The following is a 57,671-nucleotide window of genomic DNA, read 5'->3' as shown; positions in this document are numbered from 1 at the left end:
AGATTTTCTATGGTCAGTCCATACTGATTACCAAATGTAATCCGGATATACTCGTCTACATTTGTAATTCCGATTCCTGTCAGCTTGCTCTCCTTTACCCGATCCATTCTGGATGCCTCAAACTGCCTGATAATATTGGGAGAAATACCCACTCCGTCATCCTCAACATAGATATTAAGGCTGCCCTCCTCCGTAAAACCGTAAATCCGTATCAGAATTTCCTCTCTATCCTTGTCATATCCATGGATAATAGCATTCTCCACAATAGGCTGGAGGATAAATTTAGCTGTCTTTAAATTCAGAATATTATCCTCCAGATCAATCTCCAGTCTGCAGTGGTTTCCATAGCGGCAGTTCTGGATATAAAGATAGTTTTTGATATTTTCTACCTCTTCCGACACTGTTACCATGCAGTTTTCCCTGCTCATGCTGTATTTTAAGATATAAGCCAGAGCATCAATGCCGTCCACAATATTATCCGCACCCCTTATAATTGCCATCCAACGAATCGTTGATAATGTATTAAATAAAAAATGAGGATTCAGCTGAGCACGTAGGAAATCATATCGGTACTTTTCCTTTACCTCGTGCTCATTTTTAAGCTGTTCAAATAAACCGCTGATGTTGACAGACATTTGCCGAAAGGAACGGTTTAACCGGCCGATCTCATCGGACCGCTCCATATCAATATCCTCCAAATCCATATTTAGTTTATAATTTTCCATCTGACCACTAAGCTTAACAATGGGTTTCACCATCATCTTGATAGATATGTACAGGATTAGTACTAGCGCACATAAGACAATCAGGAGTATCATGTTCATCCGAAACCGGATCATTTCCATTTGATTGGTCACTTCCTGGTAGTTGGTGAAATGAAAGACCTTCATCTGCTGATCATTAAACACCCATGGCTTCGGTATGGTATAATAACTGATCAGGTAATTTCCTTCACCAGTATGATACCGTAAACTCCCGCTTTTTTTCTCCACCGTCTCTCGGTATAGATAACTTAAATCCTCCGCACGAACAACTCCACTAATGTCATTTTGCAAAAGTATGGTTCCTTCTCCCACGCAGACATACGCAATATCACCCGCATAAGCGTATTCCATCAATAGGTCGCTGAATTTTTTCTGGTCAATGCTGATGATAAGAGTTCCTATCACACTTCCCGTGGTATAGTCCTTAAGAAGGGATTTAGCCAGAGAAATATAGGTCTGATTTTTCTGTTCACCAACGATATAGGCAGGATTAAACATTGACCATACAATATGTCCATCATTCTCCCTGCTCTTCTTTACCCAATCCTGATCCAGAAGAAACTGATAATCCTGATAATTCATGCTCCAATTGGAGTAGATCCTGCCATAATTGTCAAACAGCAGAATCTTCATATCCTGAACAAAATCAAATCCACTGGCTATGCTCAGCTTATGTACCATCTGGTCAAAGTACTTCGTATTGTCGTATTCTGAGGTATTTGAATCAGTTATGCGCCTTTGCAGCTCCTCGTCATATACAAACACATTCGTTAACGCAGCTATATCCTGTAAATTATCACAGATATTACGTTCTCCTCTGGAAATGTTCTGAATGACTTTTTCACTCAGTTTTTCCTGAATAAAATGTTCCATACTGGCACGCACATAAAAGCAAAGCCCTGCCAGAGGCATGACTACGCACATCAGAAGGAGAAGAAACATACGAACTGATAATTTCGAAGATTTTTTCATCCCTTATCCTCTTTCCAGTTTGTTATAATAAATTTCCATGCAGCCGGTGTTATATTTCCCGATATATGGCATTTTTTATTATATCAGAGATTTCTTTTCCTGAAAAGACAGGCATTTTTTATATATAAAAATTTCTTTTATTTATTTTATTGTAATTATTGTAATCTATTTTTTAATTATATTAAAATTATATGTGCATTTAATACAATTTTAATATAATCGCAAAGAAAAACTGCCTCAAATACACGCCCCTTAAAAAAAGTATTAGTTTTCGTTTGACTTTCCAATCCCCCAAGAGTATATTTTAATTTTGTACGGTACTGACCGAAAACTCTACCGCAAATCTACTAAATCAGGTGAACCGACATGAATTCAAACTTTTTAAAGCAAAGCACCGAGCAGCGGCGGGATCTCATTCTCAACGGCTCCGTCTTTGGAACCATTTTATTTCTTTCCATTCCCACCCTGATGATGGGTCTCATCCAATCCGCAATACCAGTTATCGATGGCTTGTTCCTTAACAATCTGGTAGGAACCAGTGCGGCAAGTGCCGTCACCTACTGCACCCCTATTGTAAACATGGTCTCTGCCCTGGCGCAGGGAGTGAGCGTGGCCGGTATGGCCATTATCGGCCAGTCCAATGGAAACGGTGACTTTAAAAACAGCCGGAAGATTTCCACTCAGATCATCGTATTTACTTTTTTACTGGGCTTTTTCCTCGCACCTATTTTGGTTGGCCTTGCATTTCCCATATCCGCCCATGTAAATAAAGAAATATCCCACAATGTATTCCTTTATCTTGCATTGAACGCCTGTGTGACACCGTTTTCCTTTATGGAATCAATCTATAACTCCATAAAAAATGCCAATGGCAGGCCGGAGGATACATTTGTCCGGATGGTGATCATGCTGATTTTAAAAATTATTTTCAACGGCCTCTTTATTGCAGTTTTCCGCTGGGGTCTTGTAGGCTCTGTCATGGCTTCCCTGGCATCCAATTTTTTAATTACGGGATGGATGTATTTTGAATTGTTCATCAAAAAAACTGGAGAACGCTTTATCCTGACCGGCTTCCGGTTTGACTGGTCCATCATTCACACCTTACTGCGAATCGGCTTTCCCGCCATGCTTTCCAGTCTGATGCTCAACCTGGGCTTCTTCCTGATCAATAATGAAGTGGAAAAGTACGGGGCTGTTGTTTTAAACGGGCAGGGAATTGCTAATAACATCACATCCATATGTTTCATACTGCCATCCTCTTTTGGTTCCGCAGTGACCACCATGGTCAGTATGAATATCGGTGCCAAGCAGCCGGAGAAAGCAAAAAAAGCCTGTTTTGATGGTTCTATCATAAGTGCGATTACTGCTGCACTTTTAATCGCTCTGGTGGTCCCATTATCATCTAAACTTACGGTGCTGTTTACCAGAGATGCTTCTGTTCTGGCTGTTGCAAACCAGGCACTTCATATTTATACCTACTCCGTAATCGGCTTTGGTATCTGTATGGTTCAGCAGGGCGCTTTTATCGGCCTGGGGAAAACCAGGATCACGCTCTTTATCAGCCTCCTGAGGGTATGGCTTCTGCGTTACATATTTATCCTGGCAACCGAACATGTTCTGGGCTTTTATTCAGTATTCTGGGGGAACCTGTTTTCCAATTACATGGCTGCTCTTATTACCACAATCCTCATATTAAGGGTGAAATGGGTATCCGACATAAACTACTGATAATTATAAATTGACAAAAGGCGCTTTGCAGCATTAAAAAAATACCGCAAAGCGCCTATTCAATCAAATGATTAATGATTTAGCATAAACAATAGCTCATCTATTATGCAACCGTATAACAAAATAATAATACTCATAACGCTAATGGTTACTCTGTAAGAAAATATCTTAAATCTCTTTTTCCACTCCAACCAGTCTTTTTCATTTTCCCGGTCTTTTCTTAAGATTGACACTGCCCCCATAATAAGTCCCATGCTTCCGGCAGCAAACAGAATTGCCTTCATACTTTCCAGAGCAGCAATCAAATTTCCTTTTGAAATGATAAAACTGCTTACACCAACCACCACCACTAAGATGCCGCTGATGATACTGCTGTACTTCAGGCATTTATAAAAATCCAATCCCACTGTCTTTAAACGTTCCATCATATTCAACCTATTTATTATATAAGTGACAGGCGACAAAATGCCCCGGTTCTACTTCTGTTAATTCAGGTGCATCACATTTACACTGTTCAGTCGCTTTCCGGCATCTGCCCTGGAATTTACAGCCTGGCGGTGTGTTAATGGGACTTGGTACATCACCTTCTAACATAATTCTCTGTCTGGAATCCTCAATTTTAGGATCAGCAATGGGTATCGCTGACATTAATGCCTCCGTATAAGGATGAAACGGATGACGGTAAAGAATCTCCGAATCTGCAAGCTCCACTATCGAGCCCAGATACATCACGGCAATGCGGTCTGAAATATGCTTTACCATTGCAAGATCATGGGCAATAAACAGATAGGTGAGCTTCATTTCTTTCTGAAATTGAATCAGCATATTGGCAATCTGTGCCTGAATGGATACATCTAGTGCTGAAATAGGCTCGTCACACATAATAAATTTAGGTTCAACAGCAAGTGCTCTTGCAATTCCGATCCTTTGCCTCTGACCACCTGAAAATTCATGGATAAAGCGGTTGGCATGTTCTTTATTCAAACCCACTAATTCCAGCAGATGAGCGATCTTTTCGTCTTTTTCCTGTTTTGTTTTAGCCAGTTCATGGATTTCAATCCCTTCCCCAATGATTTCCGCAACGGTCATTCTGGGATCTAAAGACGCATAAGGGTCCTGAAAAATAATCTGGACTTCTTTGTTAAATGCCTTTTTTTCTTTGCCTTTTAATTTATGTACATTTTGTCCCTTATAGTATACTTCTCCATCTGTTGCGCGGTACATTCCAACAACCGTACGGCCGCAGGTTGTCTTACCACAGCCGGATTCACCCACAAGGCCTAAGGTCTCACCTTCTTTTATGGTGAAAGAAACATCATCTACCGCCTTTAAAAGATCATGCTTTCCCACATTAAAATATTTTTTTAAATGTTTTACTTCTAAAATATCGTGACTACTCATTTTATTCACCCTCAACTGCTGCAACACCATTTTCGTTATCAGTTATGATCTTTCTGTCATCGTAGAACATTTTTTTAACAGACTCTGGTACTTCCTGTTCATGCAGCCAGCAACGGGTATAATGACCAGCTTCAAAATCAGTAGTCCCAGGCATCTCTTCCAGGCAGACATTCATACAGTAATTGCAGCGCTTTGCAAATGCACAACCTTTTGGCGGAGAAATAAGATCTGGTGGCGTTCCTTTAATTGTCTGTAACAGCTGTTTATTAGCCCACTCCAATTTTGGGACACTGCCAAGAAGCGCTAAGGTGTATGGATGCTGTGGATTGTAGAAAATCTCATCTCTTGACCCGCTTTCAATCACCTGTCCCGCATACATAACGGCAACTTTATTCGCAGAACCTGCCACGACTCCAAAATCATGGGTAATTAGAATCACTGCCGTATTTCGTTTCTCTTTCAGACTTTTAATCAGCTCCATAATCTGTGCCTGAATCGTCACATCAAGAGCTGTGGTGGGCTCATCTGCAATCAAAATCTTAGGGTTACAGGCAATCGCAATGGCAATCATAGCCCTTTGCCGCATACCGCCGGAAAATTCAAATGGAAACTGGTCAATTCTCTTTTCTGGATTAGGAATACCCACTGCTTCTAATAACTGAATGGCTTCCTGTCTGGCTTCTTTTTTGCTTATCTTTTTATGCTGTACTATATTTTCAATAATCTGTTTTCCGATTTTCATGGTTGGGTTTAACGAAACTAAGGCATCCTGAAAAATCATGGAGCATTCACCGCCACGAAAGGCTCTTTGCTCCTTTTTATTCATTTCTAATATGTTATTTCCTTCATAGAGAATTTTACTTCCCTTTTTAATTTCCCCCTGAGGGCCTCTGACAAGAGACATGATCGCTCTGGAGGTAACACTTTTACCACAGCCTGATTCTCCGATGATGGCTAATACTTCTCCTGCTTTTACATCAAAGGATACACCTCTTACCGCCTGCACTTCTCCTGCATAGGTATGAAAAGAAACTTTTAAATCTTCCACTTTTAATAAGGGTTCCTGACTCATCCTGATTTCCTCCTAGTCTCTAAGCTGTGGATCAAGTGCATCCCTTAAACCGTCGCCTAAAATATTAAATGACAATACAAGTAAACATAAAAGTATACTAGGATATAATAAATGAGCAGGATAAAAAGCCATGGCCTCCTGACCTGCTGAAAGCAGTGTTCCCAAACTGAATGCAGGGGGCTGAAGGCCGATTCCCAGGAAAGAAAGCACAGTCTCGTCAAAAATAATATAAGGAATGGATGTCGCCAGATCCAGTATTAACAAACTCAGTGTATTTGGAATTAAATGTTTGATAATTACTCTTCCAGACGATGCTCCCAAAGCTGCTGATGCCATGATGTATTCGCTTTCCCGAAGCTTTAAAATCTGGCCTCTTACCATACGGGCTGTACTTGTCCAGTTTGTGATACATAATGCAAATAATAAGGGTAAATAACCATTCCCCAGTACAACTAAAATAATTAAAGTAACGATAAGATAAGGAATACTGTTTAATACCTCTACAATACGCATCATAATATCATCTACAAGACCGCCCAGGTATGCCATAACAGCTCCATAAATACAACCGATCAGCACCTTAAGACTTGCTGCAACCACAGCAACAATAATGGAAAATCTTAAACCTTTCCATAAACGGGAAAAAAGGTCTCTTCCTAAATAATCAGTTCCCAGCCAATAGGTACTGTCAGGCGGTAAATTTTTAATTTCCGGCACTAATGTTGTATAATTCTGACCGCTTATGGCAGGTCCGATTACAGACATGACAAAAAGAATGAGGAGTACGCCCATTGATAACAGGGCTAATTTATTCTTCTTTAATCTTCGCCACGCATCCTGCCAGTAACTGATATTCGGTCTTACGACCTCGTCAGCATCAAGCTTGGACTGGTCGGCGAGTTCAAATCTTTTATCTACCATTGAATTCATTTTATTTCTCCTTTCCGTTATTTCGAAACACCGATTTTAATACGGGGATCCACAATAACATATAAAATATCTGTTACCAGCATTGTTATAACCGTAATAATGGCATAAAATGTTGTTCCTGCCAGGACAATGGGAATATCTCTTCCCTGAACAGCTTCTATATAGTATCGTCCCATACCCGGAATGGAGAAAACGCGTTCAATAAACAGAGAACCAGTTAAAATACCTGCTACCGTAGTCGGCAGTACAGTAATAATTGGAATAAATGAATTACGTATCACATGATTTTTTACAATCTGCAGTTCAGAAAGACCTTTTGATCTGGCTGTAAGGGTATATTCCTGATTGATACTTTCCAGCATACTGGTTTTGGTAAGTCTTGAATAATAGGCGATGAAACTGCAGGAACCCGCAATGGTTGGAAGGATTGTGTATTTCCAGCCTCCGAACCATAATTCTTTTCCTTTCGGCCAGCCAATAATAGGCAATTTCAGGAACGATCCGTTTGCACAATATTTTTGAAGTAAAAGTGAGATAACCAGCGAAGGCATGGATACTAAAACCATGGCCCCCACTAAGATCAGCTTGTCCCAGAAAGTTCCCCTCTTCATAGCTGCGATAATTCCCAATAAAATGCCTAACGTCACACCTAATAAAATCTGCTGAACACTGAGCCTGATTGTTACCGGAAGTTTAAGCTTTAAATTCTTGGCAAATGTTTCGCCTGGTCTGATAATGGATTCTCCGAAATCGCCATTAATCAGCAGCCCTTTCATGGTAATTACATAACGCTCTGCAACTGGTTTATCATATCCATATTTTTCTATAATCTTAGTCTGCACCGTCTTTGGCAATTTGGCGATTTTGGAAGTCAGCGCATTTCCAGGAATTGCGGACAGTAAAAAGAAAGTGGCTGTCACGATTAAAAACAGGGTAATCAGCATTTCCAATACTCTTCGGATGATGTATTTGACCATTTTCATTCTCCTAATCTATAAAGTATACCACACAGCACACCCCCGTATAGTGATGCGCCATGTGGTATGACCTTTAAATCTATTTATTCTTCCACAATGTAAGCATATTTGAATTCATGCTTTCCACCGAAAACAGGGTATTGGAAACCATGAAGACGATTGTTTATATAACTGTGTTTGTCGCGATAAAGAAGAGGTTTAATTGCTGCATCATCCTTGATCAGAATGCTCTCTGCATCTCCATACAGTTTGATACGTTTATCATTGTCCTGCTCTTTTGATAGCTGATCCAGAACCTGATCATATTTCTCACTTGAGTATTTACCGTAGTTACTGCTTCCGCCAGTTCTGAAGATATCAATAAATGTCATGGGATCATTGTAATCTGCTCCCCATACCTGCATACATAAGTCAAACTCACCAGCAACCTGCGCAGCATGTGCAAGACCAAAGTCACCCACAATATTTAAATTTACTTTCACACCTAAATTATCCTGAATCCGCTGAACTACATATTGTTCAATGTCTTTTTCAATGGTTGTTTCGCCATAACCTAAGAATTGAAATGTGATGGTGCTTAAATCATCGGTGTCTTTTCCGAGTTCCTTTAATCCTTCATGGAATAACGCTTTTAACTTCTCCGGATTATTCGCATATTCACTATATTCTTCTTTAATCGGTTCTGTCACTTCCGAACGATATTCTTTGTCTCCGACTTTAATATTCGGTGTTACAAGCCCATAAGCAGCTGTATATCTGCTGTTGTAAACAGAATCAATAAATGTCTGACTGTCAAATGTATAAGCAACTGCTTTTCTAATTTTTGCATTCTGCATTAAACCGCTTGGACATGACTCCTGTGTATTAAATTCAAAATATTGGGAAGCAACATCTCCGTCTGTATAAAGCTGACATTTGCCTTCACTTGCTGCCTGATCCCATTTTTTCAAATAGTCACCGGAAGCTGATACATAATCTAACTGGCCTGCTTCAAATAACTGGAACTGGGTCGCGGTTTCATCAACCTGCTGCAGATCAACCTGATCCAAGTAAACATGTTCTGCATCCCAATACTCTGGATTTTTTACCAGAACAGTGCTCTGATTGGCTGTATATTCCTGTACCATATAAGGGCCGCAGGATAAGGTCTGCATTGCATCGGTACCATATGTATCACCATATTTTTCAATATTATCTACGCGGATCGGATAAAACACGGTATAAGATAATTTGTCAACAAAATAAGGTTCTGGTGCTTCAAGCGTAAATTTTAAAGTGTAATCATCTACAGCCTCCACACCCACCTGGTCAAAGCCACATTCTTTGTTGTAGAATTTCTCTGCATTTTTAATTGGAAATGCGAAGAATGAATAGGCACATGCCAAATCAGCATTCAGCACTCGTTCTACCGCATCTTTATACTGGCTGGCAACTACTTCTACCCCGTCTGACCATTTGTTTTTTCTTAAATGAAATGTATAGGTAAGACCATCATCTGAAACCTCATATTTTTCACAGCCTGCATTTTCAATCACACCTTTATTCTCTCGGAATAAGCCTTCACCGGTTGCTAAGAAAAATGAACCTGACTCCGTATCTCCTACCTGTGCCGTATCAAAAGTAATCACATTAAACTGCTGACCATGCGCAACCTGTTCGGATGCCAGTGTCTCTCCATTAGGTCCTTTTTTATCACTTTGTGCTGTTTTCTGAGTTTCTGTAGTATTCCCGCCCGTGGATTTGCCAGCTGAGCCGCCGCAGCCAGCCAGACTGGAGACAACCAGACCTGATACAATTAACATACTTAAAATTTTTTTTGATTTCATTAATATTCATCCCTTTCGTTTCACTTTTATAATATTTGATGATACGTTTATGTACTCCCATATTGCCTTTTGGCATCTATGGGATTGGATCATCTCTATTAATCTTTTTCATACCAACCCTCCTTAAAAAATTTTATAGATCAAACGACCAGCTGACTGCTATTCGCATACTATACAGATATTTAAAGACATAATGTTTCCAGTTTCTCAACAATTCTTTTCACACAGCCATCTTCAAACGGGCTGTCTAACCCAACTTCTTTCAGCATATTAGTAAAGAAATCACTGGCTGATAAATTACAAAGTTTCAAGTAGCTGCCCCAGGCTTCCTGATAATTTTCATCCATTCTTATTTTGTACTGAAATGCACAAATCTGAGCAATACAGTAATCAATATAATAGAAAGGATCGTCATAGATATGAGGCTGTTTCTGCCAGAATCCTCCTTTTTCAAAGTATGGATATCCGGTATAATCCAAATGTGGCCGATATTCCTTTTCAAGCTGAATCCACGCCTGGTGCCTTTGCGCAGGAGTCATCTGAGGATTTTCGTAGACAATGTGCTGAAATTCGTCCACCATACATCCATAGGGAATAAATATGGCAGCTTCTTCTAAGTGCATGGAACTATAATCATCCGTCCGGTTACCAAAGAATTGGTTCATAAATGGTGCAGTGAAAAATTCCATGGACATGGAATGAATCTCTGCTGTTTCCATGGTGATATCCGCATGTTCTTTGATGGGATCTTTTCCTGACAGATACCCCTGGAACGCATGGCCGCATTCATGAGTAATCACGTTGATGTCTCCACTGGTTCCATTGAAATTGGCAAAAATGAAAGGTGCGTTATAAACAGGAAGGTAGGTCATGTATCCCCCTGCCCGTTTTTTCTTTCTGCCCAGCACATCAAACAATTCATTCTCAGACATGAAATCAAAAAATTCCTTTGTTTCTTTGGAAAGTTCTCCATACATGTCTTGCGCACTGGCCATAATCTCTTCCGGCGTACCGACCGGTTCTGGATTGCCAGTTTCAAAGAAAACACCTTCATCGATACAGGATAACGTTTCAATTCCTAACCTGTTTCTTCTTTTCTCATGAAGCTTTTCAGCAAATGGTACAAAATATTCTTTTACCTGTTTTCTGAAATTTTCTACCATAGCTTTGTCATAACAATTTCTCCGCACCCGGTCATATCCTAACCCTACAAAATTCTCATGCCCTAATTCTTCTGCCTGTTTTGTTCGATTTTTTATCAGCCTGTCGTAAATAGAATCAAGTTTGTCTCCGTTGGCTTCAAAAAAAGAGCTGTATTTTGTATAAGCTTTCCGGCGTACTTCCCTGTCTTTATGGGTTAAATACTTTCTTAATAAAGAAAGGTTGAGAGTTTCCCCCTCCCAGTCGATTTCTGCACTGGCGATTAATTTATCGTATTCGGTTGTCAGTGCATTCTCTTCCTGCTTAAGGGGAATCAGTTTTTTATCAAATGACCTGATATTCAGCTGAATGTTCTTAAATGCAACGGTTCCTATCTTTTCTTCCAGATAATTCCCATAGGGAGATTCATACATCTGCCGCGCATATCTTACGTACATATCAATCAGTTCAGGCTCTATTTCATCATAATAATTCCGTTCTTTTTCATAAAACTCATCTGTTGTATCTATATCATGTCTGATACTTGCAATTATGACCATTGTATCGATTTCATCTTTGAACTCATAATATCTTTTATGAATCTCAAACTGGGCTTCTCCACTGGTTGCAGCTGCGAAATCCTTCACAATTTCTTCAAATCGAAGCTTTTTTTCTTCTAAATCTACTCTTTGATATGGCATTTCTTTAAACTTCATTTTAATCCTCCAACAATTTATTTTTCGTTACTTCTAATAAATAATTGACTGCTTCCTTATTCATCTGATAATACACTTTATTATCCGACTTCTCTATATTGATAAGCCCCAGCTTCATAAGTGTATTCATATGATGGGAAATCGTAGCAGTCGTTAGCTTTAGTTCTGCCGCAATTTCCTGTCCGTAAGCCTTTTTATTCCGAATAAAACACAATATTTCAAATTTACTGGGATCGGACAATAACTTTAGTCCATTGCTCAATTCCTGATTACTCAATTGTCTTTTCGATACTTTATAATTACAGTCAAATAGTATGCCCACATCCAATATATGATAATCCCCCACGTTTTCATCATTACCATAAAAAATAACCCGGTTGCAAGCCATAATCTGTGTTCGTATCAATGTGGGCTTGCTGGGATAACTGTCTTCTTTAATATTATAAAAGCTATTCATTAATTTATAGAAACTGTGTTGCTTGAAATATTCTATCCAATATTCAGTAGCTGTCTCTTTTAATTCCAACAATATTATTTCTTGTTTTTTTAATTCTGAAACCGTCTTTTCAAGAATTTCGTAAAGAATTTCCGCATGTTTGCTGGAATGTTCTATTAACTCCAATAATTGCCACTTTTGTGCCGGTTCACATTCCAGATTACTAATCCTGTCTGTAAATGATACTGTTTTATTGTTTTCATAAACCGTAGTTCTTAGATCTACATCATCAAATGATAGTTCTAAGGTATTATCATCTTTTATGGTACTCAAATATTTGTTAATAAAGTGGATCACTTCATTTTTATTGCCGGAAAAAGTAGAATGTCTCACACATTGATATAATATTTTTGCAATACATATATTTTCTGATATAAATGAGGTAAAGTAGAATTTAATAAGAGGATTGTTCACATCCGTTTTTTGTTCAATCTCTTCCTGAATAAACGATAATTTATCTAATTGATAAGAGATAACAGCCTTTTTCTTTTCATCTGTCCGCTTCAACAGATCCATTTTTAAGTTCTGATAATATTTTTTATTGATAATTCGAAATAATAATTCTATACTCTCCATATAGTAATCAATTTCTTTTATAACCGTACACTCTATGCTCATCCCAAGACCTCATCACTTTAAATTGTCAACTTGATGCCGAAATACAGTTCAATTTTTTTAATTATAACATCAATTAGAAGGTTGTCAATGAATACATTAGATAAACATCAAATATGATACAATAAAGTTAATAATAAAAAGTTTTTCTTTTTTATACAAAGATATTTTTGAAAAAAGTAAGGAAAACAAACAAAGCGAAAGGGAATAATAAAAATATGATAGATAATATTTATCTAAAATCTCCAATCATAACTGAACGATTATGTATTAAAAAAATTACTGCAGATGAATTACTGTTGATCAGAGCTGAAACAAATTATGACGAAACAAATAAAATGACATGCCGGCCTATCATAAAAAGAGAAGGAAATGAGTTGGTCGAATTTTATAATCATATTATTAAAAAAGAAAATAACCTTATATTTTCCATATGGAGAAAACAGGATGAGGAATTAGTGGGCAAAGTATCCTTTAACGATTACAATCCAAGAAACAAAAGTATGGAGTTAGGATATTATATGATACCCAGGTTCAGAAAATACGGATATATGAGGGAAGCTCTTACAAGTCTGCTTGACATTTTATTCAAGGAAATGGAGTTAAATAAGATATATGCTCAAACTGCCAGCTTTAATATAGAATCCATTCAATTATTGGAGAAGATGGGCTTTAAGAAAGATGGAACTTTAAGAAATCATCATGAACACAATGAAAAATTTTATGACGACCATATTTTTTCAATATTAAATAAAGAATGGAATAATTGTTCCCAACCGGCTTCTTACTGAGGAACTCAGCTGGTGTAAAAAGTTGATAGCTGAGTTCCGCCAGTTCCGCAAACATGGGTCATAGTAATTTACTGATTTTTGTACTCATGATTGTGCTTTGCCATGATTGGTATCTGAATTTCTGTCACAAACTTTTTTGCATCGTCAGTCATTCCGTAATCAATCATTGTAATTTCTTTTGAAAAACCTGAAATACGGTATTTCTGCTCTGATATAAAATCAATCAGCCTTTTATAATATACAAAAGCTTCCTTATGACCGCCGCAAAACCGCAGCGTTACACAAGTTTCTTCGGGTACTTCTTCTATTGGTCCTGAATAAGCATCTTCTCTGTCTAACAAAAGAAAAACCTTATCGTATTTGTCGTATTCCCCGTTTGAAAGCTTTTCACCGGCAATTCCCAGCCCTACTTTCCCGAGAAAAACAACGGTATTCTGCTGGTGCTGTTCTAACTGCCGAATCGAAGTTTCTAAATCAAGATAAGAGTTTATCGATAACGTATTTTCAATCCATGCAATTCGCCTGGGTGAAAATTGCCTGATACAAATGGTATCAAGCTCAGAGGAAAGGGCATCCTCAATCTGTCTTAGCCTGTTTTCTATTTTTCTCTCAATTATTTTTAGTTCCTTTTGCTTGCTGATAACCGTTTCTTTTTGCTGCTTCAGCATGATCTGCATTCGATCAATATCCCGGTTATTTAAGAAATCTGCAATTTGCTCTAATGGCATGTCCAGTACACGAAGATAACGAATTGTATTAAGACATTCAAACTGACGAGTACTGTAATAGCGGTAGCCCGTTTCATTGTCTGTATATTCTGGCTGTAAGAGCCCGGACTTCTCATAGTGGCGCAGAGTTCCAACACTTATATGAAACATTTTAGCCACATCACCAATTTGAAATAATCCGCTTTTCTCCATTTAGATTCTTCTCCATTCTTAAATAGAACCATTTAACTTACCTGGGCGCTTACTCAGCCAGATAAATACACTGATACATATAACAACTGATAAAATTGACCCAACAGGTGCTGCAATTCCCATGGGATAAAGTGTGTCTGCAAAGTATATGGATGCCAGGTAGGCAAGGGGAATACGGGCGCAGATAATGGATATGGAATTATGGATAAAGGATATTCCGGACAAACCATATGCACAGAAATACCCGCTGAAGCAAAAATGAATTCCTGCAAAAATGCAATCCCAGACATAGCCGCTCATATACTGTCTGCCAAGCAAAATCACTTTTGAATCATCTGTAAAAAAACCAATTACTGATCCAGCAGAAAATTGCATGATAACCGCTGATACTGTACCGAATACTACCGTAATCAGGATTCCAATCCAAAGAGTCTGACGTGCACGATCATGTTTCCCTGCACCTGCATTTTGTGCGGAAAGTACAGAGACCGCAGACAGCATGGAGGACGGAACCAAAAATAAGATGCCGATTATCTTTTCCACAATGCCCACTGCTGCCGCATCATTTAATCCTCTGTTATTTGCGATTATTGTTATTATAAGAAAAGAGATCTGAATAAATCCATCCTGCAACGCCACTGGAATGCCAACTTTAAGCAGATTAAGAATCACTGCTGCTTTTGGTTTAAGATCCTTCAGGGAAAGACTGATTCCCATTTTCCGCCTCCGGATAAAGGTCAGAGAAATAATTACGCTGATTGTCTGTGATAAAATTGTACCAAGTGCAGCACCTGCTGCCCCTAGTCTAAACACTCCGATAAAAACATAATCTAAAACGATGTTGGCCACACAGGCTATACCAATAAAATACATCGGACTTTTGGAATCACCCATTCCACGGAAAATCGAACTGATAATGTTATATCCCGTAATAAATGGGATCCCAATCATACAGATGGTTAGGTAGGTAACTGTCTCACCAAATGCTTCCGGAGGTGTTAACATAACGGCAGCGATTGGCTTCACCACCATGAGCAGTACAATCATAATTATGACAGACAAAGCCATAAATAAAGTAATCGTATTCCCGATAGCAGAAGATACCTCCTCTTGCTTTCCTGCCCCCACTGCCCGTCCAATCAGAACGGTGGCTCCCATAGCCAGACCAACAATCATAACCGTTATCATGTGCATAACCTGGCTGGCGATTGAAACTGCCGTAATGCTGTCAACTCCGTTGAATTGACTTACTATAAACAGATCTGCCATTCCATACAGTGTCTGAAGAAAATACGATAGCAGGTACGGTAAGGAAAAATATACAACGGTCTTAAATACACTTCCAGTAGTTAAATTCTTTTCCATAAATGAATTGCATCCTTCCCTTCTTTTATTTCAGTATATCATAAAGTCTGCAATCGTTGTAGAGTCAAGTTAAGATTCCTTTTACCTGTCTATTTTTTATGCCATTACTTCCAGACGAAATTCGTTATGGGCATAGTTTCTGTAATAAATCATAGTAATATATTGGTAATTTCAGATACCAGTTATGAAACAAATGACCAGTTTAAAGATAATATTAAGGAAATATATGGAAGTATATAGATTCTGTTAATATTATTGAGCGGCAATCTTACAGGGTATACAATTATTTTCTCAGAAACGATTTAGTTAAAAAGTCTTCGAAATCATTTTTTAAGAGAAAGAAGGATATAACACAATGGTTACAGAAAAAGAGGGTAAGGAAGAGAATATTGCGAAGCTGCCTGCGGATCAGGTCTATGCTGCACTGGGAAGCAATGTCCGTGGACTGAATCAGTCACAGGTGGCAGAGCTGCAAAAAAAACTTGGCAAAAATCTAATTGAAGAAAAAAAGAAAAAATCTGTAATACTTATCTTTCTGGGAAACTTTATCCATCTCATGGCGATTCTGCTCTGGATTGGCGGTGCTGTGGCATTTCTTGCAGGGATGCCACAACTTGGAGTGGCTGTCTGGCTGGTAAACGTCATTAACGGTGTTTTCAGCTTCTGGCAGGAACATCGGGCCGGTAAAGCCACAGATGCATTAAGAAACATGCTGCCTTCCTATGCGCGCGTCATCCGTGACGGGGAAGAACAGAAAATACTGGCAGAAGATCTGATTATCGGTGATATTATACTGTTGGAGGAGGGGGACAAGATCTCTGCTGATGCCAGATTAATAGAAAGCAGTGATTTGCAGGTGGATCAGTCCACTTTAACCGGAGAATCCAACCCGGTGCGAAAAATCAAGGATGCCGTATTAAAAGATGACCTGACAAAAGCGGAAACCCCAAATCTGATATTTGCAGGCACCAACGTAGCCGAGGGCAACGGAAAAGCCGTTGTAATGGAAATTGGGATGCGTACGGAATTTGGTAAAATTGCAGGATTAACACAGAATATGAAAGAAGTCCAAAGTCCCCTGCAAAAGGAACTGAACCGTTTAACAAAACAAATTTCTGTTATTGCCATCTCATTTGGCGTATTTTTCTTTGTGGCAGCTTTGTTGCTTGTAAAGGAACCGATGGCCTCCTCCTTTATCTTTGCTCTTGGTATGATCGTCGCTTTTATTCCGGAAGGTCTTCTACCAACTGTTACGTTATCTCTTGCCATGGCAGTCCAAAGAATGTCAAAGCGGAATGCTCTGGTGAAAAAGCTTTCTTCTGTGGAAGCACTTGGAAGTACTACCGTAATCTGCACGGATAAAACAGGAACCTTAACCCAGAATGAAATGACAGTAAACCATTTATGGCTTGCCGACCGGGAATATGAAGTAACGGGTGTTGGTTACAGCCCCAAAGGTGAGATCATGACAGGCGGAAAAACAGTAAAAGCCAGTGAGGATGAGGACATGAATCTTCTGCTGACTGGCGCTGCACTATGCAGCAATGCAAGACTGCTTCCGCCAGGAGAAGAATCCGCCCGTTATACAGTGCTTGGAGATCCTACAGAGGCATGTCTTGGCGTAGTTGCAGAAAAAGCAGGGATTAACGTAGCAAAACAGGCAGAACTGACACCAAGATTAAGAGAACTGCCATTTGAATCCCGCAGGAAACGAATGACAACCGTACATCGCCTTCAAAAAACCATAGAAGGCACCAGACTGATCGCCTACGTAAAAGGTGCTCCAAAAGAAATCATGAAACTGAGTAATACCATTCGCAGAAACGGGACTGTCACTCCCATGGAAGAAGAGATGCGAAGGGAAATCATGGAGGCCAATGACAATTACGCCAGGCAGGGATTACGTGTTCTGGCTGTGGCATACCGCCTTTTGAAAAAAGAAGATAAGATTCCAACAGCCATGAGCGCCTATACACCGGATCTGATAGAACAGGATCTGACTTTTGTGGGGTTGGTAGTCATGGCAGATCCGCCCAGACCGGAAGTAGCTGCCGCCGTTGAAGAATGCCGGCACGCTGGTATCCGCATTATTATGATAACAGGTGACTACGGATTAACGGCAGAAAGCATTGCAAAACGAATTGGTATTGTAAAAGGTACAAATCCAAGGGTTGTATCAGGGCTGGAACTGGAAGAGATGTCTGACCAGCAGTTAAAAGAATATTTAAAGGATGAAATAATCTTTGCCCGGGTCGCACCGGAGCAAAAACTCAGGGTTGTAACGAATTTACAGGATCTGGGTGAGATTGTTGCAGTAACCGGAGATGGTGTAAATGATTCTCCTGCCCTGAAAAAAGCCGATATCGGAGTGGCCATGGGAATCGCCGGAACTGATGTGGCAAAAGAGGCGGCGGATATGATTTTAACGGATGATAACTTTGCTTCCATCGTCCATGCGATTGAAGAAGGCCGGGCTGTTTACAGTAATATCCGAAAATTCTTACTGTATATTTTAAACTCCAATATGCCGGAGGCCGTACCATCCGCCTTGTTCCTGTTTTCCCGGGGTGCAATCCCCCTTCCCCTGACTGTCATGCAGATTCTCACCATTGACTTGGGGACGGATATGATGCCTGCACTGGGATTAGGGACTGAGAAACCGGAAAAAGGAATTATGGATCAGCCGCCCCGTAATCCAAAAGAGACTCTGTTAAATAAGCCGCTGATCATAAAAGCGTTTTTATGGTATGGAATGCTGGGTTCTCTGGCCTCTGCCTTTTCGTATTTCTTTGTCAATATACAGAACGGCTGGCCGGATATGCCGTTAGCCAGCGGAAATAATCCGGTTTATTATAGGGCTACTACCATGGCACTGGCAGCCATTGTATTCAGCCAGATTGGAGCTGTGTTTAACTGCCGTACTGAAAAACAGTCTGCTTTTCAAGTCGGATTATTTAAAAATAAACAGGTTAACTTAGGAATCCTGATCGAGATTATATTAATCTTTGCCTTAGTTTATCTGCCGCCATTACAATCCGTATTCCATACGGCTCCTCTCCTGCTTTCTGACTGGCTGCTGTTATGCATCTGGCCGCCGCTGGTATTGCTGCTTGAAGAGGGAAGGAAATTTTGGCTGCGTAATAAAGAACGGGCAGGAAATTAAAATCATAGAGAGGTGATCGTTATGAAAGTAATTGTAGTTGGCTTAGGAAAAATGGGAATCGGCTTATCCAATAATTTAATTAAAAAAGGACATCAGGTAACAGTCATTGATTCAAATCCGGAGGTTCTCGACAGCCTGGGAAGCGATTTTGCAGGAATTAAGGTCCTGGGATTTGGATTTGACCGGGACGTGTTAAGCAAAGCAAGGATCGACAAGGTAGATGCTGTGGTATCCTGCACGGAAAGTGATGAGATCAATGCCGTAATCGCCAGGATTGCCAGAACGATTTACCGTGTCCCTCATGTGGTCGCCAGATTATATGATACGAAAAAGGCGGAAATCTATCACAGACTTGGCATTCAGACGATATCCACCACTTCCTGGGGCATTGAACGGGCAACCCAGTTTTTAACCTATCATCAGCTGGACAGTGTCTATGACATTGGAAATGGTACCGTGAATCTGGTCCGAATTGAAGTTCCCTCTCTCTTGGTGGGTCATCAGGTAAATGAAATCACAGTGCTGGGTGAAATACAGGTTATTTCCATCAGCCGGAATAATAAAACTTTTTTACCGACTCTTGGTACAATTCTGGAGGCAGAGGATATCCTGTACATTTCAGTTATTATAGCTGCAACGGATAAGTTAAAATCCATGCTGGATCTGTTATAGATAACAAGGCGAACTGTGAGAAAATGGAAAGAAAGGATGCCACAAAGCTATGAAAGTGATTATTGTAGGAGGGGGCCAGGTCGGAACCTATCTTGCTTCCCTGTTATTATCCAACGGACATGAAATAAAAGTAATTGAACATCGGAATAAGAATTTTAACAAACTATTAAAAGAACTGCCTTCGGAAGTATTAATTAACGGCTTCGGTTCAGACCCTGCTGTACTGGAACAGGCAGGGATCGACTCTGCCGATGTTATCGCAGCAGTAACCGATGCCGATGAAATCAATCTGGTCGTATCCACTCTGGCTAAAATGGAATTTGGTGTTCCAAAGGTGGTTGCCAGGGTGAACAATCCCAAAAATGCCTGGCTTTATAACAGCAGTATGGGCGTAGATGTAGGTGTCAATCAGGCCGATTTAATGGCTCACTTTGTAGTAGAAGAAATGGATTTGGAGGATATGTTCACCATATTGAAGTTAAAACGCGGTGATTATTCCATTATCCAGATGAAAGTCGCTGAATCTGCCAGGGCGGCTAACCAGTTACTGAAAAACCTGTCCATACCGAAAAAAACAGTATTGATCGCCATTACCAGAGACGATGCCTTAGTCATTCCAAAAGGGGATTCCCAAATCCTAGTGGGGGATGATATTCTGGCTTTAACCGATGAGGGAAGCCGGAAAGAATTGAAAGAGATATTTGGTTAAACATATTTTCAAAAGGAACTGCAGCCCTGAAAAAACTTCCGGGCTGCAGTTCCTTTCTAGTGTTACTGATACCACTGTGCCTGTGCGTCAAACATGGCACGATAGGTTTCATTGTCTTTTAACAGTTCCTCATGAGTTCCTATTCCTGCTATACTTCCCTTACCCATTACAACAATCCGGTCTGCAAGTCTGGCAGAGCCAATCCGGTGGGTAATAATAACAGCAGTCTTGTCCTTGGACAATTCTGCAAACTGACGGTAAACTCTGGTTTCTTCCAGAGGATCAATGGATGCCGTTGGCTCATCCAATACGATCAGCTCATGTTCTCTATATAATCCCCTTCCTATGGCAATTCGCTGCCACTGTCCGCCAGATAAATCTGTTCCCCCGAATTCTCTCGCCAGCATGGTATCGATTCCATCTGCCATTTCGCAGCACTTTTCTTCCAGGTTCACTTCTTTTATTACCTGCCTTAACTTGTTTTCTTTCTGAGTACTGGCAAAGTCACTTATCCCTATATTTTGTCTCAAAGACATTTTATATCTTTGGAAGTTTTGGAACACACCAGAGGTCTTTTTGAAAACCACATCCGGACATATCTCTCTGGTGCTGCAGCCGCCAATCAGTACTTCACCGTCTTTGGGCAGATATAAGCCGAGTAAAAGCTTGGCAAAGGTTGATTTTCCTGCACCGTTCTCTCCTACTACTGCAATCGTTTCTCCTTCTCTTATTGATAAATTAACATCTTTTAAAATCATATTTTCACTGCCAGGATATGCAAATGATACACCATTAAATTCAATTCCGCAATGAGCCAGCTCAGTTGTTTCCCCTTTTCGTTCAGGCAGCTTCATAAAGTTTAAAGTATTATTGACCGCAGGTAAGTAATGAGAAATATCACCGATACAATATTGAACATAATCCATATAATTAAACATCTGGTCAATGGATGTAAAGATTGCCGCAAATGCTGCAGTTCCTAAAATCCCCATTTGTAAATATCGATACATCAACCCCAGTATCACTAAGTAAACCATCAGACTCAGAAGCCGTAACCCTAATTCCACCAGAGAACTTTTCCGTTCTGTTTTCCATGATTCCTTCTGAAACAAAAGGATTGAAACCTCGTGAAGCTTTCGGAAAAAATAGACAGCTCCCAAAAGCCTTGTTTCTTTTGCGTATTCCCTGTCTGCGATGCATGCCTGGTAATATTCCATCTCCCGGCGTAGAGGGGCCGCATAGTTTTCCAGTTTCTCATAGTAACGGGTGCGCAGATACTGTCCGCCCAGTGTTGGAAGCAGTACCAGCAGAAGCCCCAGACACAGAGCCGGATGAATTCGGTAAATGTATACAGACAGGAACAGAAAATACGGGATATTAAATGCACTGAGTGATATCAGCAGCTGAATTATTTCACCTGACTGCTCCACTCCCGTATATGCCTGATTAACTGAATTTAGCACAGTGCTGTCCTCATAACAGATGGGTTCCAGTCTGGCTGCTTTTATGTTTACCAGTTTTCCCAGGAAACCACTAAGGCGCACACCCAGGTCTTCAATCAACAGATCTGATGCTCCCTGGAGCAATAGAGTAATCAGGGTGACTGCCCCCCAGAAAATGCCAATTCCTATTACAACCCCAAGCTTATGGCTGTCAGGCAAATGCCCTGCTGCCTCAAAGAAATACTGTTTTATTGGTGTTCCTGCGGCGGTAGCAAGTCCAACAACGGTGCACAAAGCCACCGACAAGGAGGTATATGTTTTATTATTCTTCCATAATATCCTTAACAATTGCTTAAATATCTGAAAGGTAGATGCCTGTGTTTTCTGGTTCATTGATACCACCTCCTCTGACTTTCAAACATTTCTGCATAAAGACCGTTTTGTTCCATCAATTCTTCATGATTACCAGATTCTTCAATATGACCATCTGCCAGAACAAAAATCTGATGTGCCAGCCGCGTAGATCCCAGCCGATGACTGATAAACAATGTAGTACGTCCCCGGCTGATATTCTCAAATTCCTCATATACTCTGCTTTCACTAATGGGGTCAAGAGCAGCAGTGGGTTCATCCAGAATCAGGATAGGAGCTTTGCTGTTAACTGCTCTTGCCATTGCCAGTTTCTGCCACTGTCCGCCTGAAAAATCAACACCATTTTCTCTGATCTTTCCAAGGTTCGTATCAATTCCATGGGGCAGATTACAGATCTCATCATAAATTCCAGCTGTTTTTAAGGCATCTTCTATTTCATCCGTTTTCTCTGCCTTATCTAAGAATGCCGCCGCACCTACAGCTATGTTTTCTTTTATGGATATGTAATACTTTGCAAAATCCTGGTACAAGCCGCAAAACATGGCCTTAATCTGCGGCTGTGAAAAGGTTCTCAATTCTTTTTTATTGATTAAGATTTCGCCTTCATACTGATGATAAAGACCAGTAAGCAACTTTGTGATTGTTGTTTTTCCGGCTCCGTTTGCTCCCACAAATGCATAGTGAGCTCCTCTCTCAACCCGAAAACTTAAGTGGTTTAAAATCATGTGATCCGACCCTGGGTAGGAAAAACTTACGTCTCTAAACTCCACTTCTTTTATTTCCACTGGTTCCTTAACCGGAGGCTCATCCACTCCTGGTACTTCTTCCAACGCAACAAATGCTGATAGATCCTTTAAATATTCCCTGCACTGGGAAAGCTGGGATACGGCTTTTGTCAGTTCCACTCCAACCATATTTACCAGATCATACATTCCGGTAGCAAGGGCAATAAACATACCAGTGGAAATCTGGCCGGATGAAACGGGAAATAACAAAGCGATTACAATGAAGGATGAAAGAATGGTGATAACAGCACTCCCTCCCCTCACACTGCAGGCTAACTTTAAGTTAGCTCTCCATTTTATGAGCCGGGCTTCCTCATATTGCTCATACCAGTCTCCGTTCAGCTTTTCAGAATAACCAAACAGCGTCCGCTCATTGACAGCCTCACGGCCGGAAAGCACATTAGCCAGATACTGATAGCGTCGTTCATGATCTGCAACCAGTTTCTTTGCATTATAATTCTTCTCTCCGGTTTTTAGTGACAGGATAATTAAAGGAATACAAAGAACTGCAGTAAGAATACCAATCCACCATACTTGTGTAAAAACAATATACAATACACCAAATATCCGGATTACATACAGAATCAGATTGTAAGAACGCTGCAACATCATGGTGATCTGCCGTTCCGGCTGCTTACTCACCCGATTAATTAGATTCCAGCTTTCTTCATTCTCCACCAGATAATAGGAAAGTCTGGAGCGTTTTTCTGTGAGAGCCCTGTTCATTTGGGCTGCAGCACATATTCTGATACGCTCTGTAAAAACCACTCCCACCCGGAAGGAAATTCTTCTCCACCCCACGCAAACTGCCAGAATAGCAAACCACACAAACACACTGTTCCACTGCCCGTTACTCTTTAACGCAAGGTCAGCAGAATCCAGAAATCTGGCCAGAACTGCTACCTGAAATACAGCAGAAAGTGCCGTCAGCATTTTCTGGACTCCCAGTGCCGCCGCAGCCTGCGAGTCACAGGCAAATGGAATCGCAAAAAAATCCACCCAGCCGTAGCGTTTTTCCCTCAGTTTAAATTCTTTCTTGTTCAATCATTGACCCCCCTTTGACTTTTTCCATAATTTACCTAATACATCATATCAGCCAGATATGAATTGTGCAATTAAATTAAACATAACGTGTACTGCTTTTACTTGTAAATCACAAAATACAGGCTTATACTAAAGAAAACAAAGGAGTGTTTATTATGAATCTAGAAATTTATGATACTGCAGACTCAATCTACATAGAAAAAGAGAATCAGACAAAAGTCAATTATTTCATTTTTGATGAATATGAAATTCATCTCAACACCCTTCCTCCTCATGCCATTCAGGAATGGCACAAGCATCACAAAATTGAGGAAGTTATATTCGTAATTTCCGGAAAATTAAAAATTTTATGGAAAGAAGAGGATCAGACAGAATGCCGGATTGTTTCACAAAATTCAATCGTCAGAGTGAAAAATTCAATTCATACACTGGAAAATGATTCGGAACAGGATGTCAGGTTCCTGGTTTACAGAATGGTACCTGATGGAATCGATAAGAAAAATATTATAAAAAATGACAAAGAACCAATAATATAGCAGTAAAAGCAGAAATCTGTTTACACTTAAGTGTATTATATCGCCGAAAAAAAACAGTTGGCAGCAACAGCGCCAACTGTTTTCCCATAATCATTGGCACAAAATGGTGTTATTTTCTGTTCAGCATGCGGGTTGGAAACTTATCTGATCTAAAATCAGATATTTGATGCCACCTCAAATGCATCCCAGATTGCGTACATAATATTGGAAACCTTTCTTGCATCTCCTAATATGTAAAGATCCCTGACATCATATTTTAATTTATCATAAAGTCTGTTTTCGGAATCATAACCAACTGCAAGCACTACAGAATCCACGTTTAATTCCTCTTCTCCAGCACCAGTCTCAATCAGAACTCCCTGTTTCGTGGTACGAATTGCTTTGGAACCTGTATAAACAGATACTCCTTTGCTTTCAATCAAGGATAAAAGCATACTGATATTGGCAAAACACAGCGGACCATTTAGTTTTAACAAACCGTCCTGGGCTTCCACAATAGAAACTTCTTTTCCGTTATTCCTAAGCCACAAAGCCAGTTCACAACCAACCAGACCTCCCCCTAAAACCACTACACGACTGCCCGGATCTCTGATTCCGAGAAGAACCTCTTCGGCTGTGAATACCTTACTGTCATCTCCAAGACCGAATACCTTAGGCCTTGAACCGGTTGCAACAATGACCGTATCTGGTCTGGCTTTGCCAACCATTTCAGGAGTCACCTCTGTATTATAATAAACCGGCACTGACAGGTCTTTTAATGTGTTCTCATACCACTTTGCCAGTGCATGATCATCTTCTTTAAAATCCGGTGTTCCTCCTGGAATTAAATTTCCTCCCAAACGGTCTGTTTTTTCATAGATCACTGGCTGATGACCTCTTAAACTTAACACCCTGGCAGCTTCGCATCCAGCCACTCCTCCGCCAATAATCATTACCTTTTTCTTTTTCAGAACTGGCTTTAGTTCTGTAATCCGTTCTCTTGCGCAGGCAGGGTTGACAGCACAGTTCAGCCATCCATAATGAACCATCCGGCCGAGGCATCCCTCATGACAGGAAAGGCACGGGCGAATCAGTTCCGTCTGGCCGAAACGCAGTTTATTTACATAATCGGGGTCTGCCAGAAGAGGACGTCCAAGTCCGATTAAATCGCAGCTTCCGTCTTCAATGGCAGAAAGAGCCAGATCCGGGTTATCCATACGGCCAGCACAGATAACAGGACCATTTACTGCCTCTTTTATTGCTTTTGCATAAGGTATGTAAAGTCCCTTCTTCTGATACATTGGCGGATGATTCCAAAACCACGCATCATAGCAGCCCACATCCACGTCAAGGGAATCATACCCGTACTGTTCCAACAACTGCGCTGCTTCAATCCCCTCCGGCAGGTCACGGCCCTTTTCTTCAAATACCTCACCAGGAAGAGCACCGACACGCCAGTCTTTTATAAATGATTTAGGACTGTAACGAAGCGTAACTGTGAAATCATCCCCGCAGGTTTTCTTTATTTCCTCCACGATTTCTCTCGCAAAGCGAAGGCGGTTTTCCAGGCTCCCGCCGTATTCATCCGTTCTGTTATTAAAAAATGAGATCGCAAACTGGTCAAGCAGGTAACCCTCATGAACCGCATGAATCTGAATTCCATCAAATCCCGCATTTTTAGCAATTGCTGCTCCTTCCCCAAACCGTTTCACAATCCGATGGATTTCCTCTTTTGTCAAAGCTCTGCAAGGGATATCTACCCAGCGGTTCATAATCTCTGACGCAGAAACCGGCTTTAAATCCGGATCAACAGGAGGTGCAACCCGGCCAAAGCCAGCACTTAACTGGAGAAATACTTTGGCATCATAAGCATGAATCCGTTCTGTCATTTCTCTTGCAGTCCGGGTAAAATGCACGGGATTAATGGTTGGACAGGGAGTACTTGGCATGGAGTGATGCTCTGCTTCATTATCAACGAAACATACTCCTGTGATAATAAGCCCTGTTCCGCCCTTGGCCCGCTCCACATAATAATCAATCCCTCTCTGATTAAAGCCTCCCACGGAGTCTCCCAGACCCTGAGGGCCCATGGGTGCCATAACAAAACGGTTTTTCAATGTTACATTGCCGATTTTAACCGGTTCAAACAGCTTTTCGTATTTGTTCTGCATATTTGTCCTCTCCTTTTATTATTGCTATGAAAAAATAGTATCAAATACAAAAGGAAAAGGGTATGTCTGAATCTATAAACTTTTACCAGTTTCTTATTGGTTTTACTAAGATATCTTTTGTTAAATCAAACAATTTAATCGTCGTTTTTTAATTATTTTTAACAATCCATTCTGGAATCCACATAAAAACAGTGATATAATATTTTCCATAATGACTCATAAATTCATATGAAAAGAGGACGTTTATGGCAAAGCACATGAAAAATCTGGCGGAGTTTTTAAAGAATTACAGCTGTCACTGTCATATTAGTAATGATTTGACCATCAGATCATGCCGTTGTCTGGATGGCTTACTTAAGGCATTCTGTTCCGATATGGTTTACATCGCACACGTCTCCGACCTGCCTGACTCTCTCCCGCTTTCAGAAGCTGTCAATCTTTTGCTCATTGGAGATAAGGAACTCCCCCGCTCCTATGGCATGGAAAATAAAATCAACTGGATTGTCTGTGATCCCAATCTGGTGACATTGCCAAAATTAATTAACCTGACGGAGGAATTTTTTTTCGAGGAACTGACCCTGTACCAGTACAAGGAAGAGATGATCCAGGCATTAGACGATCCCGATGCCATGAAGAAAATGCTGGAAGTGACCTTTCAATATGTTGGTAATCCGTTAAGAGTGATCGATTCCGCCCACAATCCGGTGGTCTCCTGCTGGGGTGAAGAACAGTTGGATGAGCCTCAGTGGATGGAATATAGGGAGAATCGGACTTTCTCCCAAAAATACAACGATATCTGCAACGCTGATTACGCATTTCAACGTCATATGATCAATTCCCCGACGCCATATATTATGAATTACCCGGATATTTATAAACACCGCCAGCGTATCCTTCGCATCAGACAGAGTCATATGAATATCGCTTTTGTCAGCGAACTGGAATACAACCACCCCTTTACGGATTTTTCCAGTGAAATATTACAGATCTTCACCCATTTTGCAGGAATCCGGCTATGTAATGATGCACATTTTTATTGCTCCTACGATTCCCCAATATCGGAGATACTTCTTTATGTTTTAAAAACCCAGCAGCCCAATCCGGAAAAGATCAGGCAGCTAATGAAGAAATCCGGACTCCATTTTAAAAAATACATATACTTACTCTATATTACAGACAATGACCTTTTTGACTCCAGAGAAAAAATGGTTTATATTTGTACACTGCTGAATAAATTCTTTATCGGGGGACTGACTCAGATGTTCGAAGGTAAAATAGTGATTCTTTTGGATTCTGATCAATGCACGAAGTCTCCTCTTGATGATGACCGGCTGCAGAATTTTCTGCAGATACTAAGTGCAAATCATTTGTTTGCAGGAGTAAGCCGCGGCTTTTTAGACCTTTCACAGGCAGGCCATGCCTTAGAGCAGGCAAAAAAAGCCTTTGATTTTTCAAGACAAAAGAAAGGCCGGGGACAATTGTTTTATTATGAAGATTATATTTTAGAAGATCTGGCCGAAACCTATCTGCTACAAAACCCGCCTGTTCACATAGTTGAGCCTGGTATTCATGATCTGATTGAATATGACAGGCTTCATAGTACATCCTTAATGGAATCACTGACCTGCTACCTGGAGCATCAGCTGGATCTGCACACTGCTTCGGATTGTCTGCACATTCATTTTAATACACTAAAATACCGCATTCAAAAGATTAAAGATATCACCGGCCTTGATTTAAACAAGATTGATATTATTATAAGAGTCAGGCTCTCCCTGATTATCCTCAAAGTCACAGAATTGGTATAAGACTGCCTTGTTTTGTCAGCAATAAGCCTTTATACTTATGTTTTTTGTATTAAATAGTACCATGTCGTTTCCGGTACCAGTCTTTCTGCATCCTGAAACCTGCCTTTTTTAACAGCTTCTCTGACTCTGGAAGCGCTGATCACTTCCTCTCCCTGTATTTTTCGTTCAATCTCTATGACTTCAATTCCATATTCAGGGAGAATCTGTTTCATTGCTGTATTATAAGAACCAGTTACTCTGCATATAGGTTCTGTTCCTACGAACCGTCTGGTTATCTTAAGGGGAGGGGCAATTTTTTCTGCAAACATTTCCAAATCAAATTCACAATTGGCTTTATTTGCAAACGTCTTTTCTTTCAGATAGTAGGTGGGAAAAGTGGCGGCAGAAACCATATAATCAGAAGCCTGATGAACGATGACCCGATTAAAATCTTCCGTTCCCTTTAAAACCATCTGATAACGGTCTTCTGCGCCATAAAAGGTCCGCTTATCCGATAATACAAACACATGCAGATAGTCACACTGTTTCAAAGCTTCTTCTATTAAATACCGGTGTCCCAGTGTAAACGGATTACAGTTGGCTACGATTGCACCAACTATTCTCCCATAATCTTTGGCATCGATTGGTGTTATTTCCTGTATTGCCCGGATAAATTTTTCAAATCCCTGTTTCTCATTCTCCATAAACAATACAGATTTTGTCTGGAACACGGTATAAAATCCTAAACTCTTAAACAGTTCCTCATTCTTTGGTTTTGTATATAGGAAAAGCCTGCTTCTTCCATGCTCAAACTCATACTGAATCAGCTGGGATACCACACTGCCGGATAATCCTTCTCCAAGATGATGAGGATCCACTGCAATGCACTTTAACACATTCTCTTCCACAGAACCTGCTGCAATGATTTTGTAATCATCGTCAAGTATACATGCACTATATTCAATCCCCTCATCATAGTTAAGATCCTGACTGGCTAAAAATATTTTTAATTCCTCCAGTGCACGGCCCTCTAATGGTCTTCCCTCCAGCATCATTCACCTGCTCACTTTCCTGCCCGCGCATCCTCAATCTCAGATAAAAAGATAGAGGCTGCCAGCAAATCGGCACACCCGCCGCTGCTATAGTTTTTATGAATAAAATAGGTGTCAAGTTTTATTAACTCCTCAATCGCACCTTGGGAATAGGCACCGCCTGTAAGCAAAAACTTCTGAGACAGTTTCTGTACTTCTTTAAGCCCCTCACGCCTGCACCTGGACAGGATATTTCCATCTTCCACCTGACTCATCAGGGTAAACAGCGTCTGGATTTTTACCAGATTCCAATGGCGTCCATCTTTCTTCCCCTGTCTGATAACCGGTAATGCCAGGTTTATGACTGAAGGATAACCATCTGCTGCCTCTCCCCTGATTCCTCTGGAACCATAAGTACATAAATTCTTTTGGCCATGGGTATCTTTACTGTTCTGGAACTGTATGGAGTCAAGTTCATTTAATAAAACATTCTGAACCATTTTTTGTTCCTGCATAATCAGACTGCTTATGGATACCTGACCATACTTTTTAAAACAGCTTCCGGCAGCCGCACATAAGATACCCATGGTAAACACAGCCCCTTTATGGGTATTGATCTGTCCGGTTGCTTCATACATCGCATTTTCTGCCTCAATGCCAATCGGACGGATCTTTAAAAAGCAGCCTTCTGGTTTTTCAGACATTTGAATTCCTGTTTCCGCAAATTTACGAAAATAAGGCAGCAAAGCATCAGTGCTTCTTTTAAATGTAAGCAGATTCATATCCCGGTGGGCTCCATTACTGAGTGGATCCACAAGCCCGGGCTTTGGCGCCGTATAAACTTCCTCCAGCAATGCTGACCCTGCCATGTTTCCAATCCAGTGGGTATAAGTACTATATTTCTTCTTGTCTGTATCTATCATCTAATTATCTGCGAAAGTATATTCTTTCACCTTGCGCACTACATCTAATACGGTTCCATCCCGGCTTTCGATAATCCCTACAACCTTATCATCAAATACCACTTTCTCCGGCTCTCCAACCATGGAATAGGCAATGTCCCGGAGTTCTCCAATTGTTTTAAAAGGAAGGTCTACTCCTCTCATGGCGTCAATTAAGTCCTTTCGCTTAGGATTGATGGCAATTCCATAATCAGTCACTACTACATCAATACTTTCTCCCGGAGTGGTCACAGCAGTTACTTCCGTGCAGACAGCGGGAATTCTTCCCTGTAACAGCGGAACGATGACGATCGCACATTTGGCACCGGCAGCTGTGTCCGGATGTCCTCCCTGGGCTCCGGTTATCTCTCCATCAGAGCCGACCACCACGTTACAGTTGAAATTAATATCCACTTCAAGAGCAGCCAGAATGACAAAATCCAGTTTATTCACTACCGCACCTTTATTAAACGGATTTGCATACTCTCCGGCAGAAATACGGAAATGTTTTAGATCCTTTACTGACTCTACTGCATCAAGATCGAAATCCTGGGTATCCAGCAGACAGTCAACCTGATCATTTGCCAGCAGATCACACATGGGTTTTGTCAGTCCGCCTACACCAAAACGCATGCGGATATTGCGTTCCTTCATAATTTTAGCAAGTGAAATGGTAGATGCAATGGAGGCCCCTCCCACGCCGGTCTGATAAGAAAATCCATCTTTAAAATAAGGAGTATTAACAACAAACTGGGTACAGTAATCCGCCATCATCAGCTTTCTCATATCTGTGGTGGGTTTTGCAGCACCTGTGGCAATCTTATCGGGATTTCCGATGGCATCTACCACGACTACATAATCTACCTTTGTCATGCTGATATGGGCTGGAAAATTGGGGAAAGGAACCAGACAGTCGGTAATTGCAACGACCTGGTCAGCATAATCTCCATCTACAAGAGCATAGGAAAGAACACCGCAGTTACTCTTACCTCCGATTCCACGGCAATTACCGTAATCGTCACAGGTGGGTGCACCGATAAATGCTATATCAATTCTGGTTTCTCCGCTTTCTATGGCACGAACCCGGCCCCCATGAGAACGCATGATGGCCAATCCTTTTAACTTTCCGGCGGAAATAGCCTGTCCGATTTTTCCTCTTACACCGGAGGACTGGATATTGGTTATGGTTCCATCTTCAATATATGGAACGATTGGGTCGTGAGCCTTACCAAGGGAACTGGCGCAAATGGTGATATCTTTAATACCCAGCCGGTGTACTTCTTCCATTACCATATTGACTATATAGTCACCTTCCCGGAAGTGGTGATGGAAGCCAAGAGTCATACCATCTTTTATGTTGCATCTAATCAGTGCATCATGAATACTGTCTACTAATTTACTCTTCGTATTATCACTTACACATCTGGTTACCGGGCCATCTTTTTTATAAGTATATCCGTCTCTGTAGTGAATTCCCTGGAACACTTCCTTTCCAGTGGCTTTCAAGATCTCATCCGGGATATCTCTTCCAACTGCATTTATCATTTTACAAATCCCCCTTATATACACCCGATGCTTTCGCCATATAAATGGTACGTATCGCACCGTCATAAAATGCGATATCAATCATCTTTCCGTCAACGGTAAATACACCGATTCCCTTTGCCTTCTTATCATCAATTTCCTTGACTACCTTTTCTGCAAAGATAATGTCTTTCTTTGTTGGTGTAAATATTTCATGTACAATACTGATCTGTCTTGGATTTATAATTGATTTTCCGTCAAATCCCATTAAATGAATGGATTCAACCTCGTTTCGGAATCCTTCCATGTCATCTAAATTCGTATAAACAGTGTCAAAACACTGGACGCCCGCCGCTCTGGCTGCTATGATCATATGCTGCCTTGCACCCATGAGTTCCACTCCGGTTCCGGTAATGCGTGTCTGTAAATCTTTGGTGTAATCTCCTCCGGAAAGGGCAATACCAAAAAGCCGTTCTGAGGATTCACAGATTTCAAGAACCTTCATTACTCCTCTGGCCGATTCAATGGCTGCCATAATAAGGGTTCTTCCTTCCGGAATATGGAATTCTTTTTCAGCCGCAGCAATTGTTTCCTCAACCAGCTTCACATCCTCTGCCCGCTCTGTCTTAGGAATTCGGATGGAATCACATCCACCTGCTACCGCACAGCGGATATCTTCTTTCCAGTAAGGAGTATCCAGGGCATTGATGCGGACTACCCGTTCACACTTATGGTAATCGATTTCTTTCAGCGCATGATAAAGGGAAAAGCGTGCAGCATCCTTTTGGTTTTCAGCCACTGCATCCTCTAGATCCAGCATAATGGAATCCGGCTTATAAATGTAGGGATCTTTGATTAAACCCGGCTTCTGGGCATTTAAAAACATCATGGTTCTTCTCAGTCTTTTCTTCTCCGGATTCATCATCGAACAGCACCTCCCCATGGAAGATGATCAAATTGCCCGACAGAACGGAATAATGCCCCTTCCAGACGCGCTTTTATTGTACAATCCAGCGCTCCTTTGTCTACGATGGAGATTTTCACCTGACTGACTTCCATATTCTTAAGAGTTTCCATTACAACCTTTTTTATCTGGTTCCCATACTGGTTGATAACCACACTCTCCAGATTAAATTCTATGCCATTATTACCAGGTTCTACCGTAACCTGGCAGTCGCTGGATTCCAGTGTTCCGGCCATTGCCGGCTGCACGATTTCCATATTGTTCCTCCTCTTATTTCCGTTTTCTGTTGTAATTGATTAAGCTTCCTGCTTTAACAATCTCACGTTCTTCCTGAGTCATGTCCGTGATATATAAATGAATTTCCCGGGCTGAATCTTCTTTCATCACATAGGCCGTGATATCTGACATATTTCCGCTCTCTAATGCAGTACGTACTCCGGGGACAAAAATATAATCACCAGTTTCAAATTCCGGCTCTTCCTTCATCTGAAATGGAAGCATTCCCCAGTTTATCACATTAGAACGATAGCGTTTTGTCGCATATTCTCTGGTTATATTTGCAAGTCCGCCAATCACTCTCTGACAGCTGGCCGCCTGTTCTCTGGCCGAACCATCTCCCGGCTTGATTGCATAAATCATACTTCCGATTTCTGTATCAGATATTTCAATGGTTTCCATACCAGGTATTTTTTTGATTGAATTGTAGATCTTTGTTAACTCTGGTTCTAATTCTGCCGGAGATTTTCCTGCAGTTCTTGATTTTTCCAGACAGTCAGTACATTTACTTCGTTCTACATAAGCCGGATCTCTTCTGGATAAGGTGAATTCAGCCAGTCCCAATGGATTAGAGCGGTAAGAAGCGGTTTCACCGGAAGGTATTAACTCATCTGTAGTTGTAACCTCATCCATAATTTTAGAGCACACCTTTAAGAGAATGTTCTCTGTCAAAGCGCTCATTTCCGGCCAGTCTTTAATATTGGGGCCGCATACCAGTTCCTTCTCTTTTTGTTCCTGATTAAATCCCTGGTAGATTCTCTTTTTATATACAGTGCTGTCAAACTGATAATCCGGTATATCTCCCCAGCAGTAAAAGGCTTCTGCAGAAGTAAGCACACCTCCGTTTGCTGCAGTGGCTGCAATGGAGCGGGCGTCCATCAGTGCAACGGCTGCCATCTGACCGTTTCCAGGCTTGGAGCCTTCCCGGTTGGGGAAATTTCTTGTGGTATGACGGATGCTTAAGCCATTATGAGCAGGTGTATCCCCGGCACCAAAGCACGGTCCGCAGAATGCAGTCTTTAACACGGCTCCTGCTTCCATTAAATCTGTCACCGCACCTTTTTTCACCAGATCCATATAAACGGGCTGTGATGACGGATAAACAGAAAGGGAGAACTCACCATAGCCGCAGTCTCTTCCTTTTAATGCATTGGAAGCTTCTATGACATTTGTATAATTGCCTCCTGCACAGCCGGCAATAATCCCCTGCTGAACCTGAAGTTTTCCATTGATTATTTTATCGGTCAGAGTAAATGGAGCCCGTCCCTTGCTTACTTTCTCTGCCTCTTTTTCTACCTGGCGCAGAATGTCGGCCAGATTTTCATTCAGCTCATCAATTTCATAGGTATTACTTGGGTGGAATGGCAGTGCAATCATAGGCTTAACTGTGCTTAAATCCACAGATACACAGCCATCATAATAAGCCATGGCTGCAGGTTTTATTTCCTGGTAATCTGCCTCTCTGCCATGAACGGATAAGTAATTTTTTGTATCCGCATCCGTACTCCATATGGAGCTCAAACAGGTTGTTTCCGTTGTCATTACATCAATTCCATTTCGAAAGTCCGTGCTCATAGATTCAATTCCTGGTCCCACGAATTCCATTACTTTATTTTTCACATAACCATTTTTAAATACTGCACCGATAATTGCCAGGGCAATATCCTGGGGGCCGACTCCGGGATTTGGTTTTCCAGTCAGATAAACTGCAATAATATCCGGGTAAGCCAGATCATAAGTATCAGAAAGAAGCTGTTTTACCAGCTCACCGCCCCCCTCACCGATTGCCATGGTTCCCAACGCGCCATAACGGGTATGGGAATCAGAACCTAAAATCATCTGACCGCCGCCTGCATGCATTTCCCTCATATACTGATGAATGACTGCAATATGAGGAGGAACATAGATGCCCCCATACTTTTGTGCCGCAGACAAACCAAAAACATGATCGTCTTCATTTATCGTACCACCAACTGCACACAAAGAATTGTGGCAGTTGGTCAGTACATAAGGAATGGGGAATTTATCCATACCAGATGCTTTGGCGGTCTGGATAACTCCTACAAATGTGAGATCATGGGAGGTCATGGCATCAAATTTAATTTTCAAATGAGACATATCTTCTGAAGTGTTATGATTCCTTAAAATATGATAGGAGATTGTCCCTTTTTTTGCTTCTTCTTTCTCTGAATCTGTCAAAGCTCCTGATTTCAGGTAATCTTCCTCAGAAACAATTTCCTGACCATGAATCAGATACACGCCGCTGTCATAAAGTTTTACCACGTCTAAATCCTCCTGCATTCTAACAATTAAGTTGCTTCATCATTCCCAATCAACAATATGTAAATCCTTCCAGTATCAGATTTGCGGTTCTGAATCCAAATGTATCTTCCACAATTGTTTCATTTCCTTCCACACGGAAATCGACACCTGCTTCTAAAATACCGCCTGCATGACCGATACGGATAAACTTTGTATCTGCTCCCGGTCTTAAAACCCGATTTACCACACTGCCCGGAATAATGGCAGCAGCAGCGGTACACATGGCACCAGTCATGGCGTAGGTGGGATGGGTCTTCTGCATGGACATCATGCGGGATAACAGATCAATGCTGTCTCCCTTTATGGTACTTCCGGAGTTGGTCACATACTCATCCGGTTCTGCCACAAAAGTCATTTTAGGGATTCCGGGCATCTCCCATGCCGATTTCTTATAATCGGTGATTAATCCCATCTTAACAGCTGCAAGTCCTCTTACTGTCTCTAAAAGATCCAGTTTTTCCTGGTCAGAGTCCAGTTCTTTTGGAAGTTCTTTTCCGGTCAGTCCCAGATCAGAAGCCTTTACAAATACCAGTGGGTTGGCTGCATCAACAATGGATACTTCTACCTGCCCAATGCCAGGAACCTCCAGCAGATCCACCGCATTGCCGGTAGGCAGCAGCTTTCCGGAAACACTTCCGGCAGGATCAAGAAACTTCATTTTAACGGGAGCACCGGTTCCCGGAACTCCGGCAATGGCAAAATCACCTTCGTATCTGACTGCTCCGTCTTTTACCTGTACCTCTTCTTCAATAATTTTCCCTGTATTCGTATTGAACACTTTAACAATTGTTACAGGCTCGGTCATTTTTACAAGTCCCTGTTCAACCGCAAAAGGTCCCACTCCGGAAGAAATATTGCCGCAGTTTCCTTTATAGCTTACAAGGGGTTTATCAACTGATACCTGTGCAAAGGTATAATCCACGTCTGCATCCTCACGGCCTGATACCCCTATAATTGCAACCTTACTTGTAACAGAAGCTGCACCGCCCAGACCATTAATCTGTTTGATATCAGGACTTCCCATGATTTTCATGAGAATTTCATCCCTTGCCTGCTCCTCAGAAGGAAGATAATTCTCCAGTATGTACACACCTTTACTGGTACCTCCCCGCATAATGGAACAGGGAATTCTTCTTCTTTGCCTATCTAACATGATGGTTCCTCCAATTATCGAATAATTCCATAAATTCCGATTGTTGCTAAAATAGCATTTGCGATTACACAAACAAATGCAATCAAAAACAAACGGCCGAACAGTCTATTCTGCTCCTGATCTTTGTCCTCAGCACTTGACGCTGTCATATATGCGGCCAGGATCAGTCCGCCTCCGGTAGATGCCGGGCTGAATGCTGCTGATAAGGAAGAAGTGATTACTACACTGGCAAGCTCTGTAAAACCTGCATTTCCAGTTCCTAATGACTGTACAATCGGACCCAGTGTGGGGATCATGGAAGGCATTACCACACCTGTAGTTGAGCTGAAAAATGACAAAATAGAGGAACTGATTCCAATAATCGGAGCTGCTGTCTTCGGTGTCATGATCGATAACAGACCTTTCGACATCAGATCCAGTCCACCCAGTTCAATTACAACGTTCATTAACACACCTACACCACAGATTAAAAGGAGTGTTCCCCATGGTACCTTTACCAACGCTTTCTTTTCATCTGTTACGCCTAAAATTACCAATACTGCTGCGACAAAAAATGAAGCAAGTCCTACGTTAATATTCAGACCAACAACCATGACTACCATAACCAGTACACCAGTGATTGTGATCCACTGCTGTTTATTCAGATGCTCTTTCACTTTTAGTGAGATATTGCTATTGTCAGCAGGTTTTATTTTCCAGATCTTATAATAAATTGAGAAACCGATCATAAGAATCGTTGACCATAAAATGCAATTCCACATAACTGGAATCTCAAATCCGGTAAAACCCGCCTCTGTTCCAAGCTTCTCCATTAATACTCCCGGAGGCGTTAATGGGGAAAGGGTAAAACCATTGGCTGCCACTTTAGCCGCCAAAGCAAATAACAATGGATTTTCTCCCATGCTGACTGCAATCGTTACTGCAACAACTGTCATTAAGTTTCCTACCGCGATATTACCTGGCCCGATAATCGTCAGAAATCCAGCTACAAGGAAGATGATGACCGGAACCAGATAAGTCCTCTTTCCTGCAAGTCCGATTCCCTTTTTTGCAACAAGTTCCAAGGTACCATTCACCTGTGCAACGCTGAACAAAAACGATACCCCAACTAATGTAATAAACAATTTCGCATCAAAACCGGCCAGTACCTTGCTGTCACTTAGGCCCCCCAATCTGGCAAGAATCAACGCTGATCCAATTGCCAGAACACCAATATTGCACTTTTTAACAAACCCAATTGCCACTACTACAAATAAAAATAGAATAGATATAATATCTAAGTAGTTCATGCCTGTTCCACCTCATTATTAAATTTTATCTAACGGTTACCATCTCTGAATTATAATTCGATCGATATGGTAAATATAACATTTTGTTAACTATATGTCTAATTCATGTTTTTCATATAAACTATAGTTTTTAACCATAATTTTCTTGTTTTTTTGATTTGCTTCAGGTAAAATGGAAGAAGAGGTGATACCATGGATTTTAAAGATTTGAGTTATGTTTTAGCAGTTGCCAAATTTCAGAATATAACAAAAGCTGCCAATTCGCTCTATATTTCCCAGCCTACGCTTACCAAGTTCCTGCAAAGTCTGGAAAGCAGCCTTGGACAGAAGCTGTTTAAAAAAATTGGAAACCGTTTCATACTGACCTATGCTGGGGAACGATACGTGAAAAAAGCCGGAGAAATCCTCCAGCTGAAAAAAGAATTGGACAATGAACTGTCAGATATTATTAAGAGCAATATTGGGGTATTAAATATTGCATTTCCAGTTATGCGGGGAACTTATATGCTCCCCTGTACCCTTCCAATTTTCAAGAGTCTGTATCCAAATGTGATAATTAATATTAAGGAGTCCGCTTCAACCACTCTGGAAAGCATGATTCTCTCCGGTGAGACTGATCTGGCCTTTTTCAACAAACCGGTGAAAAGTCCTGAAGTTGATTATGAAGTCATCAGCCATGAAGAAATGCTTCTTGTCATGTCAAAAAGACATCCGCTGGCAGATCAGGGAATAACCAGGGAAGATTGCAATCACCAATGGTTTGACTTAAGTCTTCTGCAGGATGAAATATTAATTCTTCAGGAGACCGATCAACGTTCCCGTCAGACAATTGAACGTGTCTTTCAGCAGGTTGGCTTCCAGCCTGATAAAATGCTGATTACAAGCAATATCCGGGCAGGAGCAGAGCTGGCTTCCAGAAATTATGGAGTTACTTTTGTCACAGATACCCATTTAAAGCATATGAATTTTCTTGATCAACTGATCTGTTTTTCCTTTGGCACGCCAAATACCATGGTTGACTTTGTAGCTGCTTACCGGAAAGGATCGTATTTGAATTATCATGCAAATGAATATATTAAAATAGTAAAAGACTTCACATAATTGAATCAAAGAATGCAAAAAGCTGCCCGGCGGACAAGTGCCGGACAGCTTTTAAACGATTATTACTTCTTTACAACAACTCTCTTATTAATATCTTCTTTCTCTTTCCCATCTGGTTCTGCACCGATGCCTCCAAATGGCATCTGCCCGATCAGCTTCCATCCGGCCGGAATATCAAACAATCTGGCAACCAGATTATTGATAACCGGATTATAATGCTGAAGAGATGCTCCCACACCCACTTCCCGCAATGCAGTCCAGATATTGGACTGAAGCATACCGTTAGACTGATTCGCCCAGACCGGGAAATTATCTGCATAGAGGGCGAACTGTTCCTGATATGACTTTACAAGTTCTTCATCGATAAAATAAAGAATGGTTCCATACCCGTTTTTAAAGGAATCAGTCTTACTTTTATCCACCTGCCCGCCAAATGCATCATAAGCACTGTCCCACAGCTGATCCTGCTTCTCTCCAAGTGCAACCACAACTCTGGCGCTCTTCATATTGAACGCATCCGGTGTTGCTTCGGTTACCTTTCTGATAATATCCAGTACTTCCTCTTCCGATACAGGAAGCTCACGGTTGATATTATAATAGGTTCTTCTCTTCTCAAGGCTCTGAATAAATGACATCATGTTTGTTCCTCCTTATTTTATATGAAACCACTATGAGAATCATCTCACTTCTCACGTGTTTTATTCATGTAACAATTATTATAGTAAAATACTACCATATTATTCTACGTAAGTCAATATGGTTTTAATAAATTATATTTAACAAAATTGATTATCAGTAAAATCCGATATCAATCACTCTGTCCACCCAATCCCTGTAAAAGGAGATTTCGTGGGAAACCAGCAAAACAGTGCCTGAAAATTCCCATAATGCCTCTTTGAGTGCCAGTTTTGCCTGTACATCCAGATGATTGGTTGGCTCATCCAGTATTAAAAAATTATAAGTTCTTCCGGTCAGCAGACATAGCTTAACTTTTGCCTGTTCCCCTCCGCTTAAGGTTCCTACAGGCTGCAGTGCATGTTTTTTTGATATCCCGTTTTGAGCCAGTTTTTTTCTCACTTCCATTCTCTCCAGCATTGGGAAATGATCCGACACGATTTCTAAGGGTGTCAGACTGTCATTTTCCCATACCTGATCCTGCTCATAATACCCGATGATCGCTTTTGCAGAAAAACAATAATTACCGCCTATGGCAGGAATCTGATTCATCAGGGTTTTTAACAGTGTAGATTTACCCGCTCCGTTAAATCCCGTTATCACTACCTTCTCCCCTTCTTTCATAGAAAAATTTATACAGGACAAAACAGGTGAACCGTAACCTACAGTCAGATTTACTACCTTCAGTTTTCCTGCCGAAGGTAGCGTCCCCTGATCAAACTGGAAAAAAGGTCTGATTTCTTTTTGATCCAGTGCCTCCATTCGTTCCACATGGTCAAGCTGCTTTTGCCTGCCTCTTGCCATTTTCGATTTTCTTCCTGCTATATTTTTACGGATAAATTCTTCTGTCTTTTTAATCTCTTTTTGCTGGGCGCAGTATTGCCTTGTATAATTCTCCCGAAGCTGGGCCTTCTTTTTCAAAAACTCTCCGTAAGAGCCGAAATATTTCACTACTCTTTTTTGATCAATATCACAAATCCAGTTTGTTGTTTTAGTCAGAAAACCCTCGTCATGAGAGATCACCATAAATGCCTGTTCGATCCCGCTTAAATAATCCTGAAGCCAGACAATATGATCATGATCTAAAAAATTGGTGGGCTCATCCAAAAGCAAAACATCCGGCTTCTCAATCAAAAGCTTCGCCATAATGACTTTTGCCCTCTGACCACCGCTCATTTCTCCAATCGGACGGTTCAACCCAAGGGAAGATAGTCCCAGCCCCTGACAAACCAGATCAATCTGTGAATCGATGCGGTAAAAATCACGATGCTCCAATTGCTCCTGGCAGACGGCAGCCGTCTTAAGCGCTCCTTCCTGCCCTCTGGCCGCACGGTCATACAGCTCATTCATCTTTTTCTCCAGAGTATAGAGCTCCTCAAATGCTGTTTTTAAAAATGCTTTCATTGTCATCCCATTGTCCATACTGGCGTATTGATCCAGATAACCCACTTTTGTGCCGGGATGCAACACCACTCTGCCCTGATCCGGTAAGATCTGTTCGGTACAAATTTTAATCAGGGTACTTTTTCCGGTACCATTCTGCCCTGTAATTCCAATATGTTCTCCTTTATTAAGAACTAAATCTGTTTCATAAAATAACTGATTATCTCCAAATGAATGAGATAAGCCTGTAATCTCCAATAAACTCACGTCTTACTTCCTTCTTTCCTGTGTTTATTTCAAGTACAGACCGTTTCCTCTTTCAATCCTAATATCCCCTCTGCTAAATTGTAATAAAAAAACAGAAGACCTGGATGATACCTCCTCAGCCTTCTGTTTCAACTTAATACAACAAAAGGCCATGAACAATTAAAACATTGTCCATGACCCTTCACCGCAAAAAGAAGCAGGGAAAACAGGCATCAAAAGAAGAAACAGCCTGTAACGCTGTTCTTATTGCTGCACTGTTTCCCGATGAATCTTATAAGCGTATCAGTAACCGCCATACTCTGTACAATGTTTCACCGGGTTGATTTGTACAGAGCTCATTCGTCTTGTCAATTGATCGCTAATAAAAAAATTCATATCTGCTCTCCTTACCTTTGATTAAATGACTATATCACTATCTTGTTTTTCTGTCAACCCAGACACATTTCTTTCGGGCTTCCCTCCTGCAGGGATCAGTTTCCACACAAGTATACTGATAGCAGTCAGGAAAACAGCACATAGAAAATAGGGCGCCTTTCCCCCAGCCAGCAAAAAAGCACTTCCTCCAATAAAAGGACCTATGATTCCGCCCAGACTGGTGCCAAGCATATACTTTCCATAAAAATCTCCCATTACCTGCTCCGGAACTCCTTGCACAAACAGTGCATCCAAAGAATAGTCCTGTGCCGTAAGTGCTATCTGATACAAGGTCCAGACAATGGCAAATATCTGCAGATTGGGGCTGAAAACCAGCAAAACCATGAAAACAGCCGCAATCAGAGTAGCGGAAAAAATTGTTTTCTTATAGCCCAGCTTATCTCCAATCTGCCCAATCCTTGGACTTAAAAAAGCAGTAATAATTACCGGCATCATAAAGACGAATCCAATTGCCTGCATATCCACATGATATACCGACATCATATATGGAATCACTAAAACTCCCACCAGACTGGCCGGTATACAATATAAAAGATTCAACATCCAGATCTTCTGTTCCAAGGGAGTATAGACCACTTTCCCAGTCCGGGAAGCCGGTTCACTTGCATGAGAAGGTTTCTTTATAAATATAAGAATCAGCGAAACAAATGCAAAAGCAGAACTGATTAAAAAGATCTGGCTCCAGCCCTCTAAAAAATCAGTGCGGTTTAGTACATAAAATGTCAGACCGATTCCTATGATTCCGCCCAACTGCCGGTTCCCGCCATATCTTCCAAGCCCTTTTGCAAAACTTGTTTTCTCGGCTGTAATCAGGCTGACGGCTGAAATTGTTAAGAGAATCCCTGCCGCACCCTGTACCATTCCTGCAACCATTAAATATCCCATACCTCTTGCCTGGGAAAATAAAAAATAAGCGATCCCATACAGAAGCATGGCACAACACAGCACCAGAAAACGGCTGTAACGGTCTGAAATCTTCCCAATCAGTAATCTCATTACCAACGCTGAAAAAGAATAAACTGAATACAGAATACTTAACTGAAACACGGTATAGCCCAGTTCTGTGGTATAGGCAGGCAGTAAAAAGTCAAAAACCAGGCATGGCAGAGAAACCAGAATAATTGATAATGCTACTTTTTCATACTTCATAGACTTCCCCTCGTTAAACAGAACTAAATGCCTGGTCTATATCCTTTGTAATGCCGGAATCCACAAACCCGCTGTTTGCCATATCAGATAGGACCTTAACCGCCTGACTATGAGGCATTCCAGTCCGGTAAGGACGATCCTCCGTAAGCGCCTGGTACACGTCAAGACATCCCATCATACGGGAATTAAAATCCAGTTCAGCCCCTGTTTTACCAAAGGGATATCCCCTCCCGTTCAGCTTTTCATGGTGATTGGATGCCCATTCTGTGATGTCTTCAAACCCCCTGATCTTCTCAAGTGCAACTCTTGTATAATACACATGTTTTTTTACTGTCTCAAATTCCTCCGGTGTCAGGGCACGGGGAACGTCAAGAATACTGTTTGGCACAGCCAGCTTCCCTAAATCATGTAAATCAGCTGCAATAATCAGCCTGGCCGTCTCCTCCTGATCCTTATTATAATATTCTGCCATTCGGGCTGCTTTTTCTGCCAGGCCTTTGGAATGGCGTCTGGTAAAGCTGGATTTACAGTCAACGATTCTGGAAAATACGCCGGTAACCTGACGAATTTTGTCCAGAGGCACCTCCATCTCAAAGGAAGGAACTACCTCATCAAGTGCCTGCTCAATCCTGTCATTGCTTAGATTATCCCAGACTGACTGATCTTCCACCATCTGATGAAGAACTTTGGCAAGTTCAGGACAAACCATGCCAGACTGACAGATCGCCAGCCATTTTAGTACTTCTCCATGGGAATAATCTCCGTCTGCAAACTTAAAATAGTTTTCAAAACTGTCAGCCGCTGCAATAATCTGGGAAATAAGGGGAATGTCATCTCCTTTTAACCCGAAATACCCATTTCCATCATAACGCTCATGATGATAGAGAATTACATCCTGAGGTTCTGTCAGAAATGGGTAGTCTTTTACATTCTTTTCTCCAATCACACAATGGCCTCTGGAGCCTTCAAATCTGGTTACTGCTTGATCCCATTCCCCGGGAAGTTCTTCATAAAGGCTTGATTCACTGATACCGTTATCATGTAGGATGGAAAGCGCAGCTGCATCATAAATCTCTTCCTCTGATAAATTTATCCTCCTGGCTATGCATACGGTTAAATATGCCGTTCTCTTTCCATGATTGGACTGCATTCCCAGCCGGTCCATCTCCATAAAGTCCAATGCAAAGGAGACTGCAATTAAAAAATCATTTAAGCTGAATTGCATATCGTATCGGCTCCTTCCTTATCCAAACCAGTAGATTCATCTGTCTACTGGTAAATTCTGTATAAGTTTATTGTAAATCAGCCAGGGATGTCTGTCAACCAGAATGGGCTGGGGCCATGCTCCTTCCTCTGCCATGGGGGATGAGTAAAGGTGTTCCAAACAATGGGTCTGTGGAGATCTTACACTCCGGATGGAAATGTTTATGTTCGATTGCGACAAGTTCAGTTAATTTATTAACATTACTGTTTCCAAATTGGATCACCCCCTTTTTTGACACAAAAAAACAGACTACTATATTAGCTAGTCTGCCTTTTATTATTTCATTTAAATTGATATATCATTAACTCTACATACTGACAGGTATTAATCTGCAGATTATACTGTTCGTTACTTTATAGGTATCTGGAGTTCAGTTATATACTCATCTGGATTATCTGTAGCCCATTCACCTTTATGGTAGATTTCTCTGACTGCGCCATCAGCAACATAGTTATTGTTCTTCAGCCATTCAAAGAGGGTATCAATTGTTTTATCAATAGTTGAAAATGGACCGTTGTGAACAATACACGCCATTTTTTCTACTCTCGGAAGTTCATAAACATGTACTTCTTTATTGCCCTCAAAGGATTTTGTAATTGGTTCAGCTACCTCAACATCAAGGTTTTTTTCATCATACATGACATTCAATTGCCGTAAATCCCACCAGCCTGAGTTGTAAAGCATAAGGCATGGAATTGTTCGCTTTACCCCTTTTTTATCAATGTACTCATTTACACTCGTCCACATTTTTTCTAAGTTTTCATTGAATTCCTCTTTGTCAAAAACCTTGCGTATTGAAGCAACAAGAATTGGTTCAACCCTTTTTATACTTATTTCATTCATCTGTGAAATGCCTCCATTCTTTATTAAAAATATATTGGTATGGAGACGTTCAAGTCTGTTGTATTCATTGGACAAAGTGGTCTCAAGAAAAACTGCTTTACTCTCGAGCATTTCAATTAGCATCGGAACAGAAACATCACCATTCATTATATTATCAATTTCTTCCAATACGAACCCAGCGTCCTTTAATGCTAATATTTTATTCACAGTCATCATCTGCGAAGCATCATAATAACGATAACCAGTGAGTTTATCAACTGTTATTGGTACAAGAATTTTAAGTTTTTCATAATGATAAAGAGTGTCAACCGATAAGCCGCAAAGCTTTGAAAACTCACCAATTTTGAACATAATATCATCTCCTAACAGACTTTACAGGTGTGCACCCCTGCCGTCAATAAATAGCTTACTCCCTTGGGTGACCCAAGAGTCAATAGATATCTTGCAAATACCTTTTTTCTGCCCCTCAAACTTTCCCCTCCTTCTTAAAACATGAATAAATTCCCCCGCGCCGTGTAAGTGCTTACACAATTATACTGTTTTATGGCAAAAAATGTAATTGTCAAAATAAATAAATCGTCACATATTTATTGTGCTATTTATACAAATATCTTATTTTTTCATTTGTTTTTATAAGCATTATATCTATATGCAGGAGTTAAAAGCTATGTTTTTCAACTTGTTTTTCAAACGTTCTACAACCTTTTCCATGTGATATAATTTCATATAATGTAAGTCGCATGATTATGTAAGCGCTTCCCTCCACGCTTCTTATTTGTATCAAAAAAAGAAATATTTTCTACAGATATATCACTATATATCTGTAGAAAATATTTCTTTTCTTAATACTAATATCTAAACTGTAAATTACTCATATGGGCTCAGTTCTGTCAGTAATAAGGATAGACATACTCCTGCTCCGGTTTCTCCGCTGCCACAACGGTTTCTGCTTCTATGGTAGGATACCCGTCTTTTACCAGCAGCTTACCCGTAACCGTAACCCAGTCATTCTCTTTAAAACCAAGCCCTCTTAAGTCATCTGCCATCAGACCCATAGGTGACATATCTGCAGAACAGCACCACATAGACAGACGGACCAGAGCAAATTCATTTTCCTGCCGGTTTTCCAGATCAAGAAACACAAAACCCTTCATGGTAACTGTATACCCCTGGTATTTGTCTGCATGAGCTCCCAGTTCTGTCATCCATGCATAATAGTCGTTATCTGAGATGATAATGGTTTTCGCTTTTTCATCAATACCGTTTAATCCGGCTCCTTTTAAGAGCTCCGGCTGCTGATTTTGATCCTGCTGGCTTTGTGCCTGCTGCCCGTCCTCTGTTTCCCCATCATAACCAGCACTGTAATCCGGTTGTTCTTCCTCTGTTTCATTCTCATAATAATCATACCCTGCCGATTCCTGAGCACTGAAGCTATCGTAACCGCTCCCGGCTCTTTCCGGGGAAGAACCAGGAATACTGGCGTTTGAATAATTCTTAACTGCAGCACTGCCCTCCGGTGGAGCTGGCGGAACTGCCAGTATAAGAATCGGAATTCCAAGAACCAGACAATGAAACAGGCGCCCTCTGTATTTGGGACGGAAAATTCTTCCTGCCCCCATTGCTGCCCATAGAACCATAATTGCAGATAAGCCGTATAAATAGGGCTTCATCCTCGGTGTCACATAGGAGAGATATCCGCCGGTGACAGTCAGCCGGAGCAGCAGTATCCCAAAAATGAGATAACAGGCCGTCTCGGTCAGTGCCTGAATATTAATTCCCTTTCCTCTCAGTTTCATATGCGGATCCCTCCGCTTCCAAGCAATGCAAACACACCAACTGCACCAAAGCAGATCAGGAATGTTGTAACAAAAAGGCGGACAATAAACTTCTTTTCAAATCCGCCAAGAAGCATCGCTCCGTTTTTCAAATCAATCATGGGGCCAAACACTAAAAATCCCATCAGCGCCCCTGCCGGGAATACACCTGCCATGGTTCTTGCCACAACTGCATCAGAGGATGAGCACAAGGACAGTATAAATGCCATAGCCATCATGAATGCCACGGAAGCTAAGATGGGAATTCCTGCTCCGGAGCGGGTCATGGAAGGCCAGACTTCCTGCAGTACTGTAGATACAAAAATACCAGTCAGCAGATAGGTACCAACTTTGAAAAATTCATTCTGGGCATGACCCATCATCTGATAAAACCGTGATATCCTGGTGTCTTCCAGCGCCTTTATCTCATAATCTCCGTAGGCTTCTCCTCTCTGCATTACCGGATCCGTTAACAGAACCGTTTCAGGCGGATGCACCAGATAAGTCAGACCAGTCAGCGCGGCACATAAGATTCCCAGACCACATCTGGCTGCAATAATTTTTAAGTTCCCATTAAATGCATACCAGGTAGATAAAATCACAACCGGATTTATCACAGGAGAAACCAGCATAAAAGTTACTGCAGCTGATAAAGGAACTCCTTTTTTTACCAGACCCTTAAACACCGGTATGGAAGCACAGTCGCAAACCGGAAGACAGAACCCCGCCACTATGGCAAATAGCTGCCCGAAAACCACGTTTTGGGGGAATTTATTCCGAATCCAGTCTGCAGATACATAGACCTGTATGGCAGAGGAAAGTAAAACCCCAATCACAAGAAAGGGCACCGCCTGTAAAAACACTCCCAAAAACAAGGTAATAAAAGATCCCAGATAAGAATTGACTGTCAGATAAAAAATGACTGCTGCAGCGACCAATAACAGCGATATCTGGGATTTTACGTCATACTGAAATATTTTTTTCTTAAAACGATCCCATTTTCCTTCTGTAAATACATGAATGTCTGGATTAATCTGAAAAAGTTCCCGTGCACTTAGTGCTGCATTCTCCTCCTCCACCCTTAAATACGCCAGATTGCCTGCAGCAATCTGGGACATGGAAATCATTCCGGAATCTGCAATTTTGTGCTTCAGTTCTTTTTCATCGCCTGCATAAATTACTTTTTCCACATGAATAGCCGTCTTTAAGTGAAACTGAAGAAACATCTCCTCAAATCGATGAAAATGCTCCATCCCATTCCACTCAATTAAGATTAACTCTGCCGGATCCTTTTGGATCTCCTCACAAATGGAATCAGCCACGGCGTATGGTGATTCCTCTATTTCCGCCTTAGAATAATAAAGGGAGCGCACTCCTTCCCCTTCGGCAAGGGGGGTGTCTCCCTTCTCAAATTGAATCACCAGGACTTCCTGTTCAGAAAGCTCTTCCCGGATTAACCGGTTTATCAGCGTTGTTTTCCCGGAATCAAGAAATCCTGTGACTACCCACGCAGGTATTACCATGGTGTCATTCTCCTTTAAACAATGATATAATCTGATCTTCCTTTATTCCCGTCCCTATAAAACACACACTGTTTCCTTCTCCCCGTATGCTTTGTATCTTAAGCATTCCGGGTATGTAATGAAAAGAAATGCTTCCCCCAGGCCCTTCCACGATCCCTTTTCCTCTAAGAATCATTCCATCAGCCTGACTGGTCACTCTGTTTATTTTCACCTTCAGTTCCGCCTCTGTAAGGACTTCGTCACACTCAAAACTTACCGATAAAAAGATCTCTCTGGTAAAACGAAACAGAGGCCGCACCGCGCATTCTCCCTTACCGCCGGAACGAATCTTCCGGTTAAGGGTTACGGGTTTTATAAGGTCTTTCATCAAAGACTCCGTAAGAGATACCCGGTCTCCCTGACGAAATACATCTGCAGGGATCCCATCCCAAAAATCCGCTTCAATTCTGGCCTCAGGATTCAGTTTCCGGATTTTATCCATAATAACCTGGATCTCTCCTGCTTTCCCGCTTAAATGGCTTAATAGAATTAAGTCACCGAATTGGATCTGATTGATAAACACTTCTCCAAAATTTTCCCTGTATTTATCAAAATTCATCACATCCACCACAGTAATACAACGGCAGATTTTTACCAGATCCTTTTGGTTCATACAAGCCTTAATAATATCGGAAAGCCTCCCTGCTCCAGACGGCTCCACTAAAATCACCTCCGGCGCATACTCTTTTACAATCTGTTCCAGGGATCTGTTAAAATCTCCGTTCAGACTGCAGCAGATACACCCTGAGTTTAAACTGGTCACAGTTAAACTGTCACATTTTAAAAGTTCTTCATCAATTCCGGCATCACCGAAATCATTTTCTATCACTACAACCTTCCGGTTTTCAAAAACGGCAGGGACCATAGTCTGTATAAGTGTGGTCTTACCTGCCCCAAGAAAACCGGATATGATATATAAATCTGTCATTGATCTACTCCTTATCGTGACCTAACCTTTCACTCCAAGCAGCTTTTTTCCAATAAATATAAAAAGAAGGAAAACCACACCTACTAAAACAATGGTTCCTCCCGGCTTTAATCCCAGATAATAGGCAGCAAAAAGACCGATTATCATAAATGCCACATCAAAACCAATGGCATAAAGAACTGTCTGCCTGTAATTTTTGGAAAACTGCATGGAACAGGCGGTCGGTATCACCATCATGGACGAAACAATTAAGGCTCCTACAGTTCTTGCCGCAATGGAGACCGTAACTGCCGTTAATACGGTAAATATAAAATTGACTATTTTAACAGGAACGCCGGCAAGTCTTGCACTCCTCTCATCAAGAGCAATGTAAAACAGTTCTTTGTAAAGAAGTACAAACAGCAAAAGCACCGTTAAGGACACTCCCATAACCAGAAACATCTCCATGTCGCTGATAGCCACAATACTGCCAAAAAGAAAACTGTTAAAATTAGCAGAATTCTTCACAAAACCAGACAGCACACCTGCCAGACCGATTCCGGCAGACATAATAATGGCGATGGACATTTCCGAATAACGGGGCAGTTTTCTTCGTATCGCCTCAATTCCAAGGGCAGCCATAATACAGGCAGCCACTGCTCCGGCAACCGGATTGATTCCAATAATAAGCCCGAACGCAACTCCTGCCAGAGAAGTATGGGAAAGCGCATCTCCGATCATGGAAAGCCTTTTTAATACAATTACAACGCCGATACAGGGAATCACCATGGCAAGCAGGATTCCCACTACAAAGGCCTTCTGCATAAAGGCGTAATTAAATATCTCCATCACAGTCAGCCTCCCCCGGAATTGTTATTTTTCTCATCACGCCGTCTTCCAGCCGGAAGATGGTATCTGCCAGACCGGCCAGACGCTTCCTGTCGTGTGTTACCATAAAAACAGTCATGTGATCATTGCGATTGAAGTTTTGGATCAGCCGGTAAAATTCTTCCGTATTCTTTTCATCCACCCCGGTGGTGGGCTCGTCAAGAATTAATAGACGTGGCTTGTTAACCAGGGCTCTTGCCAGCAGTACTCTCTGCTGCTGACCGCCTGACAGCTTGCCGATCAGGCGTTTTCTATATAGTTCCATTCCCACCTCACAAAGAGCTTCTGCCACCTTTTCCTTCTCTTTTTTTCCAGGAAAACGAAACAGCCCGATCTGGCTGTATAAATTTGCCTGAATAATCTCCTCAACAGAGGCCGGAAAGTCCTTGTAAGTATCCATTCCATTTTGGGGAACGTATCCCACGTCCTTCCAGTCACTGAACTGGCGGATATCCTTTCCCAGCAGTTTAAAGCTTCCTGCTTCTCCGGTTAAAGACAACTCGCCTAACAGAATCCGGATCAGTGTACTTTTTCCAGCCCCGTTGTCACCGGTGAGCGCGGCAAAACCGCCTTGGGGAACGGTTAAATCCACTCCGTTTAAAACCCTAGTTCCACCATAGGAAAATGTCAGTCCCTTCATTTCAATCGCGTTCACATTCTTACTCCTGTTCTTTTTATTCCAGCGCTTCTTTTAAAACCGTCAGATTCTTCTCCATAACAGAAAAATAATCATCCCCATTTTTTAACTGTTCGTCAGTCAGTCCCTCTAACGGATTTAACACCTCTGTTTTTGCGCCTGTTTCTTTTGCAATGGTCTCCGCCACTTTGGGGCTGACCAGATCTTCAAAGAATATGGTTTTCACCTTATTTTCTTTTACAAAGTCTATGACTTCCGCCATTCTTGCCGGATCCGGTTCAGAATCCGGTGACAGTCCCTCAATGCCCATCTGAGTCAGTCCATAGGCATTGCAAAGATACCCGAATGCCTCATGGGCAACAACTACCGATTTATTGGGCAGCGGAGATAACGTATCTTTATATTTCTTGTCCAGCTCATCAAATTTGCTGGCATAGTTATCATAATTAGCCTGATAATATGCTTCATTAGCCGGATCTGCCTTAACAAAGGCATCCTTAATATTCTCCATCTCTTTCTTTGCATTTACTGGGCTTAACCACACATGAGGATCGAATTCTCCGTGCTCCTGTTCCTCACCCTTTACCTCTTCCTGTTCCTCCCCTTTCAACAAGGAGATTCCTGAAGATGCCTCTGTAACAGTCAGATTGTTATTTTTAAGACTCTTTAACACATCTTCCACCCAGTGCTCAATTCCAGCTCCGCTGTATACAAATACATCTGCTTTTTCCAGACCAGTAATATCCTTTGTCGCCGGTTCCCAGTCGTGAGGCTCTGTTCCTGCAGGAACCATATTTTTAACCTCTACCTTATCGCCGCCGATCTTAACGGCAAAATCATACATGGGATAAAAACTTGCCATTACATTCAGCTTTCCGCTGTCATTTGCTTCTTTTTTCTGACCACATCCAGATAACAGCACTGCAGAAGCTGCCGCTGCTAACAGAATTACTTTCGTTCCTTTATTCATGAATAAAATCCTCCGATTTTTCTGTTTCCTTCAAATTCCCGTATGAATCAACTGATTCAATTATTCATACGGATCTTTAAATCAACAAGAGAAACCGGACGGAGAAACAGTCCTGCCAGATAAGGCAGCATGGTATATTTTATAATTGGTAAAGAAACAGCGATTACTGCAGCTGTTCCAATCGCTTCAAAAATTACACTGAGCGCCGAAATGCATACTTCTATCTCCTGACAGACTCTGCAATGCCTGCCTGTGCAGTCATGGGAAAGATGGGTGAATACAAAAATCGATGAGCCCAGGAAAACCACAGTGAGAATCAAAGCTGTCATAAGGGCTGCCCATTGTCTGGGATTTAATCTGCCTTTCATAACAAATCCTTTCTTTTATCTATCAGCTTACTGCTGACAGCCGCTGCAATAGCCGTAAAGCACCATGTGCTTTTGATCCAGCTTAAATCCATGATCATCATGGATGTGTCGGTAGAATTCATCCAGCCTGGAGCATTCCAGGGGAATCATGGATCCGCATTTTAAACAGACCAGCTTTCCCACATTCCTGTTTATTTCTTCCCCTATATATCGAAACTGAGCCTTGGATCCGTCCACAGAGGGGATCTTCACAACCACGCCATCCTCACATAAACGTTCCAGTGCCCGGTATACGGTAGTCTGTCCAACATGGATTCCATCACTTTTAAGACGTTCCATAAACTCTTCCACGGTACAGAATATTTCTTTTTGTTTCATTAAGCAGCTCACAATCATTTCCTGCTGCCTGGTCCGGTATCTTCCACGTTCTGCCATATTCATCCCCTATTTTCGAAATCAGAAATCATTTTCATATTATAGCACTCTCCTTTTAAATGTCAAGGCGAAATTGAAAACCATTTCCTGTTTCCATTGATAAAATTTTTCTATTCCCCGTTTTCACTCTTGACAATCCATTTTTAAACTGCTATTATGTTCATAAATTTAGAAATATTTTACTTTTTGAACAATAAAGGAGGAGCCTATGCAAGCAATCATTCTGGCTGCCGGTATGGGACGGCGACTAAAACAGTTAACCGAGCATCAGCCCAAATGTATGGTACCTGTCAATAAGATTCCACTAATTGAACGAATGTTAAGGCAGCTTGACCAATATGACCTGGAAAAAATCATTCTTGTGACTGGTCATAAAGGGGAACTTCTGCGTTCCTTTGTGGAATCCCTTTCCCTCCGGACACCGGTGGTCTTTATTGATAATCCGGTTTACGAAACCACCAACAATATCTATTCCCTTTATCTTGCCAAGGACTGTCTCCTGGAGGATGACACCCTGCTCCTGGAATCGGACTTGATATTTGAACAGGAAGTTTTAACCCAGATTATTAAAGACCCCCGCCCCAATCTGGCTCTGACCGCCCCTTTTGAAAGCTGGATGGACGGCACGGTTGTACTGATTGACCAGCAGGACAATATCATGAAGTTCTTAACCAGAAAAGACTTCCGCTTCGAAGACATTCATTCCTACTATAAAACGGTCAATATCTACAAATTCAGCCAGAACTTCTCCTCCACCCATTATGTCCCCTTCTTAGAGGCATACAGCAAGGCATTGGGAAATAACGCCTACTATGAGCAGGTACTGAAAGTCATTTCCCTTCTGGATGATCACGATTTAAAAGCTTCCCGTCTGGAAAATGGTTTCTGGTACGAAATTGATGACGAGCAGGACTTGGATATTGCAGAATCCATTTTCACAGACTCCCAAAGCAGATTGCTCCGCCTGTCTGAGCGCTACGGTGGATACTGGCGCTATCCGGGACTGTTGGATTTCTGCTATCTGGTAAATCCTTATTTCCCTAACAGCCGTCTTATGGGAGAGATTAAGGCCAGCTTTGAAATCCTCACTACCAGCTATCCTTCCGGACTTGATATTAACAACCTTCTTGCTGCCAAATCCCTGGGACTTGATAAAAACCAGGTACTGACCGGAAACGGGGCCACTGAACTGATAAAACCGCTTCTTCGAAGCTTTGAAAAACCAGTGGGAGTTTTGCGTCCTTCTTTTTCGGAATATGAAAACTGTGCCGCCTCAGTCATCCCTTATACCGTCTCCTCCAGAGATTTCTCTTATACAGCTGAGGACCTTATGGATTTTTACAGCGATAAGGAACTATCCGCACTTGTTTTAGTAAATCCGGATAATCCCAGCGGAAACTACATAAAAAAAGAAGACGTACAAAAACTGGCACAGTTTTGCAAGGATCGAAATACCTTGCTGATTTTAGATGAATCCTTTTTGGATTTTTCTGATACTGAAGAGGAACCCTCCTTTATGACACCGGAGATCTTAAACGCCAATCAGAATCTGGTTCTGATAAAAAGTATTTCAAAATCCTATGGTGTACCAGGATTGCGGCTTGGAATTCTGACCTGTGCAGATCCGGATATCATTGCTCTTGTACGAAAGGAGCTTCCCATCTGGAATATTAATTCTCTTGCAGAATATTTTCTTCAGATATTTGAAAAGTATCAGGGGGATTACCGGGAGGCCCTAAAGCAATTTCAGGAAACAAGAGACGAAATGTACGGTTCACTGGGTTCCATAAGACAGCTGACCCTGTATCCGTCCCAGGCTAACTTTATACTTTGCGAGGTAAAGGACGGCTGCTCTGCCCATCAGATCGCCGAGCTGCTTTTAAACCGTTACAACATTCTTGTGAAGGATCTCTCCCACAAACCAGGTATGGAAGGAAGAGAATGTATTCGGATCGCAGTCAGAACCAAAGAAGATAACAAGCGCCTATGTGACGCACTAAAACATATATTACGATAATATCAGGAGGTAGTTAAAATGAATGCACAGGAAACAGCAAACGAAACATGGAAGCAGATCTGGGTAAGAAAAGGAAAAGCAGAGGGAAATGATCTACTCGCCTTTGACGGCTATGAAGCAACTCAGGTAGATATGGAGGAAGTGGCCCGTCAGATAACCAAACGGCTGGATATACAAAAAAGTGACAAGGTTTTAGAAGTTGGCTGCGGCGCAGGTGCACTTGCCCAATATTTGGACTGCGATTACACTGGAATGGATTATTCCCATACACTGGTTCAAAAACACATTGAGATACTGCACAATTCCGTCCTCACCGGAGAAGCTGCCGATTTACCGTTTAAGGATCATACCTTTGATAAGGTGATCTGTTATGGCGTTTATCTCTATTTTGACAATAAGGAATATGCAAAAAAAGCTACAAGCGAGCTGTTAAGAGTTGCGAAAAAAAGTGTGCTCATTGGCGAACTTCCCATCCGTTCTCACCGCGAGGAACATCTTCTGTTTAAAAAGGATGAATTTGAAGGCTGGGAAATCAGCGACGGTTTTTATGATCCTTATAGAAATGACCGCTTTAATGCCATTTACCGTTATACCCTATAATTATAGAAGAAACAGTTTCATAAGCCCGCCTGATATGGCGCAGCTTATGAAACTGAAATTAAAAAATACTTATGGTGTCACTCTGTTTAAATCTCTTGGAAAAAGAGAAGACAGACGTACATTATCCTGATCCAGTAACCTGCTGGTAAAACGTTCCAACCCCAATCCCAGCCCTCCATGAGGCGGCATACCGTATTTATGCATCATCAGATAGCTTTCAAATGATTCTTTATTCATTTCCCGTTTCTTCATTTTATTTAACTGCTGCTCATAGTTATGAATTCTCTGTCCGCCTGTGGTAATCTCAAGTCCTTTAAACAGTAAGTCAAAGCTTTCTGTCTCTTCTTCATTTTCTATGCTGTCCATGGCGTAAAATGGTCTTTTCCTGCTTGGGTAGTGAGTGACAAATACAAAATCACTCCCTGTTTCTTCTTTCATAATCTGGGAAAGGTTTTTTTCCTCTTCCGGTTCAAAATCATCAAAATCCACGATTGGCCTGTTAAATCTTACGGAAATTAGTTCTTTTGCCTCCATAAATTTGATTGATGGAATTTCTTTGATATAAGGCAGCTTTACATTTAATATCCGCCGTTCTTCTTCATAATTTGATTCCAGCACCTCTATCACATGACGAAGCATGGCCGTTTCCATTTCCATGATGTCTTCAAAATTTTTAATATATCCCATCTCAAAATCCACACTTGTGTATTCATTGAGATGTCTTGAGGTATCATGCTTTTCTGCCCGGAATACGGGAGCGATTTCAAATACCCGTTCATAGACTCCCACCATCATCTGCTTATAAAACTGAGGACTCTGGGCAAGATACGCCTCCTTGCCAAAATAATCGAAGCGGAAAATATTGGCTCCACCCTCTGCGCCAGCATGAACAATTTTCGGTGAGTGGATTTCTGTAAAGTTCTCCTTTCTTAAAAACTCACGAATCCCCAGGGTAATTCCCTCCTGCAATAAAAATATGGCACGTTCTTTCTCATTACGCAGGGTAACAGGTCTGAAATTAAGAAGATTTTCAAGGGATGTGTCCACTCGTTTATTATTAATCACAATGGGACTCTGCTGATCCGGTTTTGATAAGATCTCCACCTTAAGGAGCCGAAGCTCAAAACCTGCTTTCGACCTTTCTTCCGGAATCACCTGTGCGGTTGCGACTACGCAGCTCTCTTCTGTCAATTCTTCCAGTTCAAACAGAGAATATTCATTGCTGTAGATACATTGGACCACATTCCTTTTGGTTCTTAACAGGATAAATGCGAACCCGCTCATTTTTCTTATTTTATAGATACTTCCATGAATTTTTATCTTCTCATTCAGATGATTTGCCAGATCCCCGGCCTCAACTGTTCCTTTTTCAATCATTCCAACAATATTCTTCATTATTTTTCCTCCAGGATTCATAGAATGCAACTTCAAACCATCCCATTCCATCCATAAGGACATCATCCATATGTCCCACACGATCACCACCTTTCATGATTGCCCGTATGGGTAAAAAAATAGAACCACACGGATCAGTACTATCCACCAATGCGGTTCCGAATTATATTCTTTCCACATAGGCACAGCAACGAAAGCGCCTGTACCTATGAGCATTCAAAGATACAAGCGCTATCAATCGTCGTCCCTATTCAACATGGAAAATTGTTGATTACGATTCATCATAGCCACCTCTGCAGTTATATTAATAGGTAACAGATTATCACAGATCCTGACACATGTCAAATGCAATCTCCTTATACTTTTCCATCAGCAATGGCTGAATATAGGGATAGGTCCAATTCTCTGGCAACTGTTCCGTAATGATTACTTCTTCAATTTCATGATGGAGCTCCTCTTCAAAGGAATATATTTCAGCAAAGTAAAGCATACCAAGGCTTTCTTCCCTTAAACACTCTCCTTCTCTGGTCTCACCGCATACTGAATATACACATAATGGAATCATATCAAATTCCACTGCACCGGTTTCTTCCCAAAGTTCCCTCCTGGCAGTATCGTTGATATTTTCAGACTCTTCCCGGTGTCCTCCCGGCACTTCAAAAGTATCTCTGTCTTTATGTCTGCAAAAAACCCATTTCCCCTGATTTCTGGAAATAATTACTGCAAACTTCAGCTTCTCATCCTCTGCCTCATCATAAAATCTGACTTGTGTCCCCATGATTTCAATATCCTCTCCGTATTCCTTTTACTGATTCAATCATATCATGAAATAAATAATGACAAAAGTAAAAAAATGGTAAATTTTAGATATAGCAAATTTCCAAAAAATCGTTATAATGATATCTGATTATATGATTAGTTCCGCCGTAAATCAGTCATTGCATACTGATAATGGATATCAATTGAGTATACTAAAACCTATTTTTTACATGTGTTAATTTTGTAAATATATCACTATATTTAATGAAAAAGGCGCAGTTTAACCAAAACCACGCCACCATTTTCAGACTAATTTTGACATGATCCAT

Annotated in this window: 47 protein-coding genes (1 of these 47 running past the window's edge); 10 read left to right on the top strand and 37 right to left on the bottom strand. The window is 41.3% G+C overall.

Annotation, left to right across the window (positions count from 1 at the left end):
• Window positions 1-1,736 carry the 5' portion of a sensor histidine kinase gene (locus ABS301_RS24565; protein ID WP_349674689.1) on the bottom strand. The gene continues 88 nt to the left of window position 1, outside the view, so the window shows 1,736 of its 1,824 coding nt (coding positions 1-1,736); it begins with the start codon at window positions 1,734-1,736; its stop codon lies off the left edge, out of view.
• A gap of 366 nt (window positions 1,737-2,102) precedes the next feature.
• On the opposite strand from ABS301_RS24565, the gene ABS301_RS24560 reads away from it, so the two are divergent.
• The gene (locus tag ABS301_RS24560) at window positions 2,103-3,464 is read left to right on the top strand and encodes an MATE family efflux transporter (RefSeq protein WP_349674688.1); all 1,362 of its coding nucleotides are present in this window, start codon (window positions 2,103-2,105) and stop codon (window positions 3,462-3,464) included.
• Between the two features lie 71 nt (window positions 3,465-3,535).
• On the opposite strand, the gene ABS301_RS24555 is transcribed toward ABS301_RS24560, so the two are convergent.
• The 8 genes from ABS301_RS24555 to ABS301_RS24520 form a co-directional block, all read right to left on the bottom strand.
• The gene (locus ABS301_RS24555) at window positions 3,536-3,892 is read right to left on the bottom strand and encodes a hypothetical protein (protein WP_349674687.1); all 357 of its coding nucleotides are present in this window, start codon (window positions 3,890-3,892) and stop codon (window positions 3,536-3,538) included.
• 7 nt (window positions 3,893-3,899) lie between these two features.
• Window positions 3,900-4,865: an ABC transporter ATP-binding protein gene (locus ABS301_RS24550; RefSeq protein ID WP_349674686.1), complete on the bottom strand. Its 966-nt coding sequence runs from the start codon at window positions 4,863-4,865 to the stop codon at window positions 3,900-3,902.
• Window position 4,866: 1 nt separating this feature from the next.
• Window positions 4,867-5,937, bottom strand: a complete 1,071-nt coding sequence (locus ABS301_RS24545; protein ID WP_349674685.1) for an ABC transporter ATP-binding protein — start codon at window positions 5,935-5,937, stop codon at window positions 4,867-4,869.
• A 12-nt stretch (window positions 5,938-5,949) separates the two neighbouring features.
• Window positions 5,950-6,867, bottom strand: coding sequence for an ABC transporter permease (locus ABS301_RS24540; RefSeq protein WP_349674684.1), 918 nt, complete (start codon window positions 6,865-6,867; stop codon window positions 5,950-5,952).
• Between the two features lie 17 nt (window positions 6,868-6,884).
• Window positions 6,885-7,844 (bottom strand): ABC transporter permease, encoded by a 960-nt coding sequence (locus ABS301_RS24535; protein ID WP_349674683.1) that lies wholly within the window; start codon window positions 7,842-7,844, stop codon window positions 6,885-6,887.
• Window positions 7,845-7,927: 83 nt separating this feature from the next.
• The gene (locus ABS301_RS24530) at window positions 7,928-9,670 is read right to left on the bottom strand and encodes a peptide ABC transporter substrate-binding protein (RefSeq protein WP_349674682.1); all 1,743 of its coding nucleotides are present in this window, start codon (window positions 9,668-9,670) and stop codon (window positions 7,928-7,930) included.
• Window positions 9,671-9,852: 182 nt separating this feature from the next.
• Window positions 9,853-11,526 (bottom strand): M3 family oligoendopeptidase, encoded by a 1,674-nt coding sequence (locus ABS301_RS24525; protein ID WP_349674681.1) that lies wholly within the window; start codon window positions 11,524-11,526, stop codon window positions 9,853-9,855.
• Between the two features lies 1 nt (window position 11,527).
• Complete coding sequence (locus ABS301_RS24520) at window positions 11,528-12,640, bottom strand: ArsR/SmtB family transcription factor (RefSeq protein ID WP_349674680.1); 1,113 nt, start codon at window positions 12,638-12,640, stop codon at window positions 11,528-11,530.
• Between the two features lie 215 nt (window positions 12,641-12,855).
• Between ABS301_RS24520 and ABS301_RS24515 the strand changes: the two genes are divergently transcribed.
• Window positions 12,856-13,428: a GNAT family N-acetyltransferase gene (locus ABS301_RS24515; protein ID WP_349674679.1), complete on the top strand. Its 573-nt coding sequence runs from the start codon at window positions 12,856-12,858 to the stop codon at window positions 13,426-13,428.
• Window positions 13,429-13,496: 68 nt separating this feature from the next.
• Here ABS301_RS24515 and ABS301_RS24510 read toward each other — a convergent pair whose 3' ends face one another.
• Both ABS301_RS24510 and ABS301_RS24505 read right to left on the bottom strand, forming a co-directional pair.
• On the bottom strand, window positions 13,497-14,348 hold the full coding sequence (locus tag ABS301_RS24510) for a MerR family transcriptional regulator (protein ID WP_349674678.1): 852 nt from the start codon (window positions 14,346-14,348) through the stop codon (window positions 13,497-13,499).
• A gap of 18 nt (window positions 14,349-14,366) precedes the next feature.
• Window positions 14,367-15,713: an MATE family efflux transporter gene (locus ABS301_RS24505; RefSeq protein ID WP_349674677.1), complete on the bottom strand. Its 1,347-nt coding sequence runs from the start codon at window positions 15,711-15,713 to the stop codon at window positions 14,367-14,369.
• A 355-nt stretch (window positions 15,714-16,068) separates the two neighbouring features.
• Between ABS301_RS24505 and ABS301_RS24500 the strand changes: the two genes are divergently transcribed.
• Genes ABS301_RS24500 through ABS301_RS24490 form a run of 3 tightly spaced genes read left to right on the top strand, consistent with a single transcriptional unit; the run spans window position 16,069 to window position 20,257 of the window.
• Window positions 16,069-18,876, top strand: a complete 2,808-nt coding sequence (locus ABS301_RS24500) for a cation-translocating P-type ATPase (protein ID WP_349674676.1) — start codon at window positions 16,069-16,071, stop codon at window positions 18,874-18,876.
• Between the two features lie 21 nt (window positions 18,877-18,897).
• A complete protein-coding gene (locus ABS301_RS24495; protein ID WP_349674675.1) occupies window positions 18,898-19,548 on the top strand; it encodes a potassium channel family protein in 651 nt (216 codons plus the stop codon).
• A gap of 49 nt (window positions 19,549-19,597) precedes the next feature.
• The gene (locus ABS301_RS24490) at window positions 19,598-20,257 is read left to right on the top strand and encodes a potassium channel family protein (protein ID WP_170823641.1); all 660 of its coding nucleotides are present in this window, start codon (window positions 19,598-19,600) and stop codon (window positions 20,255-20,257) included.
• A 62-nt stretch (window positions 20,258-20,319) separates the two neighbouring features.
• Here ABS301_RS24490 and ABS301_RS24485 read toward each other — a convergent pair whose 3' ends face one another.
• Both ABS301_RS24485 and ABS301_RS24480 read right to left on the bottom strand, forming a co-directional pair.
• Complete coding sequence (locus tag ABS301_RS24485; RefSeq protein ID WP_349674674.1) at window positions 20,320-22,092, bottom strand: ABC transporter ATP-binding protein; 1,773 nt, start codon at window positions 22,090-22,092, stop codon at window positions 20,320-20,322.
• Window positions 22,089-23,900: an ABC transporter ATP-binding protein gene (locus tag ABS301_RS24480; protein ID WP_349674673.1), complete on the bottom strand. Its 1,812-nt coding sequence runs from the start codon at window positions 23,898-23,900 to the stop codon at window positions 22,089-22,091. The genes ABS301_RS24485 and ABS301_RS24480 overlap by 4 nt, the downstream gene beginning before the upstream one ends.
• Before the next feature lie 155 nt (window positions 23,901-24,055).
• On the opposite strand from ABS301_RS24480, the gene ABS301_RS24475 reads away from it, so the two are divergent.
• A complete protein-coding gene (locus tag ABS301_RS24475) occupies window positions 24,056-24,436 on the top strand; it encodes a cupin domain-containing protein (RefSeq protein WP_349674672.1) in 381 nt (126 codons plus the stop codon).
• Window positions 24,437-24,591: 155 nt separating this feature from the next.
• Here ABS301_RS24475 and ABS301_RS24470 read toward each other — a convergent pair whose 3' ends face one another.
• The gene (locus ABS301_RS24470; RefSeq protein ID WP_349674671.1) at window positions 24,592-26,586 is read right to left on the bottom strand and encodes an oxidoreductase; all 1,995 of its coding nucleotides are present in this window, start codon (window positions 26,584-26,586) and stop codon (window positions 24,592-24,594) included.
• A gap of 245 nt (window positions 26,587-26,831) precedes the next feature.
• On the opposite strand from ABS301_RS24470, the gene ABS301_RS24465 reads away from it, so the two are divergent.
• Window positions 26,832-28,394, top strand: coding sequence for a PucR family transcriptional regulator (locus ABS301_RS24465; RefSeq protein WP_349674670.1), 1,563 nt, complete (start codon window positions 26,832-26,834; stop codon window positions 28,392-28,394).
• 35 nt (window positions 28,395-28,429) lie between these two features.
• On the opposite strand, the gene citC is transcribed toward ABS301_RS24465, so the two are convergent.
• The 8 genes from citC to ABS301_RS24425 are packed head-to-tail and all read right to left on the bottom strand — an operon-like array spanning window position 28,430 to window position 37,873.
• Window positions 28,430-29,428 carry a [citrate (pro-3S)-lyase] ligase gene (citC, locus tag ABS301_RS24460; RefSeq protein WP_349674669.1) on the bottom strand — a complete coding sequence of 333 codons (999 nt, stop codon included), beginning with the start codon at window positions 29,426-29,428 and terminating at the stop codon, window positions 28,430-28,432.
• An 8-nt stretch (window positions 29,429-29,436) separates the two neighbouring features.
• Window positions 29,437-30,327, bottom strand: coding sequence for a triphosphoribosyl-dephospho-CoA synthase CitG (gene citG, locus ABS301_RS24455; RefSeq protein ID WP_349674668.1), 891 nt, complete (start codon window positions 30,325-30,327; stop codon window positions 29,437-29,439).
• Window positions 30,328-31,890, bottom strand: a complete 1,563-nt coding sequence (citF, locus tag ABS301_RS24450) for a citrate lyase subunit alpha (protein ID WP_349674667.1) — start codon at window positions 31,888-31,890, stop codon at window positions 30,328-30,330.
• Window position 31,891: 1 nt separating this feature from the next.
• Window positions 31,892-32,794, bottom strand: a complete 903-nt coding sequence (locus ABS301_RS24445) for an aldolase/citrate lyase family protein (protein WP_349674666.1) — start codon at window positions 32,792-32,794, stop codon at window positions 31,892-31,894.
• Window positions 32,791-33,090, bottom strand: a complete 300-nt coding sequence (gene citD / locus ABS301_RS24440) for a citrate lyase acyl carrier protein (protein ID WP_349674665.1) — start codon at window positions 33,088-33,090, stop codon at window positions 32,791-32,793. The genes ABS301_RS24445 and citD overlap by 4 nt, the downstream gene beginning before the upstream one ends.
• Window positions 33,091-33,103: 13 nt before the next feature.
• Window positions 33,104-35,392, bottom strand: coding sequence for a hydratase (locus ABS301_RS24435; RefSeq protein WP_349674664.1), 2,289 nt, complete (start codon window positions 35,390-35,392; stop codon window positions 33,104-33,106).
• A 49-nt stretch (window positions 35,393-35,441) separates the two neighbouring features.
• Window positions 35,442-36,584: a 2-methylaconitate cis-trans isomerase PrpF family protein gene (locus ABS301_RS24430; protein WP_349674663.1), complete on the bottom strand. Its 1,143-nt coding sequence runs from the start codon at window positions 36,582-36,584 to the stop codon at window positions 35,442-35,444.
• A 14-nt stretch (window positions 36,585-36,598) separates the two neighbouring features.
• Window positions 36,599-37,873 (bottom strand): SLC13 family permease, encoded by a 1,275-nt coding sequence (locus ABS301_RS24425; RefSeq protein WP_349674662.1) that lies wholly within the window; start codon window positions 37,871-37,873, stop codon window positions 36,599-36,601.
• A 192-nt stretch (window positions 37,874-38,065) separates the two neighbouring features.
• On the opposite strand from ABS301_RS24425, the gene ABS301_RS24420 reads away from it, so the two are divergent.
• The gene (locus ABS301_RS24420; protein ID WP_349674661.1) at window positions 38,066-38,974 is read left to right on the top strand and encodes a LysR family transcriptional regulator; all 909 of its coding nucleotides are present in this window, start codon (window positions 38,066-38,068) and stop codon (window positions 38,972-38,974) included.
• 62 nt (window positions 38,975-39,036) lie between these two features.
• On the opposite strand, the gene ABS301_RS24415 is transcribed toward ABS301_RS24420, so the two are convergent.
• The 13 genes from ABS301_RS24415 to ABS301_RS24355 form a co-directional block, all read right to left on the bottom strand.
• Entirely contained in the window at window positions 39,037-39,612 is a 576-nt protein-coding gene (locus tag ABS301_RS24415) for a nitroreductase family protein (protein WP_502878004.1), read from the bottom strand.
• Between the two features lie 154 nt (window positions 39,613-39,766).
• Window positions 39,767-41,299: an ABC-F family ATP-binding cassette domain-containing protein gene (locus tag ABS301_RS24410; RefSeq protein WP_349674660.1), complete on the bottom strand. Its 1,533-nt coding sequence runs from the start codon at window positions 41,297-41,299 to the stop codon at window positions 39,767-39,769.
• 396 nt (window positions 41,300-41,695) lie between these two features.
• The gene (locus ABS301_RS24405; RefSeq protein WP_349674659.1) at window positions 41,696-42,883 is read right to left on the bottom strand and encodes an MFS transporter; all 1,188 of its coding nucleotides are present in this window, start codon (window positions 42,881-42,883) and stop codon (window positions 41,696-41,698) included.
• 13 nt (window positions 42,884-42,896) lie between these two features.
• Complete coding sequence (locus ABS301_RS24400) at window positions 42,897-44,108, bottom strand: HD-GYP domain-containing protein (protein WP_349674658.1); 1,212 nt, start codon at window positions 44,106-44,108, stop codon at window positions 42,897-42,899.
• A gap of 387 nt (window positions 44,109-44,495) precedes the next feature.
• On the bottom strand, window positions 44,496-45,341 hold the full coding sequence (locus ABS301_RS24395) for a MerR family transcriptional regulator (RefSeq protein WP_349674657.1): 846 nt from the start codon (window positions 45,339-45,341) through the stop codon (window positions 44,496-44,498).
• Window positions 45,342-45,880: 539 nt separating this feature from the next.
• Window positions 45,881-46,786 carry a TIGR03943 family putative permease subunit gene (locus ABS301_RS24390; RefSeq protein WP_349674656.1) on the bottom strand — a complete coding sequence of 302 codons (906 nt, stop codon included), beginning with the start codon at window positions 46,784-46,786 and terminating at the stop codon, window positions 45,881-45,883.
• Window positions 46,783-48,327: a permease gene (locus tag ABS301_RS24385; RefSeq protein ID WP_349674655.1), complete on the bottom strand. Its 1,545-nt coding sequence runs from the start codon at window positions 48,325-48,327 to the stop codon at window positions 46,783-46,785. Before ABS301_RS24385 ends, ABS301_RS24390 begins: the two co-directional genes overlap by 4 nt.
• 4 nt (window positions 48,328-48,331) lie before the next feature.
• Window positions 48,332-49,294, bottom strand: a complete 963-nt coding sequence (locus ABS301_RS24380; protein WP_349674654.1) for a CobW family GTP-binding protein — start codon at window positions 49,292-49,294, stop codon at window positions 48,332-48,334.
• A gap of 21 nt (window positions 49,295-49,315) precedes the next feature.
• Window positions 49,316-50,122: a metal ABC transporter permease gene (locus ABS301_RS24375; protein WP_349674653.1), complete on the bottom strand. Its 807-nt coding sequence runs from the start codon at window positions 50,120-50,122 to the stop codon at window positions 49,316-49,318.
• Window positions 50,109-50,816 carry a metal ABC transporter ATP-binding protein gene (locus ABS301_RS24370; RefSeq protein WP_349674652.1) on the bottom strand — a complete coding sequence of 236 codons (708 nt, stop codon included), beginning with the start codon at window positions 50,814-50,816 and terminating at the stop codon, window positions 50,109-50,111. The genes ABS301_RS24375 and ABS301_RS24370 overlap by 14 nt, the downstream gene beginning before the upstream one ends.
• Before the next feature lie 19 nt (window positions 50,817-50,835).
• On the bottom strand, window positions 50,836-51,768 hold the full coding sequence (locus ABS301_RS24365) for a metal ABC transporter substrate-binding protein (protein ID WP_349674651.1): 933 nt from the start codon (window positions 51,766-51,768) through the stop codon (window positions 50,836-50,838).
• A gap of 56 nt (window positions 51,769-51,824) precedes the next feature.
• Window positions 51,825-52,136 carry an AraC family transcriptional regulator gene (locus ABS301_RS24360; RefSeq protein WP_349674650.1) on the bottom strand — a complete coding sequence of 104 codons (312 nt, stop codon included), beginning with the start codon at window positions 52,134-52,136 and terminating at the stop codon, window positions 51,825-51,827.
• A gap of 27 nt (window positions 52,137-52,163) precedes the next feature.
• Window positions 52,164-52,571 (bottom strand): Fur family transcriptional regulator, encoded by a 408-nt coding sequence (locus ABS301_RS24355; protein WP_349674649.1) that lies wholly within the window; start codon window positions 52,569-52,571, stop codon window positions 52,164-52,166.
• A 208-nt stretch (window positions 52,572-52,779) separates the two neighbouring features.
• Between ABS301_RS24355 and ABS301_RS24350 the strand changes: the two genes are divergently transcribed.
• A complete protein-coding gene (locus ABS301_RS24350; protein ID WP_349674648.1) occupies window positions 52,780-54,588 on the top strand; it encodes an aminotransferase class I/II-fold pyridoxal phosphate-dependent enzyme in 1,809 nt (602 codons plus the stop codon).
• A gap of 18 nt (window positions 54,589-54,606) precedes the next feature.
• Window positions 54,607-55,188, top strand: a complete 582-nt coding sequence (locus ABS301_RS24345) for a class I SAM-dependent methyltransferase (RefSeq protein WP_349674647.1) — start codon at window positions 54,607-54,609, stop codon at window positions 55,186-55,188.
• A gap of 69 nt (window positions 55,189-55,257) precedes the next feature.
• Here the strand turns inward: ABS301_RS24345 and aspS are convergent, their stop codons facing one another.
• Together aspS and ABS301_RS24335 are read right to left on the bottom strand one after the other, a co-directional pair.
• The gene (gene aspS, locus ABS301_RS24340) at window positions 55,258-56,583 is read right to left on the bottom strand and encodes an aspartate--tRNA(Asn) ligase (protein WP_349674646.1); all 1,326 of its coding nucleotides are present in this window, start codon (window positions 56,581-56,583) and stop codon (window positions 55,258-55,260) included.
• A 322-nt stretch (window positions 56,584-56,905) separates the two neighbouring features.
• The gene (locus ABS301_RS24335) at window positions 56,906-57,361 is read right to left on the bottom strand and encodes an NUDIX hydrolase (RefSeq protein ID WP_349674645.1); all 456 of its coding nucleotides are present in this window, start codon (window positions 57,359-57,361) and stop codon (window positions 56,906-56,908) included.
• Between the last annotated feature and the right edge of the window lie 310 nt (window positions 57,362-57,671).

It is taken from the genome of Lacrimispora sp., assembly GCF_031982545.1.
Lineage (GTDB): Bacteria > Bacillota > Clostridia > Lachnospirales > Lachnospiraceae > Lacrimispora.
The sequence above is the reverse complement of the archived record's forward strand: the minus strand, read 5'-3'. Positions and strand labels throughout refer to the sequence as shown.

What these genes read in the sequence shown, in the direction of transcription:
- ABS301_RS24560 (WP_349674688.1), top strand. Translation starts at nt 2,103, where the DNA reads ATGAATTCAAACTTTTTAAAGCAAAGCACCGAGCAGCGGCGGGATCTC.
- ABS301_RS24555 (WP_349674687.1), bottom strand. Translation starts at nt 3,892, where the DNA reads ATGATGGAACGTTTAAAGACAGTGGGATTGGATTTTTATAAATGCCTG.
- ABS301_RS24550 (WP_349674686.1), bottom strand. Translation starts at nt 4,865, where the DNA reads ATGAGTAGTCACGATATTTTAGAAGTAAAACATTTAAAAAAATATTTT.
- ABS301_RS24545 (WP_349674685.1), bottom strand. Translation starts at nt 5,937, where the DNA reads ATGAGTCAGGAACCCTTATTAAAAGTGGAAGATTTAAAAGTTTCTTTT.
- ABS301_RS24540 (WP_349674684.1), bottom strand. Translation starts at nt 6,867, where the DNA reads ATGAATTCAATGGTAGATAAAAGATTTGAACTCGCCGACCAGTCCAAG.
- ABS301_RS24535 (WP_349674683.1), bottom strand. Translation starts at nt 7,844, where the DNA reads ATGGTCAAATACATCATCCGAAGAGTATTGGAAATGCTGATTACCCTG.
- ABS301_RS24530 (WP_349674682.1), bottom strand. Translation starts at nt 9,670, where the DNA reads ATGAAATCAAAAAAAATTTTAAGTATGTTAATTGTATCAGGTCTGGTT.
- ABS301_RS24525 (WP_349674681.1), bottom strand. Translation starts at nt 11,526, where the DNA reads ATGAAGTTTAAAGAAATGCCATATCAAAGAGTAGATTTAGAAGAAAAA.
- ABS301_RS24520 (WP_349674680.1), bottom strand. Translation starts at nt 12,640, where the DNA reads ATGAGCATAGAGTGTACGGTTATAAAAGAAATTGATTACTATATGGAG.
- ABS301_RS24515 (WP_349674679.1), top strand. Translation starts at nt 12,856, where the DNA reads ATGATAGATAATATTTATCTAAAATCTCCAATCATAACTGAACGATTA.
- ABS301_RS24510 (WP_349674678.1), bottom strand. Translation starts at nt 14,348, where the DNA reads ATGGAGAAAAGCGGATTATTTCAAATTGGTGATGTGGCTAAAATGTTT.
- ABS301_RS24505 (WP_349674677.1), bottom strand. Translation starts at nt 15,713, where the DNA reads ATGGAAAAGAATTTAACTACTGGAAGTGTATTTAAGACCGTTGTATAT.
- ABS301_RS24500 (WP_349674676.1), top strand. Translation starts at nt 16,069, where the DNA reads ATGGTTACAGAAAAAGAGGGTAAGGAAGAGAATATTGCGAAGCTGCCT.
- ABS301_RS24495 (WP_349674675.1), top strand. Translation starts at nt 18,898, where the DNA reads ATGAAAGTAATTGTAGTTGGCTTAGGAAAAATGGGAATCGGCTTATCC.
- ABS301_RS24490 (WP_170823641.1), top strand. Translation starts at nt 19,598, where the DNA reads ATGAAAGTGATTATTGTAGGAGGGGGCCAGGTCGGAACCTATCTTGCT.
- ABS301_RS24485 (WP_349674674.1), bottom strand. Translation starts at nt 22,092, where the DNA reads ATGAACCAGAAAACACAGGCATCTACCTTTCAGATATTTAAGCAATTG.
- ABS301_RS24475 (WP_349674672.1), top strand. Translation starts at nt 24,056, where the DNA reads ATGAATCTAGAAATTTATGATACTGCAGACTCAATCTACATAGAAAAA.
- ABS301_RS24470 (WP_349674671.1), bottom strand. Translation starts at nt 26,586, where the DNA reads ATGCAGAACAAATACGAAAAGCTGTTTGAACCGGTTAAAATCGGCAAT.
- ABS301_RS24465 (WP_349674670.1), top strand. Translation starts at nt 26,832, where the DNA reads ATGGCAAAGCACATGAAAAATCTGGCGGAGTTTTTAAAGAATTACAGC.
- citC (WP_349674669.1), bottom strand. Translation starts at nt 29,428, where the DNA reads ATGATGCTGGAGGGAAGACCATTAGAGGGCCGTGCACTGGAGGAATTA.
- citG (WP_349674668.1), bottom strand. Translation starts at nt 30,327, where the DNA reads ATGATAGATACAGACAAGAAGAAATATAGTACTTATACCCACTGGATT.
- citF (WP_349674667.1), bottom strand. Translation starts at nt 31,890, where the DNA reads ATGATAAATGCAGTTGGAAGAGATATCCCGGATGAGATCTTGAAAGCC.
- ABS301_RS24445 (WP_349674666.1), bottom strand. Translation starts at nt 32,794, where the DNA reads ATGATGAATCCGGAGAAGAAAAGACTGAGAAGAACCATGATGTTTTTA.
- citD (WP_349674665.1), bottom strand. Translation starts at nt 33,090, where the DNA reads ATGGAAATCGTGCAGCCGGCAATGGCCGGAACACTGGAATCCAGCGAC.
- ABS301_RS24430 (WP_349674663.1), bottom strand. Translation starts at nt 36,584, where the DNA reads ATGTTAGATAGGCAAAGAAGAAGAATTCCCTGTTCCATTATGCGGGGA.
- ABS301_RS24425 (WP_349674662.1), bottom strand. Translation starts at nt 37,873, where the DNA reads ATGAACTACTTAGATATTATATCTATTCTATTTTTATTTGTAGTAGTG.
- ABS301_RS24420 (WP_349674661.1), top strand. Translation starts at nt 38,066, where the DNA reads ATGGATTTTAAAGATTTGAGTTATGTTTTAGCAGTTGCCAAATTTCAG.
- ABS301_RS24415 (WP_502878004.1), bottom strand. Translation starts at nt 39,612, where the DNA reads ATGATGTCATTTATTCAGAGCCTTGAGAAGAGAAGAACCTATTATAAT.
- ABS301_RS24405 (WP_349674659.1), bottom strand. Translation starts at nt 42,883, where the DNA reads ATGAAGTATGAAAAAGTAGCATTATCAATTATTCTGGTTTCTCTGCCA.
- ABS301_RS24400 (WP_349674658.1), bottom strand. Translation starts at nt 44,108, where the DNA reads ATGCAATTCAGCTTAAATGATTTTTTAATTGCAGTCTCCTTTGCATTG.
- ABS301_RS24395 (WP_349674657.1), bottom strand. Translation starts at nt 45,341, where the DNA reads ATGTTCAAAATTGGTGAGTTTTCAAAGCTTTGCGGCTTATCGGTTGAC.
- ABS301_RS24390 (WP_349674656.1), bottom strand. Translation starts at nt 46,786, where the DNA reads ATGAAACTGAGAGGAAAGGGAATTAATATTCAGGCACTGACCGAGACG.
- ABS301_RS24385 (WP_349674655.1), bottom strand. Translation starts at nt 48,327, where the DNA reads ATGGTAATACCTGCGTGGGTAGTCACAGGATTTCTTGATTCCGGGAAA.
- ABS301_RS24380 (WP_349674654.1), bottom strand. Translation starts at nt 49,294, where the DNA reads ATGACAGATTTATATATCATATCCGGTTTTCTTGGGGCAGGTAAGACC.
- ABS301_RS24375 (WP_349674653.1), bottom strand. Translation starts at nt 50,122, where the DNA reads ATGGAGATATTTAATTACGCCTTTATGCAGAAGGCCTTTGTAGTGGGA.
- ABS301_RS24365 (WP_349674651.1), bottom strand. Translation starts at nt 51,768, where the DNA reads ATGAATAAAGGAACGAAAGTAATTCTGTTAGCAGCGGCAGCTTCTGCA.
- ABS301_RS24360 (WP_349674650.1), bottom strand. Translation starts at nt 52,136, where the DNA reads ATGAAAGGCAGATTAAATCCCAGACAATGGGCAGCCCTTATGACAGCT.
- ABS301_RS24355 (WP_349674649.1), bottom strand. Translation starts at nt 52,571, where the DNA reads ATGGCAGAACGTGGAAGATACCGGACCAGGCAGCAGGAAATGATTGTG.
- ABS301_RS24350 (WP_349674648.1), top strand. Translation starts at nt 52,780, where the DNA reads ATGCAAGCAATCATTCTGGCTGCCGGTATGGGACGGCGACTAAAACAG.
- ABS301_RS24345 (WP_349674647.1), top strand. Translation starts at nt 54,607, where the DNA reads ATGAATGCACAGGAAACAGCAAACGAAACATGGAAGCAGATCTGGGTA.
- aspS (WP_349674646.1), bottom strand. Translation starts at nt 56,583, where the DNA reads ATGAAGAATATTGTTGGAATGATTGAAAAAGGAACAGTTGAGGCCGGG.
- ABS301_RS24335 (WP_349674645.1), bottom strand. Translation starts at nt 57,361, where the DNA reads ATGGGGACACAAGTCAGATTTTATGATGAGGCAGAGGATGAGAAGCTG.